Origin of the sequence: Mesorhizobium zhangyense (assembly GCF_011045115.1) — a bacterium.
GTDB classification, from domain to species: Bacteria; Pseudomonadota; Alphaproteobacteria; order Rhizobiales; family Rhizobiaceae; genus Mesorhizobium_M; species Mesorhizobium_M zhangyense.
Map to the genome: position 1 here is coordinate 502,693 of NZ_JAAKZG010000001.1, position 57,671 is coordinate 560,363.

Below are 57,671 nucleotides of genomic sequence, written 5' to 3' on the forward strand. Positions count from 1 at the left end.
TTGTCTGGCTCGCCGCATCGGCGGTGTTCGCCGGCCTGACGCTTGCTGTTCATGCGCTGGCGGCCAGCGCTCAGCCGCTGGATCCCGTCCGTGGCATTGCCGGCGCTTTGGCGCTGGGCATTGCCGGACTCTACCAGTTCAGTAGCCTGAAAGAGGCCTGCCTGAAGAAATGCCGCAACCCTTTCTCGATTCTGTTCGCCCGCTGGAGTGCGAAACCGACCAAGATATTCAGGCTCGGCATGGAACAGGGCATCTGGTGCCTGGGCTGCTGCTGGGCGTTGATGCTGGTGATGTTTGCGGTTGGCACGATGAATTTGTTCTGGATGGCACTGATCGCGGTGTTTACCGTGGTTGAAAAACAAGGGACAAAGCGTTTTCCAACGCGCCTCGCGGGTGCGATACTGCTTGTCTGGGCTGTGGCGCTTCTTGTAAGTTCTGCCTGACCGGGAAGGGGACGTTCCATGGCCGACCAAAGCTGGGCAATGAAGGGAGAGCTTGTACTCTCCTGCAATTGCACGGTTTTTTGCCCTTGCGTGCTTTCGCTTGGCGGCCATCCGCCGACGGAAGGCTATTGCCAGACATGGGCAGGTTTCCGCGTCGATGCCGGTCATTATGGCGATGTCGATCTGTCCGGGCTCAACCTCGGGTTGATCATGGAAATCCCCGGCTATATGAGCCGTGGCAACTGGACTGCCGGGCTGTTCGTGGACCAGCGCGCGTCGATCTACGCCACAAAAGCCTTCACCAAGATTTTCACCGGCAAGGCCGGTGGCACGACCTCGCTGCTGTCGATCCTCGTCGGAAAGTTTCTCGGCGTCGAGCAGGTGCCGATCAGCTACGAGACGCAGGACAAGACGCGTATCTTCCAGATACCCAAAATCATTGACGGCGCGGTGACGCCTATCCCCGGCAAGAGCCGGGACGGCGACACGGTGATCACCAATTCCGAATACTGGATCGCGCCGGAAATCATCGTGGCGAAATCCGACAAGAGCAAGATGCGCGCCTTTGGCCGAAACTGGAATTTCGCCGGCCGTTCGGCCGAAATCTGCAAATTGGACTGGCGTGGCCCGTGAAACGAAAAAAAGTCACCTGGCCGCAAGCGAAGGCCTTTTCCGTTCATCTCCTCACTGCATCCGGCTCATTCCTGGCCTTCCTGTCGCTGGTGGCGGCAAGCGAGGGGCGTTGGACGGCCATGTTCTGGTGGCTGGGGCTGGCGCTTTTCGTCGATGGCATCGACGGCCCGATCGCGCGTAAGCTCGAGGTCAAGGAAGTGCTGCCGACATGGTCGGGCGAACTTCTCGACAACATCATCGACTACGTCACTTACGTGCTGATACCCGCCTTCGCGCTCTACCAGCGCGGCTTCATGGGCGATAATCTGTCGTTCATCTCAGCGGCGCTGATCGTCGTTTCCAGCGCGATCTACTATGCAGACACGGGCATGAAGACGAAGGAGAATTTCTTCAAAGGGTTCCCCGTCGTCTGGAACATGCTCGTCTTCACGCTCTTCGTCATCGAGCCTGGTGAGTGGGTGTCGTTTGCCGTGGTGGTGATTGCGGCGGTAATGACGTTCGTGCCGATGAATTTCCTGCATCCGGTGCGGGTCGCACGCCTGCGCGACCTGAACCTCGCTGTCTTTCTAGGCTGGTGCGCCTTCGGCGCCATCGCACTGGCGCAGACCATGCACGCCAGCGAGTGGGTGAAGATCGGCATAGCCGTAACCGGCGCCTATCTGTTCTTCATCGGCGGCGTCATGCAATTCTTTCCCAATCTCGGTACCAAGAAAGCCTGATCATGTCCAAAGCCATTCGAGTCCATGCCCATGGCGGGCCGGAAGTCCTCACTTATGACGATGCCCCCGCCGGCAAGCCGGGTGCGGGGCAGGTGCTGATCCGGCACACCGCGATCGGCCTCAATTTTCTGGATACCTATTACCGCAGCGGCCTCTACCCGGCGCCTGCCGGACTGCCGCTGATACCCGGTGGCGAGGCGGCCGGCGTGGTGCTGGAAACGGGCGACGGCGTCGAGGGGCTGAAGAAAGGGGACCGTATCGCTTACTCGACCCCCTTCGGCGCTTATTGCGAGGAGCGCGTCATCCCGGCGGAAAAGCTCGTCAAAATTCCCGACGGGGTGAGCGATGAGCAAGCGGCGGCGATGATGCTGAAGGGCATGACGGCTGAATATCTGCTGCGCCGCACCTTCCCGGTGAAAGCCGGCGACACGGTACTTTATCACGCTGCCGCCGGCGGCGTCGGCCTCATTTTCGGCCAATGGGCAAAGCATCTCGGCGCCACCGTCATCGGCACGGCGGGCTCTGCCGACAAGATCGCTCTGGCCAAGGCAAATGGCTTCGACCACGTTATCAACTACCGCGACGACGACTTTGTCGCGAAGGTTAGGGAAATCACCGGCGGCAAGCTCTGCGATGTCGTCTACGATTCGGTCGGCAAGGACACGTTTCCCGGCTCGCTCGACTGCCTGCGTCCGCGCGGCATGTTCGTCAGCTTCGGCCAGTCGTCAGGGCCGATCCCGCCCTTCAACATGGCGCTGCTCTCGCAGAAGGGCTCGCTCTATGCAACGCGGCCGACGCTGTTCACCTATATTGCCAAGCGCGAGGATCTTGAAGCGTCCGCAGCAGCCTTGTTCGAGGTGGTTTCGAGCGATGTGGTCGACATCAAGATAAACCAGCGCTACGCGCTGAAGGATGCCGCCAAGGCGCATGCCGATCTGGAAGGGCGGCGCACGACGGGCACGAGCATCCTTATCCCCTGATATCCCCCTGAAATTCTTGAAGCTCTTTCAAGTTCGGCGCCGCTTTGCGTTGTGCGTCGCACGCGCCTACGATACTCGTGGGAACATAAAAGAATAATCATCAATGGGGGCGTTGTGACAGCAACCCTTGAGACGCATGGCGCGAACCTGCTCGAGGTGCGCGGCCTGACCAAAATCTTTGGCACGCTGAAGGCGTGTGACGGCATCGACCTGACCGTCGGCAAGGGCGAGATTCATGCGCTGCTGGGCGAGAACGGTGCCGGCAAATCGACGCTCGTGAAGATGCTGTTCGGCTCGCTGGAGCCGAATGCCGGCGAAATCCGCTGGAATGGCGAGCCGGTGCGCATTGCCAACCCGCATGCCGCAAGAAAACTTGGCATCGGCATGGTTTTCCAGCATTTTTCACTGTTCGATGCGCTGACCGCCGCTGAAAATATCGCGCTCTCGCTGGACGACGAAACGCCGATCGCCACCATCGCGGCGAAGGCCAAGGCGCTGTCCTACAGCTACGGCCTGCCGCTCGATCCCTATTCGCTCGTCGGCGACCTTTCCGTCGGCGAACGCCAGCGCATCGAGATCATCCGCTGCTTGCTGCAGACGCCGGAACTCATCATCCTGGACGAGCCAACCTCGGTGCTGACGCCGCAGGAGGCGGACAAGCTGTTCGAGACGCTGGAGCGGCTGCGCGCCGAGGGCAAGTCGATCCTCTACATTTCGCACCGGCTGGAAGAGGTCAAACGCATGTGCGATCGCGCCACCGTGCTGCGGCATGGCAAGGTGGTCGGCCATTGCGACCCCCGCAAGGAGACCGCGTCCTCGCTTGCGCGCATGATGGTCGGCAGCGAAGTACTGTCGGTCGTCCGCCCGCCGGCTGAGGGCGCGGGCAAGGCGGCAACCCTTCTCGAAATTCGCAATCTGACACGCAAGCCGGCGACGCCTTTCTCTATCCCGCTGCGCAACATCAACCTCTCCGTCAAAGCCGGTGAGGTCATCGGTATCGCCGGTGTGGCCGGCAACGGGCAGGGCGAGTTTTTCGAGGCCGTTTCGGGCGAGGCAACGCAGCCGGACGCGGTCACCGTCCGCATTCGTGACAAGGATGCCGGCCATCTGTCGATTACCGGACGCCGGATGCTGGGGGCAGCCTTCGTGCCGGAAGAGCGGCTCGGGCACGGTGCCGCACCACGCATGAAGCTTTCCGAAAACCTGTTGCTGTCGCGCTATGCCACAGACCGCAAGGCCTTCCTCGGCAGCTTCGGGCTGGTGCAGGGCTCCGCGATCGTGAAAGCTGCACAGCGCATCATCGAAGCCATGGATGTCCGCAAGAGCGCGCCCGATCCCGAGGCTGCGGCACTGTCCGGCGGCAATCTGCAAAAATTCATCATCGGCCGCGAGCTTGACCGCCAGCCGGCGGTGATGGTCGTCAACCAGCCGACCTGGGGCGTCGATGCCGGTGCGGCCGCACGCATTCGCCAGGCCCTGATCGAGCTTGCCCGCAGCGGTTCGGCCGTGCTCGTCATCAGCCAGGATCTCGACGAACTGTTCGAAATCTCCGACTCGATCGCCGTCATGCACAATGGCGAATTGTCGAAGCCGCTGCCGATAGCCGAGGCGACGCTTGAGAAGATCGGCTTGTTGATGGGCGGCGCCGAGCCCGGCCATGTCGAACCAGTGGCGGAGGTGGCGTGATGCGCATCGAACTCGTCAAGCGGCCGCAGCAATCCGCTCTCTACAGTGCGCTGTCGCCGTTCTTCGCCCTGGCACTGACGCTGATTGCCGGCGCGATCATGTTTTCGCTGCTCGGGAAGAACCCGCTCGATGCGCTCTACTATTATTTCATCGATCCGCTGCGCGAGATGTGGTCGCTGCATGAACTGGCGGTGAAGGCAGCGCCCCTGATCCTGATCGCGGTGGGGCTTTCCGTCTGCTTCCTGTCGAACAACTGGAATATCGGTGCCGAGGGCCAGTTCATCATCGGCGCGATGGCCGGCTCGATCCTGCCGGTGATGTACCCCGACTTTCAATCATGGATCGTGCTACCGCTGATGCTTATCATGAGCATGGTCGGTGGGGCCGCCTATGCGGCGATCCCGGCGCTGCTCAAGACGCGCTTCAACACCAATGAAATCCTGACCAGCCTGATGCTGGTCTATGTCGCGCAGCTGTTCCTTGACTGGATGGTGCGCGGACCGTGGCGCAATCCCGCCGGCATGAATTTTCCCGAAACGCGCAATTTTCACGAATATGCCGTCCTGCCGGAAATATGGCCGGACTCCGGCCGGGCCCATTGGGGCTTCGTCTTCGCGCTCGTTGCCGCGCTCCTTGTGTGGTTCATGCTGTCGAAAACCCTGCGTGGTTTCGAGGTCAAGGTTTTGGGCCAAAGCCCGCGGGCAGGGCGCTTTGCCGGCTTCTCGGCGTCTAAAATGGTGTTCTTCGCATTCATCGTGTCTGGAGCGCTGGCCGGTCTTGCCGGCATTTCGGAAGTATCCGGCGCAATCGGCCAGCTTCGCCCGACCATCTCGCCGGGTTACGGCTTTGCCGCGATCATCGTCGCCTTCCTCGGCCGCCTCAACCCGCTTGGCATCGTTGCGGCTGGACTGGTGCTGGCGCTATCCTATCTCGGCGGCGAGGCGGCGCAGATTTCGATCGGCGTTTCCGACAAGGTCGTCCGCGCTTTCCAGGGCATGCTGCTGTTCTTCGTGCTCGGCTGCGACACGCTTATCCATTATCGCATCCGCCTCGTTCGTACGGCGCTGAGCAAGGCGGAGGTTTCCCATGGGAATGCTTGAAGCCATCCTGATCACCATCGCGACGGCTGCAACGCCGCTGCTGATCGCGGCAGTTGGAGAACTGGTCGTCGAGCGCTCCGGCGTGCTTAATCTCGGCGTCGAAGGCATGATGGTGATGGGCGCCGTTACCGGCTTCGCCGCCGCCCTGGCGACTGGCTCGCCATGGCTCGGCTTTCTGGCGGCGATCGTCGTCGGCGCCTTGTTCTCGCTGCTGTTTGCTTTCCTGACGCTGACGCTGGTCACCAATCAGGTCGCGACCGGCCTGGCGCTGACGCTGCTGGGGCTTGGGCTTTCGGGCATGCTCGGCGAAGGCTTTGTCGGCTTTCCCGGCGTAAAGCTCGCCAATGTCTACATTCCGGTGCTGACCGATATTCCGCTCGTCGGAAAGCTGTTCTTCGGTCAGGACCCGATCTTCTATTTGTCGATCCTGCTCACCGCCGGCGTTGCCTATTTTCTCTTCCGCACCCGTGCCGGGCTGACCTTGCGTTCGGTTGGCGACAACCATGCGTCCGCCCATGCGCTCGGTATCAATGTCGTCCTGATCCGTTATCTCGCGGTGATGTTCGGCGGCGCCTGCGCGGGTCTTGCCGGCGGCTATCTCTCGATCGTCTATACACCGCAATGGGTGGAGAACATGACGGCGGGGCGGGGCTGGATCGCGCTGGCGCTGGTGGTCTTCGCCTCCTGGCGGCCATGGCGGGTGCTGGCGGGCGCCTATCTGTTCGGCGCGGTTACGATCGGCCAGCTCCACGCGCAAGCCTTGGGGATAGGTGTCCCTTCGCAGCTACTTTCTTCGCTTCCCTATCTGGCAACCATCGTCGTTCTTGTTCTAATCTCACGGAACCGGCGGCTGACGATGGTAAACACACCGGCTTCTTTGGGGCGGCCGTTTGTGCCTGATCGCTAACTATAAAAAACGGGTATTGCCCCAGGCAACCTTAAGAGGATGAACTCAATGAAGAAAACCATTCTGTCGATCGCCGCGGCAGCCGCAGTGCTGTCGTTTGGCACCATGGCAGCGGAAGCCAAGACCAAGGCCTGCTTTATCTATGTCGGGCCGATCGGGGACTTCGGCTGGTCCTATCAGCATCACCAGGGCGTCCTGCAGGCGGAGAAGGAACTGGGCGACCAGCTCGAAACCGCTTACCTTGAAAGCGTGCCGGAAGGCGCCGATGCTGAGCGGGCCATCGAACGTTTCGCGCGCTCGGGCTGCAACATCATCTTCACGACCTCGTTCGGCTACATGGATGCGACCAACAAGGTCGCGGGCAAATTCCCTGACGTGAAGTTCGAGCACGCCACCGGCTACAAGCGTGAGCACCCGAACGTCTCGACCTACAATTCGAAGTTCCATGAAGGCCGCTACGTGCAGGGCGTGATCGCCGCCAAGATGTCCAAGGCTGGCGTCGCCGGCTACATCGCCTCGTTCCCGATCCCGGAAGTGGTGCTCGGCATCAACGCCTTCATGCTCGGCGCGCAGTCGGTCAATCCCGATTTCAAGGTCAAGGTCGTATGGGCCAACACCTGGTTCGATCCCGGCAAGGAAGCCGACGCTGCCAAGGCGCTGATCGACCAGGGCGCGGACATCATCACGCAGCATACCGATTCGACCGCGCCGATGCAGGTTGCCGCCGAACGCGGCATCAAGGCCTTCGGCCAGGCGTCCGACATGATCGCCTTCGGCAAGGACACGCAGCTGACCTCGATCGTCGACGACTGGGGTCCGTACTACATTCATCAGATCAAGTCGGTCATCGACGGCACCTGGAAGCAGCAGGACGTGTGGGACGGCATGAAGGAAGGCAACGTCGTCATGGCGCCCTACACCAACATGCCCGACGACGTGAAGAAGCTGGCCGAAGAGACCGAAGCCAAGATCAAGTCCGGCGAGTTCAACCCCTACACCGGCCCGATCACCAAGCAGGACGGCACCGAGTGGCTGAAGGCTGGCGAAGTTGCCGACAACGGCACGCTTCTCGGCTTGAACTTCTACGTCAAGGGCGTGGACGACAAGCTGCCGCAATAATAGCGCAAGCCGATATCGGGTAAGGGAAGGGCGCCTCGCGGCGCCCTTTTCATTTCAAGACTTGAGAAACCGACGACGTCTCAGACGGCCGAGCCGTAGAGATCATAGGCGTCGGCGCTGTCGACTTTGACCGTGACGATATCGCCGGCGCGCAGCGGGCGGCGGGACTGGATGTGAACCGAGCCGTCGATCTCCGGCGCGTCATATTTGGTCCGACCCTTGGCCGACGTGCCGTTGGCTTCATCGATGATGACGGGCAGGCGCTTGCCGACCTTCTTCTGCAACTGGGTTGCCGAAATCTTCTGCTGGCGCTGCATGAAGCGGTGCCAGCGCGCGTCCTTGACCTCTTCCGGCACCTGTTCCAGGCCAAGGTCGTTGGAGCGTGCGCCTTTGACCGGCTCATATTTGAAGCAGCCGGCGCGGTCGATCTTGGCTTCGTCGAGCCAGTCGAGCAGCATCTCGAAATCCTCGTCCGTCTCGCCGGGAAAGCCGACTATGAAGGTCGAGCGCACGGCAAGATCGGGGCAGACCTCGCGCCAGCCGCGGATGCGGTCGAGCGTCTTTTCGCCATGGGCAGGCCGACGCATGTTCTTCAGCACCTGCGGCGAGGCGTGCTGGAAGGGAATGTCGAGATAGGGAAGGATTTTGCCGTCCGCCATCAGCGGAATGACGTCGGCGACATGCGGGTAGGGGTAGACGTAATGCATGCGCACCCAGATGCCCATCTCGCCAAGCTCCTTCGACAAGTCGAGGAATTTGGCGCGGACCTCGCGATCCTGGAAGGTGCTGGTCTGGTATTTGATGTCGATGCCGTAGGCGCTCGTATCCTGCGAGATAACCAGGATTTCCTTGACGCCTGCCTTGGCCAGCTTCTCGGCTTCGCGCAGCACGTCGGCGGCCGGCCTGGAGACCAGATCGCCGCGGAGGTCGGGGATAATGCAGAAGGTACAGCGATTGTTGCAGCCTTCGGAAATCTTCAGATAGGCATAATGGCGAGGTGTCAGCTTCACGCCTTGCGGCGGCAGCAGATCGACATACGGGTCATGCGCCGGCGGGGCTGCCTCGTGCACGGCGGCCATGACGCTCTCATAGGCCTGCGGCCCGGTGATGGCGAGCACGTTCGGGTGTTTTTCGCGGATCAATTCGGGGGTCGCGCCCATGCAGCCGGTGACGATGACCTTGCCGTTTTCCTTCAATGCGGTGCCGATGGCGTCGAGCGACTCGGTGCGCGCGGAATCGAGGAAGCCGCAGGTGTTGACGACGACCAGATCGGCGCCGTCATGCTTGCGCGATATCTCATAGCCCTCGGCGCGAAGCCTGGTGAGGATGCGCTCAGAGTCCACGAGAGCTTTCGGACATCCAAGGCTGACAAAACTGACGCGAGGGGCTGACATAGGTAAATTTCCGACTTCTGCAGCATAGCCATCGTGGGGCAGGCCCGTGGCAATCATGCTGAAACGACAAAAGAGCCTGCACCGACCGCCTCCGGCAGGATCAGGCTCACAAGTTGCGGCGCAATATCACAGTTTTTGCCGATTGGATATCGGCGTCATGCGACGCCGATATCATCTGCGGTCCTCGCTGCCGTTACAGCGGATCCGGCAGGAGAGGCGCCACTTCCATATAGCCGCGATAGATCATGTCCACCGCCACATAGAAAATGATCGCAAGGCCGATATAGGCAATCCACGGATAGCGATGCAGCACTCTGGCGATGAAGCTGGCGGCAAGGCCCATCAACGCAATGGAGAGCACCAGGCCGATGATGAGGACGGTGAAATGATCGCGCGCGGCACCTGCAACGGCCAGAACGTTGTCCAGCGACATGGAAACGTCGGCGATTACGATCTGGATCGCTGCCTGCATCAAGGTCTTGCGCGGCGCGCCCTTGGCAACCGAGCCATCCGCGTTGAGATCGGAATTGGATAGCGCTTCGTTGGCCGCGTCGCTTTCGGCATGCGATGTGCGCAACTCGCGCCACATTTTCCAGCACACCCACAGCAAGAGAATGCCGCCTGCCAGCAGAAGCCCGACAATGGCCAGGAGTTTCACCGTGATGGCCGCAAAACCGATGCGAAGGACGGTTGCGGCGATGACACCGATCAGGATCGCTTTTTTCCGCTGTTCGGCGGGCAATCCTGCGGCCGCAAGGCCAATGACGATGGCGTTGTCGCCGGCAAGCACGAGATCGATGGCAATGACCTGCAACAGGGCAGCAAAACCCGCGGCCGTGAAAATTTCCATCCGTCGGCGCCTTTCGCTTATGAGCTTTGGTGAAGCACGCCCCTAGCGTGTGTAACCCTTATGCGTCAAGGGCTCAACGGCCAAGGCCACATGAGCAGGCCAGTGGCGGAGGGAGTGGGATTCGAACCCACGGTGAGCTTGCACCCACGCCGGTTTTCAAGACCGGTGCCTTAAACCGCTCGGCCATCCCTCCAAACCGTTGAAACCATTGCAATTTTCTCGACCCAATTCGAGGGAGAGATGCTTGCAATCCAGTTTGCAACTATACGGTCAGGCGGGCTTGCTTATAGCCTTCTTTGGCGTGCCGTCAACTTTCCTGTCAGCGTATTTCAGCGGCAGGCAGCCTCTGTTCCTCGGCGATATGTCTATTGCTTGTCTTGTCGCAAATAGACCCTGCCAAGGAAGGCGGGCTCGCCGGAGCGCCGGCCGCTCATTGAGCCTGCCACCAGCACGACAAGCGTCAGCACGTACGGTAACGTCATCATGAGATAGACGGGAACGTCGGCACCTATGGCCTGCAGCCTGGGCACCAGAGCATCCGCACTTCCGAACAGAAGTGCGCCCCAGAGAGCCCGCGCCGCATTCCAGCGCGAGAAGATGACGAGCGCGACCGCGATCCAGCCGCGCGAGGCGACCATTCCCTCCACCCAGACATGGCTTGTGGCAACCGAGAGATAGGCTCCGGCAAGACCGCAAAGCAGCCCGGACGCCAAGACAGCCCCGAACTGAACCAGTTGCACGTCGATACCCGCGACGTCTGCCGCGGCAGGATTTTCCCCGACGGACCGCAGCCTGAGACCATGTCGGCTCTTGGAAATCCACCACCAGAGCGCGCCGACCAGGATCGGCAGCGCCAGTGTCACCGGGTCCTGCACAGCGAGAATGCGGCCGAATGCCGAACTGCGATCTATCCCGAAGAGGTCGCCGAGGTTGGGAATCCCGGGGAAGGTCTTCTGCACATAGGGGCGCCCCACGACACCGGTAATGCCCAGCCCGATCGCGACGACGGCGAGGCCGGCGAGCGTATGATTGGCGCGCAAGGCGACCGTCGATATTCCGAACAGCAGCGCGAGAGCCATCGCCGCCGCTGAACCGGCGGCTAGGCCAAACCAGGGATCAGCTCCGGAAAGTACAGTCACCGCGCCGGTCATCGCGCCGACCGCCATCAACCCTTCCGCTCCGAGATTGAGAACACCGGCTTTTTCGCAGATGATGAGGCCGAGGCTCGCCAGCAGCAGCGGCGTCGCATAGCTCGGAATGATGGCGATCCAGCCGATCAGAAAATCCATGCGACCATCTCTTCCTTAGTTCGGCCGTTTGAGCGAATAGGTGCTGAAGAACTGCGCCATCAAAATCGACATCAGCACCGTGCCTTGCATCAGTACGATCATGGCTTCCGAGATCGAGTAGAAAACCTTCAGGACATTCCCGGCGGTGAACACCGCGCCGAGCGCGAAAGAGACGACGATCACCCACAATGGTTTCGCGCGGGCCAGATAGGCGATCACGATCGCGCTGAAGAGATAGCCGTTGCCGACGGACTGGTTGAGGCGGTGCTCCGTCCCTGCCACGATCATCATGCCGGCAACGCCTGATAAAGCGCCGGAGAGCAGGACGAGCCCTACGGCTGTTCTGAGCACAGGCAGGCCGGTGGCGAGCGCAGCCTTGGCGTTGAAGCCTACCGCATCCGCGTAGAAGCCGGCCCGGCTGTGTTCCATGACGAACCAGATGGACAGTGCGATGCCAGCGACCAGGAAGATTCCGGTGTGCAACTGCCCCCATCCCAGAATAGAAAACCAGCTCGCCTCGGGAAAGGTGGCGGTCACCGGAAAGCTGTTGGCCGGATCTCTCCAGACCCCGAACAGAAGATGCTGCACGAGCAGAAACGCGACGCTTCCCAGCAGCAGTGTCGATATAACCTCGTTGACGCCCCATCTGAGTTTCAGGAAAAGCGAAATCGCAATCCAGGCGGCTCCCGCGAGTGCTGCCAGCACGAACATCGTCGGCAGCCTCAGCGCTTCGGGCCCGATGCCGTTCAGCGCCACCCAGGTCGACGCGATCGCGCCGAGCCACAGCTGGCCCTCCACGCCGATGTTCCAGAACCGCACGCGCATGGCAACGGCGGAGGCCAGGCCGACGAGCACCAAAGGCAAGGCGGCCGTCGCTGTCTGGGAGAGACCATCCGAGGTCAGAAACGTGGCGATCAGGAACTCATCGACAAGGGCGCTCGCCGGCACGCCCGCATGCACGAGCAGCATCGCCGAAACCGTCAGCCCGACGAGCAGCCCGCCTGCATAGCTGAGGCTGGTCAACAAGAAGCCGGGATTTTGCCTGCGAACGAGGAAAGCTGTATCAAGCATGGCCTGCTAGAAGGCCTCCGATCCATTCAGGCGTGACATCGCCGGCCTGACGGCAGCCGACGATCCCTCCTCTGTTCATGACGGCCACCCGATGGGACAGGGACATGACCTCCTGGAGATCTTCGCTGATCAGCAGGCAGGCCGCGCCGGCTTCCACAGCTCTGCGGATCGCCGATCGGACGAACTCGGTCGCCTTCATGTCCAGCCCGCGGGAAGGGGAATGCGCGATCAGAACCTTCAGGCCTTGACCCAGTTCCCGCGCCAGTAGGACTTTCTGCGCGTTTCCTCCCGAGAGCAGAGAGGCTGGCCGGTCTGGCGTCGCGCCGCGGATATCGAATGCATCGATGGCCTCGGCGGCCTTTTCGCGCATCGCCCGCCGTCGCAGGAGAAACGGACCGCCGAAGCTGCCGCCCGGGATGGTCGTGAGCGCTAGATTGTCTGCAATGGAAAGCTCCCGGATCAACCCGCTGTCAAAGCGGTCAGAGGGGATGATACGCAGGCCGGCCTCGCGGCGCTTGCCCGGCCTTGCGGCGGAAATATCCTCGCCGTCGAGCATGATCGCGCCTGCATCGATTTTTTCGAGCCCGAGAAGGCAGGCAACGAGTTCCTCCTGGCCGTTTCCGCCGACGCCGGCGATGCCGAGGATTTCGCCGGCATGCAGCTCGAAGCCGATATCGTTCAGATTCTGCCTGTGAGCGGTCGCCTGTGCAGAAAGCCCTTCCACGCGCAAACACACGTCGCCCGGCCGGGATAACGGCCTGCCGGCAACCGTCAAGGCATCGCCGACCATCAACCGCGCCACATCCGCTTCGGTGACGTCCGCGACAGGCGCGCCGTCAAGTACTGTCTCGCCGTGCCGCATGATCGTGACCCGGTCGCAGAAAGCGGCAACCTCGCGGAACTTGTGTGTGATCAGAACCACGGCGTGACCTTGCCTCGACAACCGTTGCGCGAAGGAGAGGAGCGTGCGCGCTTCCTCGTCGGTCAGCACCGCCGTCGGCTCGTCCATGACCAGAATTCGGGCACCCAGAAGCATGACCTTGACGATCTCGGCACGCTGCCTTTCGGCGATCGAAAGGTCTGCCACCTGTCTGTGCGGATCGACGGGCAGGCCAATTTCTCGCGACTTGGCGGCAACGATCGCCGCCGCATCGGCCGGCGTTTTCACCTTGGACTTGCGGCCGAGGCCGAGGAGCACGTTCTCGGCAACGGTAAAACTCTCGACCAGCCGGAAATGCTGATGCACCATGCCGAGACCAGCGGCGGCGGCTTCCAGCGGGCTGCGCAAACTGATCGCTTCGCCATCGATCGATTGGTAGCCACCGTCAGCTACATAGACGCCGGCCGCCACGTTCATCAAAGTGGACTTGCCTGCACCGTTCTCACCGACGATGGCATGCACTTCCCCCCATTCGAGGCGGAAGGACGCATCACGAAGTGCTGCCTTGCCGTCAAACGACTTGCCGATGCCGCGCATTTGCAGTGCCGCCGGTGCGCCCGGCGGTCGTTGCATGTGGTCGTCTGCTTGCTGCAAAGCTGTCGTCATTACTTTGCCGGCATGGTTCCGATGACGCCGTCGACGAAATAGTCCATCGACCAGAGTGCCGCATCGTCGACCTTCCCGCCGGCATCGACGACGACTGTGCCGTCCTGCTTTTTCAGGAGGCCCTGGAACGGATCGAGCTTGCCTGCGATGATGTCCTGTTTCGCGGCCTCGATCTTTGCCTTGGTCTCCTCCGAAACCGTGGGACCAAAGGGAGCAAGCTCGACCACGCCGGTTTCGAGGCCTTCGAAGGCACCGAATTCCTCAGGCTTCCAGCTGCCGTCGATGATCTCCTTGATCGTCGGCACAAGGTACTTTTCCCAGCGGAAGACGACGGAGGTCTGGATCGTCTTGGGCGCGGCATGCGACATGTCGAGCTGGAAGCCTACAGATGGCACGCCGGCCTTTTCGGCCGCGTCAAGTGCGGAGGTTGCGCTCAGATTGGTGGCGAGCACGTCGGCCTTCTGGTCGAGAATAGCCTGCGCGATCTGCCCTTCCTTCACCGGATCCCACCAGGAGTTGGCGAAGACTGCGACCGTCTCGATCGCAGGATCGACCGAGCGGGCGCCGAGCGCGAAACTGTTGATATCCCAGTTCACCACGCCGACCGGAAATCCGGCGAGGATGCCGATCTTCTTCGTCTTCGTCGCCTGGCCTGCCGCGATGCCTGCCAGGTACCAGCCCTGGTAGGTGCGGGCATAAAAGCTTTCCATGTTGGGCCCGTTCTCCGTGCCCGAGGCACTGAGAAACGCCACGTTCGGATAGGCCTTGGCCGCTTCGGCCATCGGGGCGCTATAGCCATAGGTGGTGCCGATAATGATGTTGAAGCCGCGCTTGACGTAGAGATCGATCGCCGCGCGTAGCTTCGTGGCCTCTTCCGGAATGTTTTCCGTCACCGCGACGGGCACCTTAAGCTGCTCCTCCACGGCCTTGCGGCCCGCCTCGAGTGCCTCGTTCCATCCGCCGTCCTGCGCCGAACTTGCGTAGATGAACGCGACCTTGGGCGCGCCTTCCAGCGTAAAGGCATAAGCGCCCGAGGCGGCACAGGAAGCGAGAACTGCGGCCGTTGCCGCGAACAGACGAGCTGAAGCGGACGGCTTCGTGTTGCGCTCTTTCATTTCGTGGTTCCCCTTTGTTTTTCTTTGTTTTTCTTTGATTTTCTCAGCCGAAAGCATGCCGCGTCCGCGCGGCTTCCCTGCACGGTGACGGTTGCCGCCGGAGCGTCTTTTTTGATTTGGCAAAAGCGAATTGGCTCTTGTGCAGCGCATAACAGCCGATTACGTTCGTTCATGCAACAAAAATAATCATGCCTGTTTTTTGGGCATTTTGTGCAGAAATGTGAACGATCAAATGAACACCGATGCGCTGGCATCATTTGTCAAAATTGCAGAACTGCGGTCATTGTCCGCTGCGGCGAAGCTGTACGGCCTGCCGAAATCCACGCTCAGTCTCCGGCTGAAGCAGCTTGAAGACGATCTGAAAGTCGCTCTCTTCGAGCGCTCCGGGCGTGTGCTGTTGCTGACTGACGCAGGACAGACCCTGCTCGGGCATGCCCGGCAGATTCTGCAAGGCTGTGATGCGGCGCGTGCCGCCGTGACGGAACTGAGCGACGACGTGACCGGAACCTTGCGGATCGGCGCAACGGGCGAGTTCGGAACGGCCTACTACACGCAGATGCTCATGGCGTTCAGAAAGCTCTATCCCAAGGTGGAAATCGAGCTCACCTTCTTTTCGCCGCACGTTCTCTACGCGCAGGAGAGCCTCGACATGCTCGACGCGGTGATTTCATGGGACGAGGGCATCGAAGGTGGCGAAACGCTCTCGACCGCGAAATTCGCACTCTTCGCCAGCAGGAACTATGTCGAGCGCGCCGGGATGCCGCGAAAACCTGCCGATCTGGTGGACCACCAGGGCATCGTCTATCGCACCTCGGCGGGCTTGCAGCACTGGCGGCTGCAGAAGGGTGCCGCGCAGGAAAGCATCCTGCCGCGCAGCAACCTGATCGCCAACGACTACTGGACGATCAAGTACTTCGCCGTTGCGGGCGAGGGCATCGCTTATCTGCCGCACTTCTTCACCACGATCGAGTGCGAACGCGGTCACCTCATTCCGCTGCTCGACACATGGGAGTCTGCGGAAAAGCGCGTCAGCATCCGCATATCGCGCCCGCACGCTCCGTCACGCAAGATGGCCGCATTCATGGACGTCTGCGGCCGCTACTTCTCGCCCGGCTTCGTTTTCACGGGGCCGCGCTACTACGTCGAGACAATCTTCGATGAAAGCCAGCAAGAAAAGGGAACAGAAAAATGAAGGTACTTGAAACCGGCAACGGCGCGCGTGCAATGAAGGGGGGAGGGCTCGACCCGCAGCGCGTCAGCTTCGACAAGATCCCGATCATCGACCTTGAGCCCATGTTCACGGGCGACGAGGCCGCCCGGCAAAAGCTCGCCCAGGAACTGCGCAAGGCCTGCACGGAAGTCGGCTTCCTCTATATCAAGAACCATCACGTTCCAAAGGACGTCATCGATGTCACCTTTGGGGTTGCGGAGGCGTATTTCGCCGAGCCCGACGACGTGAAGATGGAGAACCACGTTTCCAAGTCGAAGAACAATCGCGGTTATGCGGCGCTGCTGGAGGAGAATACGGACCCGACCGCGCGCGGCGACCTGCACGAATCCTATGATATTGCGCTCGACGTTCCCGCCGACGATCCCGACGTGAAAGCCGGCAAGGTGCTCTACGGTCCCAACCAGTGGCCGGCGGGCAAGCCGGAATTCCGAAAGGCGCTGGAAACCTACCATGCCGAGATGCTGACGCTGAGCGGCCGTCTGCTCCATGCCTTTGCTCTGGCTCTCGATCTGGAGGAGACGTATTTCGACCAGCTGGTCGGCAAGCCGCTCGCGACTTTGCGGGTGCTGCACTATCCGCCGCAGTTTGGCGAGATCGATGACCGCCAGATCGGCATCGGGGCACATTCGGACTACGAGTGCTTCACGATCCTGGCCCAGAAGGAAGGCATTTCAGCCTTGCAGGTATTGAATGCGGCCGGCGAGTGGATTGCGGCTGACCCAATTCCCGGTTGCTTCGTGGTCAACGTGGGAGATCAGATGGCGCGCTGGACGAATGATCTCTTCGCCTCAACCGTCCACCGCGCTGTCAACCGCTCCGGCAAGGAACGCTATTCGATCCCATTCTTCTTCGGTCCGAACTACGATGCCCTAATCGAGGTGCTTCCCAGTTGCATCGATGAGGCTCACCCCGCGAAGTACCCCCCGATCACCTCGGGCGAGTACGTCAACGGCCGCTTCATGGCGACATTTGCGCACTATGCCGCGCAAAGCGAAGCCAACGCCGATACTGCGACCTAAGCTGATAATCGTTACATGCGCGGCCGTTCCTATGGCCGCGCATCGAAATTTGCCTTAAAAATAGCGCTTAAGGTTCGCGCGGATGCGATCCAGCACGGTGTGCCCGGAAACATCAGGCACGAATTTATTGCCGGTGATCGTCTCATAGGCCTGCGTGTAGACCGCCGAGGCCTGTTGAACTATCTCGTCGGGAATCTTCGGGATCGGCTCCTTGTAGGGATCGCACCGCGCCGAGACCCACGACCTTATGAAATCCTTGTCGAAGCTCTCCGGCCGGCTGCCGCTTGCCAGTGCCTGTTCGTAGCTCGCCGCGATCCAGTAGCGGCTGCTGTCGGGCGTGTGGATTTCATCGGCCAGGATTATGTTGCCGTTCTTGTCGGAGCCGAATTCATATTTGGTGTCGGCAAGGATGAGGCCGCGTTCGGCGGCGCGCGCCTGGCCCCGGTCGAACAGCTGCAAGGCGTAATTCGACACGGTGTCCCACTGCGCCTGCGTGAGAAGACCCTGCTCTATGATCTCGGCCTCGGACAGTGGCTCATCATGACCCCCGTCGAAAGCCTTGCTCGTCGGTGTGATGATCACTTCCGGTAGCTTCTCGTTGTCGCGCAACCCGTCCGGCAGGGTGATCCCATACATGCCCCGCTCGCCCTTCCTGTATTTGGTCAGGATCGAGGTGCTGGTAGTCCCCGCCAGATAGCCGCGTACGACGATCTCGACAGGCAGGATGTCGAGCCGAGTGCCGACGACAACGTTTGGGTCGGGATATTCGAGGACATGGTTCGGGCAAATATCGGCAGTTTCCTCGAACCAGTATCGAGCTGTCTGCGTCAGGATTTCTCCCTTGAACGGGATCGAGGTCAGAATGGTGTCGAAGGCGCTGAGACGGTCCGTGGCGATGATGATGCGGCGCCCGTCCGGCAAGTCGTAGTTTTCGCGGACTTTACCCTGATAGCAGCCCGGCAATTCGGGGATGAAAGCATCGGACAGGACGCGCATGTGATTTTTCTGCCTTCCGGAAAGCGGGGAACGCCGTCGCATACACCTTCGGTCGTGACCATATCAATCAGGAAAAGCCATTCGCAGGACAAGACGAACAACAGCTTTGATCGATGCCGCTGTCTGTCGGCCTATTACAGTTCTGCTTGCAAGCATTCATTCGTGCGAGCAAAGTAAACCATCTGCAAATTCCGACTTCATAGCAGAAATTCTGTTGTCGACGTCAAACTGTGACGAAATACTACGAATGATGGTGTCATATCTGAATGCATCCGCTGTGGTTGAATGGAGACGATCCCCGCATCGAACTCTCCGGCGAGAGACGGCAAGTAACGGCTCTGTTTTATGACATCGTTGGATCGACGGAGATGCTTGAAAGGAGCGACCCGGAAGACTTTTCGAATATTGTCAGCGTGTTCCACAGGACGGCGATGGCGATCATACAGGAGAATAACGGGTATCTTCACCAGGAGCTGGGGGACGGCGGATGTAGCTATTTCGGATATCCCATGCAGTTCGAGGATGCTGCCGAAAAGGCAGTTCGGGCGGCGTTGGCGTTGGTTGAAAGATGCGGCAGACCACGCAAAGGACGAGAGCCCGGCGTGAAACTTCGCGTCGGCGTTGCCACCGGCATGGTTGTGATTTCCGCCGATGGGCGAGAAATAATAGGAACGGCTCCGGTACTGGCCGCGCGGCTGCAGGCGGAGGCTCACCCGAATTCCATTTTCGTTTCGGATTCAACCTATCAACTCACCCGTGGAAGTTTCGAATACGGTTTCATCAAACATGCCCGTCTAAAGGGATTCAGCGAGCCGGTCCCTCTCTGGCAGGTATCGGGAACGCGTTCCGGCCAGGACCGCTTTTCGATTTCCAGGCGCCCGGAAGCACCGCTGCAGGGACGGAGCGCCGAATTGGGCGTTTTGCGGCGCGCATGGGGCAAAGCCTGCTCCGGCAGAGGGCATTCCTTGGTGATCGTGGGTGATGGCGGGATAGGCAAGTCCCGTCTCGTTGCCGAACTGCGGCGCGAAATCGGTATGAACAACTCCGGTGAGGAGCGTGTTCTCCAATGCCACCTGCGCCTGACCAACCGGCCATTGCACCCGCTTCTCAACTATCTGGAGACGCTTTTGGGCAGCGAGGCATTGATCGAAAGGGATGCCTCCGCTTTTTGTGACAGGCTGGCGGCCATCGGCATTTCGGTCAGCAAGGAAATTGCCCGTCCGCTTGTTGCATTTGCGGCCGCAAAGACACGGCAAGCAACCGGCTATCTTCAGTCATCCGACAAATCGGCCCGGCGTTTCCGGGAACAGGTCATCGCTGCGGCTGCCGAACTGCTGTTCGTTTTTGCCGACAGCAAGCCTCAGTTGCTCGTTTTCGAGGATGTTCACTGGGCCGACAGCATGACATCGGAGTTGATCGACCGCCTGAGCGAAGGCTGCCGGAACCGCGCCATGCTGATCGTCGCAACGTCGCGGCGCCTGGCTGCCGGGAATGACGATCGAGAGCGTTTCTCCACAACGGTGCGCCTTTCCGGGTTGACCGCCGGCGCGATGACAGACTTGCTGGTTTCGCTGTGGAAGGGGCCTCTCCCGGCAGGGCTGGCACAGTTCATTCTCGATAAGAGCGACGGCGTTCCGCTCTTTGCCGAAGAGCTGGCGATGTTTCTTCAGCGCAGGGCCGCAGCCGGCACGACGGCGGCGGATTGGAACAATCTGCTGAACAAGAGCGGCATCACATCCCTGAACGATTTGCTGTCGGCCCGCCTCTCGGATGTCGGCAACACCCGCCGCACTGCCCAATTGGCCAGTGTCATAGGCCGGGAATTTGGCATGTCCTTTCTCACGCGGCTCCTGGGGCCCGAAAAAGCTGTCGATAATACGGACGCGGAACTCACCGAACTCGTCGCACACGGCATTCTTGAAACGAAGACCTCGGCACAAGGAACGATTTACAGGTTTCGCCACTCGCTTCTCCAGGAGGCGGCATACGCAAGTTTACTGCGGACTGATTGCCGCCAAATGCATACCCGCATCGCAGGTCTTCTGACCGGCGGAGAGTCGACCGGCATGGCGCACGAACTTGCTGCCTGGCATTGTGCACAGGCCGGCATGCATCTGGATGCCGCCGCCTATGCAACAAAGGCTGCAGAAGCTTGCATGATCAGGTCGGCAATGTCTGAAGCCGACACATTGCTGACTATGGCTGAAGAACAGCTGGCGCGGGTTTCCAAGAGACAGAAAAAAACTGAACTTCAGCTGGATGTCCTGGAACTTCGCGGTGTCGTCTCCGCGGCATTGTCGGGAGAAGGCTCGCAGCAGACACGCCGCATCTACGAGAGAGCGCTGTCTATCTATCGAAAGCAGGGGGGAGGCGACCCTGGAAGGCGCTTTGCGCTATATTGGGGCTGGTGGTTTACAGCACCCAATGTAACCGCCCAGCGAGCACGCGCGCAGACACTGCTTAACGACATGGGGGAAGCGCAGGATCCCGAGGTCCGACTGCAGTCGTTTCATTGTGCATGGGCAACAAATTTCAACGCAGCTCAACACGAGTTCTGCCTCAGCTGCGTGGCAAAGGGCCTTGAACTGTATGACGCCGGACGCGCGCTTCGTAACCGCACAATCTATGGCGGGCATGATGCCAAAGTGTGCGGGTTAGGGGAGAAGGCACTCTCCCTCTCGTTCATGGAGGACCTTCCCGGTTCCGAGCGGGCGATAAAGGCGTGTTTGAGCGCTGCAGAAGAGACCGATCACGTCGGCAGCCTTCTGCATGCCCTGTATTACGCGGTCGTCCAGGGACGGTGCCAGGGCCGGCACGATGACGTCCTTCGGTTGACCAACCGTATGAAGGACCTTGCCGATCGGCATTCCATGGCCGCCAGCAGGGCGAAAGCGGATATGTTCGGTGGCTGGGCCGAGGCTCTTTCCGGCTCCTTCGAAGCCGGAATCCGACGGTTCCACGAAGGCCTTGGGCTGCAGGAGAAAATCGGGACGGACGACAACATCTCCATACAACTGGATATGCAGTCGGAACTGCTGGAGCGGGCTGGGCTGAGGGCCGAAGCCCTCAACGCCCTGGAAAGGGGCGTTGCCGAGAGCGTGAAGGGCGGACAGTTTTTCTGGCTGCCTGAACTCTACAGGCGCCGCGCCAAGCTTCGTGCGGCCGACGGAGCCAATCCAGCCGCGACAAGGCGTGATCTCAAGCGTGCATATGACATGGCATTCAAGCAGGGGGCTTTCGCGCTGGCTAAAAGGGCGCAATCGGACTTGCGGGATTTGGAAGCCGGCTCCACTGCTCGATAGCGAACGGACCGCCAAGTGAGATTGTATGACAACTCGCATCCCTCATTCCTCGAGTTTTCGGAGGCGCTAGTCAGCGCGCCTCCAAATATCGGGGAGACGATCCAGCGTGTTTTGGATAGGCGTCAAGAGTTTGGAATATCGCGGCTCGGATCGATCACCGGCCTGGATCGGATCGGAATAGCTGTGGCTCAAGCCGTTCGGCCGGACGCTCGCTCGGTCGTGGTAAGCCAGGGTAGCGGACTGACAGTCGAGCAGGCGGCGATATCTGCCCTGATGGAGGGAATAGAAAACTGGGCGGCCGAACACGTTTCGCGGGAGAGAGTGCGAAGCGTTACGGTCCGAAATTGTCCGGATGCGGATATGTGGGCAGATTTGTGGGCGCTTATGCCCGAGGGTTGTGATCTGGAGCCCCTCGGCTGGATCGACGGCTGGGACATTCTCTCAAGCCGAAAATGCTCCGTTCCCCTGGCGCTTGTCGATGCGTGCTACACCTTGCCGTCTCCACATGCGCCCTGGCTGCCGCGCAACACGACAGGGCTGGCCGCTGGAGCAAACGTCCTTCAAGCCGTAAGGCATGCATGCCTGGAAATTCTGGAACGTGATGCGCGCTGCTGGGCTTTAGGCAAACCCCATTTTTTTGATCGCTATCAGGTTGAGACGGCCAGCTTGGTTCGCGGCGCTCCGGGCAAGATCCTCGCACGGCTGCGACAGTCAGGCATGGAAACGGGCGTCTGGTCGATCCCATCTGCCCACGGGCTTCCGATTTACTGGTGTCACGTTATGGAAGGTGAGAGGCAGATGGAACTTGCGCCCTTGCCAGCCGAGGGTTTTGCCTGCGGTCTGTCGAATGATGAGGCTCTTTCGAAGGCCCTGCTGGAAGCCTGCCGATCGCGGCTGACGGCGATGGCAGGCGCACGAGAGGATGTGACCATCGATCTGTACCGAGGCAGCTTCGATCGGCACCAGCTTGCCTCCTGGCGGAAGCAACTTGGGGCGAGGGGATCGCCGCTGCCACCTGATCCGATCCCGGTTTCTCGTCCGGAGATTGACGTCATCATCGATGCCTTGCGCTCCGCTGGTGCCACGGCTGTCGTGGTGGTGCCGCTTTTCGTCGACCAATCCATACCAGCCGCAGTCGTCAGGGTTGTCGCGCCGCCCCTCAGAACCTCTCCCGAGGAACTCGGACATGGCATGTGATATTGTCGTGTTTCTTGGGCCGACGCTGCCCATAGCGCAGGCGCGGAAACATCTCGACGCGCTGTATCTGCCGCCGGCAGAGCAGGGCAGTGTTTTCAAGGCAGTCGTCGACCACCGCCCGGACGTCGTGGCGATCATCGACGGGGTCTTTGCCCAGCGTCCTGCTGTTCGGCACAAGGAAATTCTCTGGGCAATGGCGGCGGGTGTCGAGGTTCATGGAGCTTCGAGTATGGGAGCGCTCAGGGCTGCCGAACTCGCGCCAAATGGCATGTTCGGCCATGGCTTCGTCTATCGTTGGTATCGGCGTACGCCGCTTGCAGACGACGAGGAAGTAGCGGTGCCCATGGCACCGCTAGAGCTTGGATCAGTGCCGTTGGGGGATGCTCTCATCAATATGAGGCTCACGTTCAAAAAGGCGCTTCGACATGGTGTGATTAGCCGGATATCCTGCGATGCGCTGGAAACAGCCGCCCGTTCTCTGTACTTTGTCGATCGTCGTTACGCGCAAGTGATTGCTACGGCCCGACTTGCAGGCCTATCGCTATCGTCTGAACTTGACGCTTTTGAGCGATGGCTACCTGGGAATCTCGTTGATCGCAAGCAAGCCGATGCAGTGCGCCTGCTGCGTTACCTTGCCGATCGCGGCAAACAAATCCGTCCCAAGGAAGACACCGCGTTTACACTTACGGAGGCGTGGGCGATTGATCTGGAGGCGTCATCGTATTGGGACGACTACGTAAAGTATGGTCAACCATCGGATGGCATAAATTAACAATAATCAATGACATTCTAATGTAACCGTGAGAAATTACAGCGCTTCAGGGCGCTGTGTGAATGAAAACTCTTACGACGCCGATAGATAATCCTGCCAAGAATTCCGAGAAAAATCTTGGAACACGTTTTCTTGTCTATCCGCAACCGCCCTTTGTCCGTGGCTATGAACACCCTGAAGTCGTTTGGCTCGCTCCAAGTCCCGGCGAGATAGCCGCAGGTCCTGCTGACCGCAGAATGTATGTCGCCGAACCGGTCGAACCGAAACCTCCATATAAATTTCCCGAAATGCCTCCCTATGCAGGCAGGATCGGGCCACCGGTAGAACCAGGCCCCGATGGGCATTTCGATTATCTGACGCCCGGAACATTCGACTTCCTCAGCGCTCACGTCTACGCGTGCGTGCGCCGTGTGCTCGACATCTGTGAAGGCTATATCGGGCGCGAAATTCCATGGCATTTCGCGCCGATGGTCGAACGGCTGGAGATCGTGCCGATTATTCCCGGCTGGGACAACGCACAATCAGGTTTCGGTTTTCTCGAACTGGGTGAAAATGACGATGCCGACCATCAGTTCTGCTACGGCCTGAATTTCGACGCCGTAGCACATGAAGTCGGGCATCTCGTTTTGCTCAGCGAACTCGGCTTGCCGCAGTTCACGGAAGGAGGGCCCGACTTCTTTTGCTATCACGAGGCGATAGCCGACTTCATATCCTTGCTCGGTCTGCTGCATTTCGACACGGCGCTGGACCGCGTCCTGCGTCGGACCGGCGGCAATCTTCTCATCCACAATGAACTAGACAGATTTGCCGAGACAGGCGACGAGAGCCAGCTCCGCAATTTCAGCAATTCGCTTCGTCTGAATGACGTGAGTTTCGAGGTGCATGACCGCTCGAAACCCTTTGCAGGAGCGCTCTTCGATTGTCTTCTGGAGGTACATCAGTCGCTTTTGTTCGACCGGGGAATTTCACGGCTCGACCCGCGTAAATACAGCGACCTGCGCAGGCAGATGCCGGTATCGCAGATCGAGGAACGCCTGAGCGCGACGAAGTCGGACTACAGGTTCAGGCACTTCGCCACCAAAGCCGCGCTGACGGATGCCAGGGACATCATAGGTGAAGCGATGATCCGTTCCTGGAGGACGCTTGATCCGGACCATATCAATTTCGAGGACGCCGCTGCCGCGTTTCTGCATGAGGCGGAACTCGGTCGCGGCCGCTCGAATGTCAATCAATTCGAAGATTGCTTCAGATGGCGGGAAATACTGTGAATTTTCTGAAAGGAGAGGGTGACCATGAGCGAAGACAATTGCGACATTCCAGCCCCCGCGAGTACAGGCATATTCATCCCGGAGGAGATTTTCCTCTATGGTGTCAAGCTAAATAGAAAAGAAGATTATGCCGATATCTATGCAGGTGACGGACAGGAACTTAGAGTTCAGCTCAATAGAAATAAATTGGTAAGCAGAAATAACTATTCAATTGTTGCGGCTTATGGCTACGCATACGAGGGCTATTGTTACCGCTTCGACAGGGTCCGTCTCCTCGTTGTCACCGTTTCCAAAGATGAGGATCCGGTTGGTTGCGGATACGATTTCGAGAAAGCTTCCACGCCTGCCGCGAAAGCAGGGGGCGCCCCCACTTCTCCAGCGCCCAAATACAGGATGTGGCGCATCATGGCGGACACGAAGATGCTGGAACTCGCAACGGCATTCAACGATGCGAAAACACTCATTCTGGACGCCAATCTTCCGGGTGTCAGAGCACCCAATTCATACTCCATCACCGTGAGGATGGCCCATCGAGGTGGGCGAATGACACGGGATTGAACCCGCGCAAATCAGGTTGGATGAAAGAGGAGCATCTTACATGACCATTACCGTCAAGATCAGCTTCGGGCGCGATACAGAAGATCTGTCAATCTACGACCAATACGACGACGGCAATCAACTTGGGACGACAAAAAAATACAAAAAAACAGATAAACAATCTCCAAATCCGTTAATCTTGGACGTTGCGACAAAAATCACCGGCGGCCGAGGAAGATTGCGCATGGTCGAGACTAAAAGTGGAATTACACTGACCGACGAGACGATTGATGTCTGGGAAAACCAAGTCAATATTTGGCCGGTTATTGATACCGTTCAGGATCTCGCAAGGGTGATAACTGAGAACCAGTAAAAACGCTTCCGTCCACGCTGATGGATCGAAGGGCTATGTAGGGAAGGGTGGCTAACACGCCGCCGCCCGGCGACCGTCGGCCGAAAACGCAAACTTGTAGATCGTCTCGTGGCTGACCGAGATCGGATGACGCTCCAGCCGCATGCGGCCGGCGATCTGCTGAAACCATGGCTCTGTCGCACTTGAAAATAGAATGTACCCGCAATACACGAATAAGTCGCATAAGATAGATTATGGAACTGAGTGATGGTTGAATAGCGCGTTTTCCTGCTTCCGGATGACCTTAGCCAGTGTCAGATCGACCTTCAGCCCTCAACGAAAATCGCGGCCAAAGCATCCCTCAGACGATCGTTGAGCGGTTTCGGCCGGCGCGTTTGCCTGTCGACGTAGACATGGACGAAGAAGCCTTCGGCCGCAGCGTGAGTTTCGTCGTTGCGGAACAGTCCGACATCATAGCGCACGGACGACGAGCCGAGCCTTGCCACGCGGATGCCGGCGGTCACGGTGTCGGGAAACGCAAGCTCCGAAAAATACCGGCAGCCGGTTTCGACCACCAGGCCGATCTGGTCGCCGGCATGGATGTCGAGCACACCGGCATCGATCAACCAGCCATTCACAGCGGTGTCGAACAGCGAGTAATGCACGACGTTGTTCATATGGCCGTAGATGTCATTGTCCATCCAGCGCGTGCCGATGGTGCGGAACGCCTTGTACGAGGCGCGCTGAGATGGTGAAGCCCGTTCGCTCATGCTCCTCACCATGCCGCCCGGTAGATCGTCAGCGCGTCGGCTTCACTGACTTCGCGCGGATTGTTGACCAGAAGCCGCTGCTGTTTCATCGCGTCCGACGCCATTCTGGCGAGATGTTCTTCGCCGATCCCGACATCGCGCAGACGCGGCTGAAGCCCAAGTTTGCGCGACAGTGATGCCAGTTCCTCGATGAAGGCCGCGCAGCGGGTTTGCGTGCTTTCCTCGCGTGCCAGATGAGGAAATGCGTCGGCGGCGATCTCGGCATAGAGATGCGCGGCATCCGGCGCGTTGAAGCGCAGCACGTGCGGCAGCACCAAGGCGTTCGAAAGCCCATGCGGAACATGAAACGTGCCGCCGATCGGATAAGCCAGCGCATGAACGGCGGCCACGGGCGAATTGGCGAATGCCTGTCCGGCAAGCATGGAGCCAAGCAGCATCGCGCCGCGCGCTTCGACATTCGCGCCCTCGAACACCGCCTTTTCGATGTTGGCGCCGAGCAGTTGCAGCGCCTGTTTCGCGAGCATTTTCGACAGCGGATTGTTGTTGGCGTTCTTCGATGCGTAGGCCTCGATGGCGTGAACCATCGCATCTATGCCGGTCGCAGCCGTGATTGCCGGTGGCAGGCCGAGTGTCAGTTGCGCATCGAGCACGGCGATGTCAGGCAGGATTACGGCGCTGGAAACGCCGCGCTTTTCTTCCTCACCAACGGTGATGATGGAGACCGGCGTCACCTCAGAACCGGTGCCCGCCGTGGTCGGCACCAGCACCAGCGGCAGCCTCGGACCCTTGGCGTTGCCGACGCCCCAGGCATCGTCGATGTTTTCGCCCGAACCGATCAGCAGTGCGGCAAGCTTGGCGACATCGAGTGACGACCCACCGCCGAAGCCGACGACGCCGGTAGCACCAACTGAGCGGCCTGCCTCCACAGCCTTCATAACGGTCGCGAGCGACGGATCGGCCTCGACCGCGTCAAAAATGGCGACTGACGTCCCCTCTCCCTGCAATGACGCGATGGCCGGGTCGCACAGGCCGAGCTTGCGCAGGCCCGGATCGGTCACGAACAGAACGGAGCCGCCCAACTTCCTGCCGGCGATCTTTCCCAAACGCGCGGCCGAGCCGGGTTCAAAGACAATGGAGGCCGTCGTGTTGAAAATAAATGGAGACATTACAATGGCCTCGGCTGCATTTCTCACCCTTTACATGCCTGCTTTTCTAGCCCGCCGCAAGGTCGGCAGTGGTTGCGCGTGCAGCAGTCAGCAAGGCCTCTGGTTCGGCGGCGAAGACGGCATCATGCGCGCCGGCTGCTGCCCAGACCTGGCGGAACGACAACAGCGCTCGATCGGCAAATGCCGGGATTGCCGCCTTGTGACCGATCGGCGAAACGCCGCCGATGGCAAAGCCGGTCTCGTCGCGAATGTAGCGAGGATCAGCACGCTTCAGTGGCTCGGTCGCCAGTGCAGCCGCCTTGGCAAGGTCCAGTTGGTTGGATCCTGAAAGCAGGAAGAGATAGAGCCGTCCGCTGTTCTCACCCTGGAAGATCAGCGATTTGACGATTTGTGCAACGCTGCAGCCGCATTGTTCGGCGGCTTCTTCCGCCGTGCGCGTCGATGCGCCCATGCGGCGGACTTCGATCTCGAGCCCGGCGGCCGCCGCTGCCTCTGTCACGCGTTCGATGCTGCCGGCCATGTCAGGTTTCTCTGCCTTCAGTTTGATTCTAAAGGAATTTCCAGTTTCATGCCGTCATATGCCGGCTCGATGTGAGCCGGTGTTTCGGCATTGACCGTCTCGTAGTCCAGCGGCACGTGCATATGCGTCAGCACCGCGCGTCTCGGCGCCAGCGTCTCGATCCACTCCAGCGCCTCGGCGAGCGAAAAATGGCTCGGATGCGTGCGGTATTGAAGCGCGTCGATCACCAGCAGATCCAGATCCTGAAGCCGCTCGGCGGTCGCCGGCGGAAAATGGCTTACATCGGGGCAATAGGCCAGATCGCCGATTCGAAAGCCGAGAGAGATGATGTCGCCGTGGATCTGCGGCAGCGGCATGAAGGTGAGGGCACCCCCCTTTCCTTCGATCACGACGGGGTTGGAATGTTCGATCTCATGCGCCCGCAGGATCGGCGGATAGGAACTGCCGGCTGGCGTCTTGAAGCAATAGCCGAAGGCTTCGTAAAGCCGGTCCAGCGTCGGCTGATCGGCGTAAATATCCATCAGCTGTCGTTGTTCGAGGACATAGCCGCGCAGATCATCGATGCCGTGAATGTGGTCGGCATGGGCATGGGTGTAGATGACGCCATCGATGCGCTTCACGCCCGCCATCAACATCTGTTCGCGGAAATCGGGACCAGTGTCGATCACCACCCGCGTCGTCGCGCCGTCCGGCTTGATGCGCTCGACCATGGCGGCTGCGCGCATGCGGCGGTTCTTCGGGTTCTGGGGATCGCAGTTGCCCCAGTCTCCGGTGATCCGCGGCGTGCCGGGCGATGAGCCGCAGCCGAGGATCGTCAGGCGAAGCGTATCCGCCATCCGTCAACCGCCCAGCGCGGCTGGCCGCGGCATTTTCGTGAACAATCTGAAGAAGTTATCGGTTGTTATTGCGGCGATTTCATCTTCGCTGACGCCCAATGTCTCGCCGAGAATTTTTGCCGTATGCGCGACATAAGCCGGTTCGTTGCGCTTGCCGCGAAACGGTATCGGCGCGAGATACGGCGCGTCGGTTTCGACCAGCAGCCGGTCGCGCGGCACGTCGGCTGCGATTGCCCGCAATTCCTCGGACTTCTTGAAGGTCAGGATGCCCGAGAACGAGACGTAGCCACCAAGCTTGACGCCGGTCTCGGCAAGCGCGCGGCCGGACGAAAAGCAGTGAAGAATGAAGGGGAAGGCCCCCTTCCCTGTTTCCTCTTCGAGGATCGCTGCCATATCAGCGTCAGCATCACGCGAGTGGATGACCAGAGGCAGCCCCGTCTCGCGCGCTGCCGCGATGTGATTGCGAAAACTCCGCGCCTGGGCGTCTCGCGGCGCCTTGTCGTAGAAATAGTCGAGGCCCGCCTCGCCGATCGCCACCACCTTCGGATGCACCGACAGCCTGACCAGCTCTTCGGTGGTCACGTCCTGCTCCTCGCCGGCATTGTGCGGATGCGTACCGACGGAACAGAAGACCGGATCGAATTGTTCAGCGATTTCCAGGATCGATGGGAACCGCTTCACGCGGGTCGAGATCGTAACCATGCGTTCGACGCCGGCGGCCTGGGCGCGCGCGATGATCGCCGCGCGCTCCTCTGCGAAGTCCGGAAAGTCGAGATGGCAGTGACTGTCGACCAGCATCTTAGAACGGCCTCACGCTGCCGGTGCTTCCGGTTCGACATAGCGCGGAAACACCGGTTCCGGCGCCGGCAATGGCGTGCCTGCAACCAGTGCATACTCATCCGACACCTTGTCGAAGCCGCGCGCGTCCGCAGGCACCGCCAGCAGGTCGAGCAGCTTTGCGGCAGACGTCGGAATGTAGGGCTGGCACATCAGGCCGACGCGCCGGATCGTCTCGGCGGTGGTGTGCAGCACCGTTTCCATGCGCGCCGGGTCCGTCTTCTTCAGCGCCCAAGGCTCCTGCCCCGCAAAATAGCGGTTGGCCTCGGCGACAACGCCAAAGATCGCGGCAAGGGCGTGGTGAATCCCCTGCTCCGACATCGCCTTGCGCGCCGTCATCAGTGCTGCATCCGCCTGATCGAGGATCGCCTTGTCCGCGTCGGTCAAGACCCCGCGCGTCGGCACAACGCCACCGCAGTTCTTGGCGATCATCGACAGCGAGCGCTGCGCCAGATTGCCGAGATCGTTGGCAAGGTCGGCATTGGTGCGGTTGACGATGGCGTCGTGGCTGTAGCTGCCATCCTGGCCGAACGGCACTTCGCGCATGAAGAAATAGCGCACCTGATCGAGGCCGTAGCGCTCGATCATCGCGAACGGATCGACGACATTGCCGACCGATTTCGACATCTTCTCGCCGCGGTTGAACAGGAAGCCGTGGGCGAAAACGCGGCGCGGCAATTCAATGCCGGCCGACATCAGGAACGCCGGCCAGTAAACGGCATGAAAGCGGACGATATCCTTGCCGATGATGTGGGTTGCCGGCCAGTAGTCCCATTTCGGGTTTTCCGTATCGGGGAAGCCGGCAGCGGTGATGTAGTTGGTCAGCGCATCGACCCAGACATACATGACATGCTTGGGGTCGCCCGGCACCGGCACGCCCCAATTGAAGGTCGTGCGTGAGATCGACAGATCGCGCAGGCCGGATTTGACGAAGCTCATCACCTCGTTGCGGCGCTCGGTAGGTGCTACGAAATCCTGACGTTCCTCATAGAGGGCGAGAAGCTTGTCCTGATAGGCCGACAGGCGGAAGAAATAGGTTTCTTCCTCGGTCCACTCGACGGGCGAGCCGAGCGGCTCGCGGCGCACGCCGTCTTCGCCGACGGTCGTTTCGCCTTCGTCGAAATAGGCTTCCTGGCGTACCGAATACCAGCCGCCGTAGCGGTCCAGATAGATATCTCCGTTGGCGGCCATGCGTTCCCAGATGGCCTGGCAGGCCTTGTAATGCCGTTCCTCAGTGGTGCGGATGAATTCGTCGTTGGCGCAGCCGAGCGCCTTCAGCATGGACTGGAAAACAGCCGAGTTCTTGTCGGCAAGCGCCTTGGGCGTAATGCCTTCCTTCTCGGCCGTCTGCTGCATCTTCAGGCCGTGCTCGTCGGTGCCGGACAGGAAGAAGACATCCTTTCCGTCCAGCCGCTGGAACCGGGTCAGCACGTCGCTGGCAATATCCGTATAGGCATGCCCGATATGCGGGTTGCCGTTGGGATAGAAGATGGGAGTGGTCAGATAGAATTTTTCGCGTGACATGAGTGCGCCGTCAAAAATGTGCATTTGGAAAGATGTCGCGGTCAGATAACGCATCGGAACGGCGATTGCCATCCCGGCGCGGACAAGCGTCACATTCGCATTGCGGCATTCAGGCGGTCGATCATGGTCAGCGCGTGCTGCTTCTTGTCGAGGTTGTAGGTTTCCGTCTCAGATATAGCCATTAGCGCTTCCTGCCAAGCATCGGAGAGCTTTTTTGCGCGCGCAAGGTCGCCGGCGCGGGCCGCATTGCTTGCCGAATCCGACAGCCTGTCGAGCGCATGCCGGTTGAAGATGTCGAATCGGATCGCCTGATCGCGGGCGGCGACAACGTCGGCAAGCTTGTGCGCCGCGCCAACTTCCAGCCCTTGTGCATCCGCCAGCGTGTCGATCGCCTCGGCAATTTCCAAGCCGCCATATTGCGTCAGAAGGATGGCGGCGCGTGCGCTGCCCCCAGCGCGCTCGGCAAGGGCCGCACGAGCCTGCTCACCATCCGGCGGCGGCGATTCAGCGCTGGCAAGAACCTCCATCAAGTCTTGCGGCGTCAGCGGCGAAAGCCGGACCGTCTGGCAGCGCGAGCGGATGGTCGGCAGCAGGCTGCCCGGCGAATGCACGATCAGGATGAAGACGGTGCGCGACGGCGGTTCTTCAAGGTTCTTGAGAAGCGCGTTCGCCGCATTGGTGTTCATGTCGTCGGCGGGATCGACTATGACCACGCGGTAGCCGCCGTCATGGGACGTCATCGACAGGAAGCGGTTCACCTTGCGGATTTCATCGACGGTCAGAACCGTCTTGAAGTTCTTCGTCTTGTCGTTGAGCGGCCGCGTCAGGTGCAGGATCGCGGGATGCGCGCCCGTGGCGATCTGCCGAAACAGTGATGACGCCGGGTCAGGATTGGCAAGTGCTGCCGGAGCCGATTGGCTCGACGGATACTTCAACAGATGATGCGCGAGATGGAAGGCAAGCGTCGCCTTGCCGATGCCCTGCGGGCCGGCGAGAAGCAGGGCATGCGGCAGCTTGCCGGCGCGGTAGGCCGAGGCAAGCATCTCGGCTACCTCGCAATGCCCGAAGAGCTGCGGATTTTCCGAAGGTTCCGGCACGCCGTCGAGCGTGTCGTGCTGTTCGGGTGCGATGCGTTCAAACATCAAGCCTCCTGCGCCCGGTCGCCAGCGGCGCCCGCATGGGCTTCCAGCGCGGCAAAGACTGCCGCGGTGACCACATCCTCGACGTCATGCGGCTTCTGCGCCGCGTCGATGACGACGCAGCGTTCCGGCTCTTCGCGGGCGATCTCCAGATAAGCCTCGCGGCGCTTGCGGTGGATCTCCAGCGTTTCCTTCTCGAAGCGGTCAGCGACTTCATCACCGCGCCGTACGGTTGCGCGTTCCAGTCCCATTGCCGGATCGATATCGAAGATCAGAGTCAGGTCCGGCATCATGCCGTTGACCGAAACACGCTCGATCGTGGCCATGAATTCCGGTTCGAGATTGCCCGCCCCGCCCTGATAGACCCGCGACGAATCGACGAAACGGTCGCAAAGCACGATGTTGCCGCGCTCGATCGCCGGGCGGATCACCTGCTCGATATGGTCGGAGCGCGCCGCTGCAAACAGCAGCGCTTCCATTTTCGGGCCGAAGGATTCAGCAGCGCCAGACAGGATGACATGGCGCACCGCTTCCGCTCCGGGAGAGCCGCCGGGCTCGCGCGTCACGGTCAGGCCGTAGCCCTTGGCGCGCAGTTTGTCGGCCAGCCGCTTGATCTGCGTCGACTTGCCGGCCCCCTCGCCGCCTTCGAAAGTTATGAAAAGTCCGCGCGCCAATTCAGTCCATTCCTCGTTTAGCCGGATGAATTGATCCGAACCAGCCGAACCTGTCTTATGCCGCGCACGCCGAAAGGTCTATGTCTGCGGTGCCTTGCGCAGCCAGCCAACGAGCAGTTCGCCGACCGCGTCCAGCGCGCGCTGATGCAGCGAGCCGAGCCCGACGCTCTCGCCCGCATAGAGCGGCGTTTCCTGGCTGAGCGTGTCGCCGATCGAAACGCGTAAGGTGCCTATCTGCGTGCCCTCCTCGACCGGTGCAACGATCGGGCCATCATAGACGATGCGCGCATTGAACCGATCCTTGTTGGTGATCGGCACAAGAATCGAAACCGGTCCCTTGGCCTTCAGTTCGACACCGGATTTGGCGCCGCCATAGACGGTGGCCTCGGCAACCACCTCGCCATCGGCGAAAAGCTCGGTCTTCTCGAAGGAACGCAGGCCCCAATCCAGCAGCTTGCGGGCTTCTTCCGCGCGCTCGCGGTCGCTGGTCATGCCGCTGAGAGCCGCAAAGATGCGCCGGCCGTCGCGGCTGACCGAGCCGACGATGGCATAGCCGGACTCTTCGGTGAAGCCCGTCTTCATGCCGTCGGCGCCGATATCCATGGCCAGAAGCGGATTGCGGTTGCGTTGGGTGATCTTGTTCCAGGTGAAATCGCGCTGCGAATAATATCTGTAATATTCCGGGTAGGTTTTCCAGATGTGCATGCCGAGCTGCACGAGTTCGCGCACCGTGACGACCTGCCCTTCGGCCGGCAGTCCGGTCGAATTCACGAACACAGACTTGGTCAAGCCGAGTTCGCGTGCACGGTCGGTCATCAGCGCAGCAAAGTTGGCTTCCGAACCGGCCATGCCTTCCGCGATGATGATGCAGCCATCGTTAGCCGACTGCACGACGACGCCCTGGATCAGGTCTTCGAGGCGGATGGTCGACTTCAGCTTGGCGAACATGGTCGAGCCGCCCGAGCTTGCGCCACCGGTGCGCCAGGCGTTTTCACTGACTGCGAACGTGTCGTCCAGCGTATAGCGCCCTGCCTTGATCGCATTGAACACGACTTCCATGGTCATCAGCTTGGCCAGGGATGCCGGCGGAATCAGCGCGTCGGCGTCTTTCGAGAACAGGATCGAACCGGTTTCGGCATCGACCATGAAGGCCTGCTTCGCTTTTGTTTCAAAGAGTTGTGCCTGTGCTTGCATAGACAGCATGAAGACAAGCGCGAAGCCGAAAACCGCAGCGAAGGGAGAAGACCTGACTGACATGGTGAGTCCCGTTGCCTGGACGATGCACGGACGGTAACAGGCTTTCGGCGACAGGATCAACCTTTCGCCGTCAAGCCTTGCATCACGTGTTTGGTAGCTGGATCAGTTGCGGATCGTCATCGCGTCCGGCGCGCCGTGCGACCATGCCGTTTCGAGCATGTCGTCCAGCGAGGTGCGCCCGTCGCTGAAAAGGCTGACCGTGTAGAACGTGGTGCCATCGGCCATCGATTTCTCGACCGTTGTCTTGCCGACAGCAGAAAGCGCTCGGGAAAGTCGGTCTGCCTCACCCTTCGAATGGAACGTACCGACCGCGACGTAGGCCACGAACGCATCCGGCGGGGTCTGGCTCGCATTGAGCCGCTTCCAGGATTGCGTGACGTCGTTTGCCGACATGCGCGTGCCGTCGAGCGCTGCGAAGGCGTTGGCTGCGCTGTGAATGCGCTCGTCTGCATAGGACATGGTGGCAAGAGCAAGCTGCGTCGGTGCGCCTTGCGGGCGCTCCGGAACGATCGGGCCGAATTCCGGCAGCACGATATTGCCGAACGCAACCGATTGCGCTGCCGAGCCAGAAGCTGGCGCAAATGGCGGCGCGTCGGTCATCACGCCGGGGAACGGAGTTGCCGCAGCGCTGCCGCTTGGCGTTGCGCCGTTCATGGCGATCATCACGCCGGTAGGCAGGCCGTCCGAAGGATCGGGCGCGGCATTGCCCGGCCGGTAAGAGGCCATCAGGTATTGATCGTCACGCCCCTCAAGCGGCGCGCGGCCGACATATTCCACCTGCACCTTGGCGACGCCGACATGCGAATAATCCAGCATGTCTGCCGCCTGCTTGGACAGGTCGATGATGCGGCCATCCGAATAAGGCCCGCGATCGTTGACGCGGACGATGACGGAACTGCCGTTCTTCAGATTGGTGACGCGGGCATAGCTGGGCAGCGGCATCGTCGGATGCGCTGCCGTCAGATGCGTCATGTCGTAGATTTCGCCGTTCGCCGTCAGGCGGCCATGAAAGGCGTCGCCATACCACGAGGCAGCGCCGACCTTTTTGTAGCCCTTGTCTTCCTTCGGGTAGTACATCTTGCCGCGAACCATATACGGCTTCCCGGTCTGGTCGCGACCGCCGCCGCGCGGCAGGTTTGAGCGCAAATTGGAGACGCGCGGGCTCGCCTTCACGCCATATTCGGATTCGGCGAAATACTCCTTGGACCGCTTCTTGCCCGCAACAGGCTTCGACGGCGCAGACGCGCAAGCCACGAGAGCTGCGGCGGAAAACGCCAGAATGGCAATGGTGGAAGCGCGGCGAAAATGCCCGCGCGCCAGAATAAGCATTACTGATGGTCCCCAGACGTTCTCATGCACCTACGCAGAACATGTAAAGGGACACCTCGAACAACGCCGCACAGCGTCTGGCATCCCTACCCCAACTCTCCTTTTACGCAGGAATTAATTAGCACGCTATTAACCGATTGTGTTCGCAAACGGGCAAGAATGCGGCGAGCGCCGGTCACGATATATTAGCGCGTGTCTTGAAAGCTGTTGCGATACTCGCGCGGTGTGAGGCCTTTCAATGCCTTGAATTGCCTGTTGAAATTGGCGAGGGTTTCATATCCGACAGCGTCGGCAATATGCGCGACAGGTCTTTCCGTTCCCGAAAGCATCGCGCAGGCCTCGCCCACTTTCAGGCGCATGATGTAGTCCGAGATGGAAACATGCGCATGCCGCCGAAACAGGCGGTGGAGGCCCGACGGGCTGAGGGCTGCGACCTCGGCCAGTTCGCCAAGCGACAGGCCGGAGGCGTAGTTCAGATGGATATGGTCGAGCACGCGATCGAGCCGTGAGCGATCGACGCCAGCACGCACAGGAACGCTTCTGGCGCTGGCAAGGGGTTCGGCGCCTGCATCCTGCGCTAGCATGTTGAGCACACGCAGAAGGCTGAGCAAGCGCTCGTCAGGCGATCGCGAGAACAGGTCTTCGATCAGCGGACGTGCACGGTCGGCATAGGACTGTCTAAACCTCAGGCCGTTTGCGGCGCGCTCCACCATGGACGCAATGGCGCTGAATTCGACGAGTGTGGCACTCAGCGTGTTTGCCCAACTGGGTAGAAACCACATCACCAGCGCGACGTGCGGCGCGCTGTCTTCAATCTTCTCGGTCGAATGCCATGTGTGCGGCAGGTTCGGGCCGATCAGCACGAGGTCGCCGTCGTCGTAGCTTCCGATGTGATCGCCGATGAAACGCTGGCCGCGTGAATTGCAGGTCAGCGTCAGCTCCAGCTCGGGATGGTGGTGCCATTGAAACGGAATCCCGTCATCGAGGCGACGATTGAGCATCGCCCAGGATGTACCCGGCTCAGGCCGCAATCTTTCCAGGAACGGCTTCATTCTGGCTTCTTTCAATCCAAAACGCCAAGATAGTATCAGTATGTGCCGTGCGAGTACAACATTGGGGGCCAGCAAGCGGTATCCTTCAGCATCATCATGGTTTGAGATGGAGGAGAAACCCATGGCGCATGCAACGGATTTGAAACAGGACGCCCACCCGACCTCGAAAAAGGTCACGACGCAGCTCAAGGACATCGAGAAGAAGCTGCCGCTACGGGTGTTGAGCGAGGCCGACTGGCAGCACTGGATCACCAGGGGCTATGTCATCGTGCGCAATGCGGTGCCGCAGGAGAATGTGCAGCAGCTCGTCGATCTGCTCTGGGAATTCGACGAGAAAGACCCGAAAGACCCCTCCACCTGGTATGCGCCGCAGCGGCGCGATCACCAGATGAAGGAGCTCAACGGCGCCGGCATGGTGGAAATCTACAATCACCAGTATCTGTGGGACAATCGCCAGATGCAACGCGTCTACGACGCCTTCGTCGACATCTGGGACATGGAAGAGCTGTGGGTGGCAATCGACCGCGCCAACCTCAACCCGCCCAAGAAGACGCCCGGCAATGTCAACGGCTTCATCCACTGGGACAGCGATACGTCGCTGCGCCCGCTGCCGATCGGCGTTCAGGGCGTACTTTCGCTCGTCAAGCAGGACGGCGATATCGGCGGCTTCCAGTGCATTCCCGAGTTGTTTTCGAATTTCGAGGAGTGGGTGAAGACGCAACCGGAAGACCGCGATCCGCACCACCCGGACCTGACGGGCCTGACCATAACCAATATAGAAATGAATCCCGGTGACCTGTTGATTTTCAACACACTTCTGGCTCACGGCGTGCGTCCGAACTACTCCAAAGACCGCGTGCGCATGGCGCAGTACATCTCGATGTTCCCAGCCGACGAGGATGATCTGGTAGAGCGCACAGCGCGCGTCACCTCATGGCGCGAACTGGAAGCACCGCAGCGCGCCTCCTTCCCCGGCGACCCGCGCGACTGGGAGAAGAAAAATGCCAAGACCGCCGAACTGACTGAACTCGGCAAGAAGCTGCTTGGCCTGAAGAACTGGCATTGATCTGAGACAAAACCGGCGGCTTCGCGTCAAGCGAGGCCGCCGTTTGTTCGTTTAATCGGCAGTCAGGCGTTGCCGTCGATGAAACGGTCGTAGTCCGAGACAAGCAGGCGCAACGGTGCTTCGTCTTCCTCGATGTTGGAAAAACGGCCGATCGGATCGGCAAAGATGTTGTCGGTGAGGTCGTCGTTGACCGTGGAAACTTCCCCAATCAGCACATCGCCACCCTCGCCCCAGAATGCGTGCCATACGCCCGGGAGCAGGGTCACGCTCTCGCCCGGATCGAGCTTCAACAGTCCGCCTGCCGGCAGTTTTCTCACCACGCCGTCGGTCGGAACTTCTACTTCCTTGTGGCGATCGATGCCGCCGTCTTCAGCCGGCATGAAAAGTTCCAGAACGAGCTTGCCACCGCCGCGATTGATGATGTCCTCGGCCTTCACGATGTGGCGGTGCATCGGCGACAGCTGGTCCTTGCGCGAGATCATGATCTTTTCGGCATAGAGCATGCCGGTGCCGCGCGTCAGATCCTCGGCGCGGCCATTGCGGACGGTGAAGAGGAACAGGCCGAGCTCGTCATATTTGCCCTGCCCGTAATCGGTGATGTCCCAGCCAAGGCGGGAATCGACGATACCGGCAGGCCGGCGCGTCTTCAGTTCCTCCGGCGACCAATAGGCGAAGGGCGGCATGACATAGCCGAAGGAGCGAATGAAGGCGTCGCCCTCGCGGATGATCTCATTGATGCGGGAGCGTTTCATGTCGAAGTTCCTTCATGTGTCGAAGCATCCATTCTGGACGCGGAAATCCTGTAGCGTGTGGTCCATCGTTCGCCAGCGGTGAAATTCCTTCCAAGCGAAAGACTGTCAGGCGCCTGGGGAGCAAAACGTGTGTCGTCGAACCAGGCGTTCACCGGCTCGATGCCGACACCGCGAAAGCTGCTCGACCATGGCGGCGCGCTGCGCCCGCGATCGGAGAGCCAGATCAATGCGGCGGGAAAATCATCCCGGTTCCAGTCGAGTTGAACGCGATAGCCATCATCGGGATAGAGAATCCTTATGCAGCCGGACGCACCGTCGATCTGGATGATCTCCTCGGCAAGACCGCTTGGCTGACTGGAAAGATCGGCAACGCTTCCGTTCTCCAGCGGAACCTGTTCAAGCGAGGCGAATATATCGTCGGGTTTCAGGCGCGACACGCCTGGTTCGACGATTTCAGGAAATGTATGGCCTTGCGAGAAAACACCCGGATCAAGCAGCAGCCTCTTGCCCTGCTCTGGCATCCGGAAAATCGGATGGAGCCCGACCGGCAGCAGGCAATCCGCCCGCGCTTCGACAGTCAGCGTGATTTCGACGGCCGCTTCGCCCGGCACACCGGCAATGTGGCGTTCGACCCGTTTGATCGGATGATCCGATGGATAGTCGATTGCCAGAGCGATCTCAGCCGCCGTCTCGCTTGTGACGTGCCAGGCATTGTTCGTGCCATAGCCATGATGATGCGGGTCGACCGGCGTCTTGCCGAACGGCACGCAGGCCCATTCGCCGCCAAGCTGGCGCAGATGCGCGGGGATGTCTGCGTTCGCAGCGATTTTCGGATCATTGATCCAAGGAGCCTCGGCCAACGGCATCACAGACGAACCGTCATCCAGAACCAGTGTCAGATTGTGAAGCGATCCACCGACGGCAAAGATTTCCGCATGGCCGCGATCCCAGGACAGCGCCCAGCGAGAACGCTCCGCAGATCGAGCGGATTCGTCGGCTGACAGGGCCTGATCGTTGGGCGCCAACACCGGCTTCTCCTCAGAGTATCCGCTGGCCGTTGGCCGGATCGAAAAACACCGCCTTGTCGAGATTGAAGGCCAGTTTCGTCTTCTGCCCGGCAACAACATTGACGTCGGCGCGCAGCCGCGCGGTAACCTGCTTCTTGCCAAGCCGGGTGACGGCGAATGTGTCGGAGCCCGCCGGCTCCACCACCTCGATCAGGCATTCGCTTTCGGCGATATTCTTGGCATTGCGGTCGGCGCCGTCACGGTCCGTCAGGGCCTCGGGGCGGATGCCGAAAATCACTTCCTTGCCGTCGTGTGCGGCAAGTCCCGCCGGGGCGTTCGGGATTCCGAGCGCCAAGGGCTCCATCTCGTCGCGATTGGTTGAAATCGACACGCCCGAACCGTTCTTCGTAATCGTCACCGGGATCAGGTTCATCGCCGGCGAGCCCATGAAGTCTGCAACGAACAGATTGGCCGGATTGTTGTAGATCTCGGCCGGCGTGCCCGATTGCTGCAGCAGCCCGTCCTTCAGCACGGCGATCTTGGTCGCCAGCGTCATCGCCTCGATCTGGTCGTGGGTGACATAGACGATGGTGGTGCCCATGCGCTGGTGCAGCCGCTTGATCTCGGTGCGCATGTCGACGCGCAGCTTGGCGTCGAGGTTGGATAGCGGCTCGTCGAACAGGAACACCTGCGGATCGCGCACCAGCGCCCGACCGATCGCCACGCGCTGGCGCTGGCCTCCGGAAAGCTGGCTCGGCTTACGGTCGAGCAGATGGCCGATCTGTAGCATCTCCGCGACTTGAGCGATTGCCTTGTCGCGTTCCGGCTTGGGCACGCCGCGGATTTCCATGCCAAACGCGATGTTTCCACCGACTGTCATGTTCGGGTAGAGCGCATAGGACTGGAACACCATGGCGATGTCGCGCTGCGACGGGTGCAGCCCGTCGATCACCTTGCCGCCGATGCTGATCGTGCCGCCGGTTGTCGTCTCGAGGCCGGCGATCGAATTGAGCAGCGTGGACTTGCCGCAGCCCGACGGCCCGACCAGCACGAGGAAGCCGCCCTCCTCGATTTCCAGATCGATGCCCTTCAGCACCTTCACATTGCCGAAGGTTTTTTCGAGATTGCGGATTTCGAGAAACGCCATGCCTTACCCCTTGACTGCGCCGGCCATCAGGCCGCGCACGAAATAGCGTCCCGCGATAATGTAGACGAGCAGCGTTGGAAGGGCCGCGATCATCGCCGCAGCCATGTTGACATTGTATTCGACGACGCCGGTCGAGGTGTTGACGACGTTGTTCAGCGCCACCGTCATCGGCATCGCGTCGCCCGTGCCGGCATAGGCGGAGGCGAACAGGAAGTCGTTCCAGATGTTGGTGAACTGGTAGATCACGGTGACGACGAAGATGGGCAGCGAGTTCGGCAGCATGATGCGCCGGAAAATCTGGAAGAAGCTCGCGCCGTCGATCTGCGCGGCCTTGATCAGTTCGGTCGGGAACGCCTCGTAATAATTGCGGAAGAACAGCGTCGTGAAGCCAAGGCCGTAGACGACGTGTACGAAAACCAGGTTGACGGTAGGATTGCCGAAGCCGAACGAATAGCCCGTGGCGTTGCGCAGCGTCATGCCGAAGCGGCCGAGGCTGCCCAGTACAGTCGCCATCGGCAAAAGCACAGACTGGAACGGAATGAAGCAGGCAAACAGCATCAGCCCGAACACCAGCGTGTCGCCGCGAAAGCGCCATTTGGTCAACACATAGCCGTTGAGCGCGCCGAGCAGCGTCGAGATCAGCACCGCCGGAACCACCATCTTGATGGAGTTCCAGAAATATCCCTTGATACCGGCGCAGGTCAGGCCGACGCAGGTTTCGCCCCAGGCTTTCACCCATGGCTCGAAGGTGGGCGATTGCGGCAAAGCGAGCATGTTGCCGCTCTGGATTTCGTCCATGGTCTTGAACGAGGTGACCAGCATGACGAACAGCGGCATCAGGTAGACCAGCGCAAAGAACGCCAGGAGGCCGTATATGACGATGCGGTTGAGCGTCCGCGAGCCGCCCGCCCCGGTTTTCCGCCGCTCGGAGATGGCCACAGTGCTCATCGCGGCCGCTCCCTCAGTTCGGAATAGAGATAGGGAACGATGATCGCGGTGAGGGTCATCAGCATGATCACCGCGCTGGCGGAGCCGACCGCCATCTCATTTCGCTTGAACGTGTATTCATACATGAAGTTGGAGGGCAGCCAGGCCGAGCCGCCGGGCCCGCCGCTGGTCAGTGCCACCACCAGATCGTAGGATTTGATGGCGAGATGCGCCAGGACGATGAACGCCGAGAGGAACACCGGCCGCAGCATCGGGATGATGATGCGGCGGTAGAGCTGGAACGACGAGGCGCCGTCGATCTGCGCCGCTTTCATGATCTCGCCGTCGATGCCGCGCAGGCCGGCCAGGAACATCGCCATGACGAAGCCCGACGCCTGCCAGACACCGGCGATCACCACCGTGTAGATGACGAAATCCTTGTTCTTGATCCAGTCGAAATGAAAGCTCGTCCAGCCCCATTGGTGCAGCGTCTGCTCAAGGCCGAGCCCGGGGTCGAGGAACCATTTCCAGGCAACGCCGGTGACGATGAAGGACAGCGCCATGGGGTATAGATAGATGGGCCTGAGCACGCCCTCGCCGCGGATTTTCTGATCGAGCAGGATTGCCAGGAACAGGCCGAGCGCCAGGCAGATGCCGATATAGAGAAAGCCGAAAATCCCCATATTGGTGATCGACGTGTACCAGCTCGACGGCGGATCGCTCTCGAACGTCCAGCGCCACAGGCGCTGATAGGCGCGCGGGCCGGTGAGCGTGTACGACGGAAAGGTCTTGGAATTGGTGAAGGACAGATAGACCGTCCACAGAATGAAGCCGTAGACGAAGACGATGGTGATGGCAAAGCTCGGAGCCAGAACCAGCTTGGGCAGCGCATCCTGCAACCATGCCCGCCCGGACACCCGCGTACTGCTCACCTGCGTGAGTTCTGTCTCGGTCTTGGCAACCGTGGTCATTGGTCCGTCCCCTCCCAGGGCCGTCTTGATCCGGAGACGGCGCCTCCCCCGCCGGGGGGCGGGAGAGGCTTCGTCGTTCAAAGGCTTACTTGGCGTCGTCGATCGCCTTCACGAGCTCTTCGACAGCCTGGTCGGAAGTCGTGATCTGGCCGTGGACGAATTTGGAGACCACGTCCTTGTAGGCATTGGCAACCGCCGGCGGCGCGCCATAGCCCTGGGCGAGCGAGCCGAACAGCGTGCCGCCATCATTGGCTTTCTTCAGGTCAGCGATGCCCTTCTTGCCGCAGGCATCGAAGTCGGTATCCGGAACGTCGGTACGGGCCGGAACCGAGCCTTTGACGACGTTGAACGCCGACTGGAAGCTCTTCGACAGTGTAGCGGTAGCCAACGCGACCTGGGCGGCCTTGCGGTCGTCCGGAACGTTGAACATGCCGAACATGTCGGAGTTGTAGATCACGCTGCCGTCGGTGCCCGGGAAGCGGTAGCAGTAGAAGTCGGTGTCCGGGGCTTTCTTGGCGGCAACGAATTCGCCCTTGGCCCAGTCGCCCATGACCTGAACGAGCGCATCACCCTTGATGACCATGGCGGTGGCGAGGTTCCAGTCGCGGCCCGAGAAGTTCGGATCGACATATTCCTTGATCTTGGCAAGGTTATCGAAGGACTTCTTCATCGTGTCGGACTTCAGCGATTCATCGTCGAGGTCGTTCATGGCCTTCTTGTAGAATTCGGGGCCGCCAGTCGACAGGACGATCGAATCGAACATGGTGGCTTCCTGCCAGTTCTGGCCGCCGAGCGCGAGCGGAATGACGCCTGCCGCCTTGGCTTTGTCGAGCAGCGCGATCAGCTCGTCAAAAGTCTTCGGCTCGGTGCCGCTGATCTTGTCCATGACGGCCTTGTTGATCCACAGCCAGTTGACCGAGTGGACGTTGACCGGAGCCGCCACCCACTTTCCGTCATAGACGGAGAATTTCTGCAGGGCTGCCGGCACCGACTTGTCCCAGCCTTCCTTGATTGCGGTTTCGGTCAGGTCGCCCATCACGCCGGCCTGCGCGTAGTCGAGAACCGTATAGCCGAGCATCTGCGAGGCAGTCGGATAGGTGCCGGCTGCGACCATTGCCTTCAGCGCGGTCATGGCGGCGTCACCGCCACCGCCGGCCACAGGCACGTCTTTCCAGGCGTAGCCTTCCTTCGCCAGATCGCCCTTGAGGACATTCAGCGCGGCCGCTTCGCCGCCCGAGGTCCACCAATGCAGCATTTCGACTTCCTTGACGTCGGCAGCTTTGGCGCCGCCGAGGCTCAAGGCAATGAGCGCCACACCCGCGGCGAGCTTCGTTATTGTACGCAATGACATGGAATCCTCCCAGATGGCATGGCTGCTGATTGCGCCAGCTGCAAATTTATAACGATATAAATCCGGGACCTGTCAAGGCATTCGTTCGTTTGATTTCGAATGACAAGGTATCGCTTTGAAAAAGCACCATTTAATTACGATTGATGGGCTATACGGCGCCACTGTTCAGTTTATTGATTTCCATTTATAACGATGTAAATTCGCTGGTTTTCGGCGGAAAGGACTGGGGCGATGGATGGTGCCGACAGAAGCGGCAAACGCGATGCGGGTGACGCAGGCACGGCCAAGCCGACGCTGCGGACGATCGCCGAGATAACGGGGCTCGCCGTCACCACCGTCTCACGCGCGCTCGGCGGAGCGCCGCAGATCGCGCTCGAAACACGCGAGAAGGTGCAGCGGGTGGCCGAGCAGATCGGCTATCTGCCCGATCGCGCCGCCCAACGCCTGCGCACAGGGCGCACCAACGTCATCTCGCTGGTGCTCGATCCCCACGACGAAATCCTCGGCTTCGGCACGTCTCTGGTCAGCGGCCTTACGGCAGCGCTTCGCGGCACGCCCTATCACCTCGTCATCACGCCGCATTTCGCCAATGTGCCGAGCATCGACCCTGTTCGCTACATCCTGCGCAACCGCATGGCCGACGGCATCATCTTCTCGCGCACCGAGCCTTTCGATGAGCGGGTGAAATTGCTCCTCGAACATGGATTCCCGTTCGTCTGCCACGGCCGCACCGAACTCGGGACCCCTCACCCCTATGTCGACTACGATAATTTCAGCTTCGCCTATGAGGCCACCCGACGCCTGATCGACAAGGGACGCAAAAGGCTGGCGATCATCCTGCCGCCGCGCCGCTTCACCTTCTTCCAGCATATCCAGTACGGCTTCATGCGGGCCGTGCGCGAAAGCGGCGTCGAGTTCGAGATTGCCGAAGGCATCGACCTCGACAGCGCTTCAGCCGATATCAAGGCGCAGATATTCGAGCGCATGGCACAGCCCAGCCCGCCGGACGGTTATGTCTGCAGCGGCGAGGTATCGGCCTTGGCCGTGATGGCAGCGTTGAGCGACCGCGGGCTCAGGCCCGGAACGGATGTCGGCATCGTCGCCAAGCAGACCTCCGGCCTGTTCAGCCTGATCCGCCCCCAGGTGGACACGATCTATGAGGATCTTGCCGATGCGGGCCTGCAAATGGGACGCCTGCTGCTCGACGCCATAGGCGACCGCAATCCGGGCGAACTCCAGGTGCTGCAGCAGCCGAAACTGAATTTCGGCAACGGCACCTGATCTGTGGACAATGCGCGCGGGCATCTCAAGGCCCATGTCGGCGGCAGCGTAGCCGCGCTAGCATCATGCCATGCAACCTTCCAAAGACATTTCGCGTCTCATCGAGATCATGGCAGCGCTTCGCGCGCCGGTAACGGGATGTCCGTGGGACATCGAGCAGAATTTCGAGACCATTGCCCCCTACACGATCGAGGAGGCCTATGAGGTTGCCGACGCGATCGCACGAAGTGATCTCGACGATCTGCGCCAGGAACTCGGCGACCTGCTGCTGCAGGTCGTCTACCATGCCCAGATGGCCGAGGAAGCCGGCGAATTCTCCTTCGGCGATGTCGTGGAAGCCATCACCACCAAGATGATACGGCGCCACCCGCACGTCTTCGGCGATGACAAGGCGCGCAGCGCCGGCATGGCCAAGGGCATGTGGGAAAAGATCAAGGCCGAGGAAAAAGCCGAGAAGCGCAATGCCCGCCTGGCGCGCGGGCTTGACGCGGAAGATCACGGCAGCGGTTTTCTCGACGGCATTCCCGTCGCCTTCCCCGCGCTCACCCGCGCATTGAAGCTTCAGGAAAAGGCTGCGCGCGTTGGTTTCGACTGGGGTGAAGCCGGGCCGATCCTCGACAAGATCGAGGAGGAAATCAGCGAACTACGCGAGGCGATGGACAAGGCCGACGAAGCGTCGATCAAGGATGAATTCGGCGATGTGCTTTTCGCACTGGTCAATTTCGGCCGGCATCTGAAGATCGATTCGGAGGCGGCCTTGAGCGGAACCAATGAAAAATTCCGCAGCCGCTTCCATCACGTCGAGACTGCCTTGAACGCGTCGGGACGAAGCCTTGAGGCAGCTAGCCTGGAGGAAATGGAAGAGCTCTGGCAGCAGGCGAAGAACAGAAAGTAACGATCGTTACCCGTTGTTTTTGCGATGCAATCTGCTTTCGATCTCGTCTCGCGCGGCGGCCGTCGCCTTCATCGAAATCGAAACGCTGCCATCCTCATTGTCTGTCCGCTTGACGATAACGCCGTTGCGGTAAAGCCAATCGACCATGCCGAGCTGGCTCGGCGACAATGTCAGCGTCACCGGCTCCAGCTCTCCCGACAACCGCTCTTCGATCAGCGCTGAAAGCGCGTCGATGCCCTCGCCGGTGATGGCGGAAATCGCGACGGGGGGAGCCGGCTTGCCGCTTGCGCTCTCGGCCAGCAGCCGTTCGCGATTGCCTTCGTCCAGTCTATCGATCTTGTTCCAGACTTCGACGATGCGCTTGCTGTCGGCGGCATCAACGCCGAGATCGACCAGAATATGCTCGACATCCTCCGCCTGCGCCGCCGTGTCCGGATCGGAAATGTCGCGCAGGTGGATGATGAGATCGGCCTCGACCACCTCTTCCAGCGTGGCGCGGAACGCCGCGATCAGATGGGTCGGCAGGTCGGAGATGAAGCCGACCGTATCGGACAGGATGATCGGCGTACCATGCGGCAGGCGCACGCGCCGCAGCGTCGGATCGAGCGTTGCAAACAGCATGTCCTCGGCAAGCACGCCTGCCCCGGTCAACCGGTTGAACAGCGTCGACTTGCCGGCATTGGTGTAGCCGACGATGGCGACGACCGGGAAAGGCACCTTCTTGCGCTTGGCGCGGTGAAGGTCGCGGGTCCGGCGGACCGTCTCGAGCTCGCGTTTGAGCTTGATGATCTTTTCCTGCAAAGCGCGCCGATCCGATTCGATCTGCGTTTCGCCGGGGCCGCCGAGGAAGCCTGCGCCGCCGCGCTGGCGCTCAAGGTGGGTCCAGCTGCGAACCAGCCGGCCCTTCTGGTAGTTGAGATGGGCAAGCTCGACCTGCAGCGTGCCTTCCTTGGTGCGCGCCCGCCGGCCGAAGATTTCGAGGATCAGCCCGGTGCGGTCGAGCACCTTGGCATTGGTCTCTTTTTCCAGGTTGCGCTGCTGAACCGGCGTCAGCGGATGATCGACGATAACCAGGTCCGCGTGAGTTTCACCAACGATTTGAGCGAGTTCTTCAACCTTGCCGCTGCCCAGCAGCGTTGCCGGGCGCGGATCGTTCACGGTGACGATGGCGGTGTGCACGGGCTCGAGATCGATCGCGCGCGCCAGGCCGACCGCTTCCTCCAGCCGTGCCTCGGCAGAACGCGTCAGGCGCGGACGGTTCGAGTCCTCGTCGTTGCGCTGCTGGCGCGAAAGCACCGGCACGATGACGACGGCGCTGGTCGGTTTTTCCGCAGTGGAGCGCTCCGAGCCATCGGCCCGTGATCTATGCGCCCCGTTGCCGGCGTGTTTTTCTTGAGCCAATCAGGCGCCCTGGCTTTCCTCACCATCGAACATCTGAACCGGCTGGCTCGGCATGATGGTGGAAATCGCATGTTTGTAGACGAGCTGGGAGTGCCCGTCGCGGCGCAGCAACACACAAAAATTGTCGAACGACGTCACCACGCCGGTCAGCTTTACGCCGTTGATCAAAAAGATTGTAAGTGGGTTCTTGCTCTTCCGAACCGAGTTCAGGAATAGGTCCTGAAGATTTTGCGACCGTTCCGCCATTTTTCTTATCTTTCGCCGATCCCCCGTCGATTTGCGAGCCACTGCGCCAAAATAATTGACCCATGTCAAGCGCGCAAACCACCCCTTGTCGTAAGCCACGACAAGCGGAACGAGACATATTGAAGTAAATTCCTGCTAAGCCGTTATCAGCCTGACGTTTTTTCCGCAACGTCAAAAACACCGGATGCTTCGAAAGCACAGGCGATACCACCTGCGGTTGATCGTGACATTGCAAATTGCAACGATTTCAGAGCGCTTTTTCCGATATCGACGCCGATCGGCAATCTTCAAAAAAATTCCAGGCTGACGCGAAACATCTGCTCCACATGCCGAACGGCATCAGCAAGGGCGAAGATGACGACACGATCCTTCGGCCTGATTCTCATCGCGCCGTTCGGCTTCAGCACCTGTCCGTCCCGATAGATGGCGCCGATCCGCATGCCGTCCGGCAGGTCGAGATCGCGCAGATAGCCGCCGACGAGCGGTGACGTTTCCAGCGCTTCGGCTTCGATGATCTCGGCAGCACCGCGCTGGATGCTGTGGACGGCGCGGATGCGGCCGCGCCGGACATGCTGCAGCACGCGGGAAATCGTTATCGAACCCGGATTGACGTAGGCGTCGATGCCGAGCGACTTGGTAAGGTCCTGATATGCCGGATTGTTGATCAGGACCAGATTGGCCTTGCAGCCCAGCCGCTTGGCCATGACGCTCGACAGGATGTTGACCTGATCGTTGTTGGTCAGCGCGACCATCAGGTCGGCATCCTGAATATCCGCCTCGAGCAGCAGTTTCTGCTCGAGCGCGCTGCCGTTGAGCACAACCGTGCGCCGAAGCTGGTCGGCAACGGTGACGGCACGTTCGCGCGTGGACTCGATGATCTTGATCCTGGTGCGGGTCTGGCGCTGTTCGATGGTCTTGGCGACGTACAAGCCGATATTGCCGCCACCCGCGATGACGATGCGCGTCGCCTCCTCCTCGTCGTGACCGAACAGGCCCAGGGTGCGGCGAACCTGATCCTTGGGCGTGACGACATAGGCAAGGTCACCCGGCAAAAGCTGGTCTGCCGAATGCGGTATGAACAGTTTTTGACCGCGGGTGACGCCGACGACTGTCGACAGCAGGTCCGGAAACAGCTCGCTCAACTGCGCCAGCGGCGTATGCACGACCGGGCAGTCCTCCAGGCATTCGATCGCCACCATCGCGATCTTGTTCTCGGCAAAGCGCACGACGTCGGTGGCGCCCGGCAGCGCGATGCGGCGCAGCACCATCTCGCCGACTTCCATCTCCGGCGAGATAATCACATCGATCGGCAGGTGCTCGCGCGAAAACAGGTCCTGATAATGCGGCTTGAGATAGGATTGCGCGCGAATGCGGGCGATCTTCATCGGCACATTGAACAATGCATGCGCCACCTCGCAGGCGACGATGTTGACCTCGTCGTGAAGCGTAACCGCGATGATCATGTCGGCGTTCTGCGCGCCTGCGGCTTCAAGCACTTCGGGGTGCGAGCCGTGACCGACAAAGCCGCGCACGTCCAGCGTATCGCGCACCGCCTGAATGAGTTCCGGCGCGGTATCGATGATCGAAACGTCGTTCTTCTCGGCCGCCAGGCGCTCGGCAATGCCGTAGCCGACCTGACCCGCGCCGCAGATAATCACGCGCATTTAGCGCGCCAGCCGGTGTAGTGGATCGAACACGCTTAAACCCCGAGCGATTTGAGTTTTCGGTGAAGTGCCGATCGCTCCATACCAATGAACTCGGCCGTGCGCGAGATGTTGCCGCCGAAACGGTTTATCTGCGCGATCAAATATTCCTTCTCGAACATTTCCCGCGCTTCGCGCAGCGGCAGCGCCATGATGTGCTGGTCGGACTGGTTGGGCGCCCGCGGCATGACATCTCCGATCTCCGAAGGCAGGAGATCGGCCGTTATCGGCGCATCGACATCGTCAGCGCGAACCAGAATCATCAGGCGTTCGATGTTGTTGCGAAGCTGGCGCACATTACCCGGCCAGTTATGTGCCTGCAGCACGGCCATGGCGTCATCGCCGATGCGGCGCGGCTTGATGCCTGCCTGCCTCGCGATCTGCTTGATGAAACCGTCTACCAGGTAGGGAATGTCCTCGCGACGCTCGGCAAGACCTGGCACATGCACCGGCACCACCGCCAGACGGTGATAGAGATCCTCGCGGAAACGTCCCTCGGCGATCATGCCTTCAAGGTTCTGGGCGGTCGAGGAGATGATGCGCACGTCGACCTTGACGCGCTTGGTGCCCCCTACCCGCTCGAATTGCTGATCGACGAGCACGCGCAGGATCTTGCTTTGCGTTTCGCGCGGCATGTCGGCCACTTCGTCGAGATAAAGAATGCCGCGATGGGCCTCCTCCAGCGCGCCGACCTTGCGCTCGCCACCGCCATTCGATTCAGTGCCGAAAAGCTCGATCTCCATGCGTTCGGGCGTGATCGTTGCCGAATTCACCGACACGAAGGGGCCGGTCTTGCGCGCCGAAAGCGCATGGATCGCGCGGGCCGCCTGCTCCTTGCCGGAACCCGAAGGGCCGATGATCATGACGCGGCTGTTGGTGGGTGCAACGCGGTCGATCGTCTGTCGCAACTGGCTCATGGCCGACGACATGCCGATCAGGTCGAAGGATTCGCCGCTGCGCATCTTCAGTTCGGAAACCTCGCGCTTGAGCTTCGAGGTTTCGAGCGCCCGCTCGGCGATCAGGATCAGCCGGTCGGCCTTGAACGGCTTTTCGATGAAGTCATAGGCGCCGCGCCTTATCGCCGACACCGCAGTCTCGATGTTGCCGTGGCCCGATATCATGACAACCGGTAGGCTTGGGTGCATCACCTTGATCTGATCGAGCAAAGCCAGTCCGTCGAGCCGCGAACCCTGCAGCCAGATGTCGAGGAACACCAGCCTCGGCACGCGATCGGCAATTGACGCAAGGGCGCTGTCGGCATCGTGGGCCGTGCGGGTTTCATGACCCTCGTCGCTCAAAATCCCGGCGACAAGTTCGCGGATATCTTCTTCGTCATCGACGATGAGAATGTCAGACGCCATTATCGACCTTTTCAGTTTCTCGTTCGTTTTCAACGTCTCCGCCACCTTGCCCCTTTGCCGAAGCTTCGGTGACGGAAGGAAGCAGAATGCTGATCATCGCACCGCGCCCGCCGTGGAAATCGGCGGGTGCGTCATGAAGTTCCAATTGCCCGCCATGGTCCTCGATGATCTTCTTGACGATCGCCAGGCCAAGGCCGGTGCCTTTTTCGCGTGTGGTCATATAGGGCTCGAGAAGCCGTTGGCGATTCTCGCGTGGCAGGCCCTTTCCATTGTCGATCACGTCGACACGAATCATCGTGCCCTGAAGCCGCGCCTGTATCCGGATAACGCCCGGTTCGCTGCCCTCTCGCTCGGTAGATTCGATCGCCTCGGCCGCGTTCTTGATGACGTTGCCGAATGCCTGGGACAGAAGGCGGCTGTCGAAGGTGCCCTTCAGCGGTGCGCTGCCGAAATCACGCTCGAAAGCGATGTCGGAACGGCTGACCTCGACCAGGAAGGAGGCCTCGTGCAGCGCTTCGCGCAGGTCGATGTTCCGCATTTCCGGTTTCGGCATGCGTGCGAAGGCGGAGAATTCATCGACCATACGGCCGATATCTCCGACCTGCCTGATGATCGTGTCGGTGCATTGATCGAAAACCTCGCGGTCTTCGGTGATGACCTTGCCGTAGCGGCGCTTGATGCGCTCGGCCGAGAGCTGGATCGGTGTCAGCGGGTTCTTGATTTCATGGGCAATGCGACGGGCGACGTCGGCCCAGGCGGAGGTGCGCTGCGCCTGCATCAGGTCGGTGATGTCATCGACGGTCACGACATAGGATTTCTCGCCATGCTCGTTGTCGTCTTCTTCGATCGTCACCTGCACATTGAAGGTGCGCTCCGCGCCGGCGCGGTAGAACGTTACCTGCTCGCGATAGGCAGGGCGGCCTGAACTGCGGCAGATTTCGAAGACGCGGCCGACATGCGGCAGAATGGCGGACAGGTTCTGGCCCATCGAGGTTTCGGCCGATATCGCCAGCATGGTCTCGGCGGAGCGATTGACGATGGTCACGATCCCGTATGGATCGACGCCGATGACGCCGGCCGTGACGCCAGCCAGAACGGCTTCGGAAAAGCGCCGTCTTTCGTCTACCAGATCCTTGGCTTGCAGGATTTCGTTGCGCTGCGACTTGAGCTGCAGGATCATCTTGTTGAATGTATCGCCCAGCGACGCAACATCGCCGTCGGACTGACGGACGGGCACGGAAACGTCGAGATTGCCGGTAGAGACGTCGTCGGCAGCACCGATCAACTGCCGGATCGGACGCACGAGGCGGTCCGCGACCGCGATCCCGGTCCAGATGGCCGACAAAACGACGATGAGCGTGAGCGACAGGTAAGGAAGCGCGAGCGCTACCTGCGAGGTACGGCGGTTTACTTCCAGCCCGCGATACTCGTCGGTGTTGGCACGCACGATCTCCCGGGCCTTGATGACCTCCGGATCGACGAGGCGGATCGTATAGAGGTAGACCCCTTCGATCTCCTTCAGCTTGATGATCGCACCGACAATGTTGCGGGTGCGCGGCTCGATCATCTGCGGCGTTTCATTGGCTTCTGCCGCGGCGCCCGGCGGCGGCTCCGGCATCGGGAAATCGGCGGTCGTCTGCGCGGTCATGACGAACGATCCATCCGCCTTGATCAGGGCTGCATGTGCCAGCGAACGGCCGGTGGCCTGCTGGCTCATGAAATTGCGAAAGCCGGTCCGGTCGAGGCTGTAGAGCGCCCTCGCATTGTCGAGGTCGTAGGCCATCGACAGCGTCGTGCCCATAAGATTGCGGCCGTTTTCCAGGACATAGGCGTCAGCGATGGAGAGCGAGGAATTGACGATCGTCTTGGTGCGGATTTCGAACCAGCGATCGAGGCCGATATTCAGCGTGATCGAAGCAATGATTGCCACCGCAAGCGCCGGCACCGCCGCAACCAGCGCAAACATGGTGACGATGCGTACGTGAAGGCGCGATGCCGCCTTGCCGGTTCGGCGCGCATTGAGAATGCGGTGAACCTCGCGCACCACCAGCGCGGCAAGGAACAGGATGAACCCCGCATTGGCACCGATGATGATGAGGGTGATCGTCGGATTGGGCGTAAGCGGGGTCGCGCCGACCAATATGGCAAACGACACCGCAGCGGTCAGCAGAGCGCCGACCACGGCTATGACGCCGGGCAAAGCCAGAAGCCGCCTGCCGTCAGTGCGCGCTGCCGGGAAGACAGATCGCGCGAATATTGAACTCTGAGTCGTCATGCCGCCGCTTGCAAAGCCTACAATTGCGTTGAATCTATGCAACACATTGTGGCGATTATGCAACAAAAGTGACGGCAGTGGTAATGTTTGACGCGATTGCGGCGGAAATCCACCGCGAAATCATCCCTGCTTGGAAGCCCGGTAGACGTTGACGCCGAGTTCGCGGATTTTCTTGCGCAGCGTATTGCGGTTCAAGCCCAAGAGTTCCGCGGCCTTGATCTGATTGCCGCGGGTTGCCGTCATCGACGCCAGCACCAACGGGAATTCGACCTCGGCAAGGATGCGCTGATAAAGCCCCGGCGGCGGAAGTTCGCCACCAAAGGAGGCAAAATACCGCTGGAGGAAATGTTCGACGGCCTGACCGATCGACAGATCGTCGGGAACGAGGGTACCGCCGCTCATCGTCTGCTGGTCGCCGGTTTTTAGCTCGGTCTCGATGATCTCGGGCGAGATTTCGTCCTGCGCATAAAGGGCGGCCAGCCGGCGAACCAGATTTTCCAGTTCGCGCACATTGCCCGGCCATGGATAGCGCTTCATCAGTTCGAGACCGCCGCTCGAAATGCGCTTGACCTGCAATCCCTCCGCTTCGCCCTGCTTGAAGAAATGCCGGACCAGATCGGGAATGTCCTCCGAACGCTCGCGCAGTCCCGGAAGCCGAAGCGGCACGACGTTCAAGCGGTAGAAAAGATCCTCGCGGAATAGTCCCTGATTGATCAGCGTGCGCAGATCCTTGTTGGTCGCAGCGACGATGCGCACGTCCGTCTTGATCGGCGTGCGGCCACCGACGGTGGTGTATTCCCCCTGCTGCAGCACGCGCAGGAGCCGCGTCTGCGCTTCCATCGGCATGTCGCCGATCTCATCGAGGAACAGCGTGCCGCCCTCGGCCTGTTCGAAACGGCCGGTCGAACGGTTCTGCGCGCCGGTGAAAGCGCCCTTCTCATGGCCGAACAGTTCCGATTCGATCAGGTCGCGCGGGATAGCGGCCATATTGATCGCCACGAAGGGACCGTTGCGGCGGCGGCCATATTCATGCAGCGCCCGCGCCACCAGTTCCTTGCCCGTGCCCGATTCACCCGAGATCATCACCGTCAGGTCGGTCTGCATCATGCGGGCGAGCATGCGGTAGATGTCCTGCATGGCCGCCGAGCGCCCGACCAGCGGCATCGTCTCGGGCTGGTCATCGTTGCGCGGCTCGATCTTCGGCCGCTTCGGCTCCGACAGCGCGCGGTTGACGATGTTCAGGAGTTCGGTGAGGTCGAACGGCTTGGGCAGGTATTCGTAGGCGCCGGTTTCCGAGGCGCGGATGGCGGTCATGAAGGTGTTTTGGGCACTCATGACGATGACCGGCAGTTCCGGCCGCGCCTTCTTTATGCGCGGCAGCATGTCGAAGGCGTTTTCGTCGGGCATGACCACGTCGGTGATGACCAGATCGCCCTCGCCCGCCGCCACCCAGCGCCACAGCGTGGCAGCGTTGGAGGTGACGCGAACGTCGTGCCCGAAGCGCGACAGCGCCTGATTGAGCACGGTGCGGATAGCGGCGTCGTCGTCCGCTACGAGGATATTGCCGCGGACCGTCATTTCCGGTGTCCTTCGCTTGCGCCGTCATGGTGCGGCGGCGTTTCTTTCCACGCCGGCATCAGCACACGGAACGTGGTGCCGCGGGGTGTGGAATCGCATTCGATGATGCCGCCATGCTCGCCGACGATCTTGGCGACCAGCGCCAGCCCAAGGCCGGAGCCGTTCGGCTTTGTGGTGATGAAGGGATCGAACAGGATCGGCAATATGTCTTCCGACACGCCCGGCCCGTTGTCGTGCACGCAGAACTCCAGCGGCAGCGACACGCGGTCCTGCGATCCCGCCACCGAAACGCGCATGCCGGGGCGGAAGGCGGTGGAGAGTGTGATTTCACCGTCGGGCTTCGAGCCTATGGCTTCGGCCGCATTCTTGATCAGGTTGAGAAAAACCTGAATGAGCTGGTCACGGTTGGCAAAGACCGAAGGAAGCGATGGATCATACTCTTCCAATATATTGATCTTGTTTGCAAAACCGTTCTTGGCTAGCGCCTTCACATGGTCGAGGACGATATGAATATTGACCGGATAGCGGTCGATCGGGCGCTCGTCCGAAAAGACCTCCATGCGATCGACCAGCGAGACGATGCGGTCGGTCTCGTCGGTGATCAGCCGCGTCAAAGCGCGATCCTCGTCGGAAACCGCCGTCTCGAGAAGCTGTGCTGCGCCGCGAATGCCGGACAGCGGGTTCTTGATCTCATGCGCCAGCATCGCCGCAAGCCCAGTCACGGAACGCGCTGCCCCGCGATGCGTCATCTGCCGATCGATCTTGTCGGCCATCGACCGTTCCTGGAACATCACGACGACCGAGCCCGGCAGTTCCGGCACCGGCGCGACATAGATGTCGACGACCTTCTCGATGCCGAGACGCGGCGAAGACACATCGACGCGATATTCGTTGACGGGTGCGCGCCGTTCACGAACCTGTTCGACCAGCGCCAGGATCGGGCTGCCGAACGGTACGAACCGCGCCAGCGTGTTGCGCGCCAGAACATTTGCGCTGGAGCGAAAGAAGTCCTCGGCATCGGCGTTGGCATAGGAGATAAAATCGTCCGGCGCGATCATGACGACCGGTCGGCGGATCGTATTCAACACGATCTGGGCCGCATCCGCAGCGCTCACCGGTGTGTCCATTATGCTCATGCAGCGTTCCTCGCAGGCTCGGCTTGCGCCGCAAAAGCCTGTCTCAATGTCCGGATTACGATGGCCGGGTCGAAGGATGTCAGGATTGTCGTCCGCAGCTCAGCCGCCAAGCTGTCGGCATGGCGATCCAGATACCAGCCGAGATGTTTTCTCACCTGACGCAGGCCGCTCTCCACGCCGTAATGCGCCAGCATGTCCTCGTAGTGAGCGACCACATAGTCGGCCAGCTTTTCGGGTGTTTGCGGCAGCCCCGGCGCGACAATGTTCGCCGCTGCCGCGGCAATCATGCCCGCAGCCCACGGCGATCCATAGCTTCCGCGCCCGACCATCACGGCATCGGCGCCGGATTGCGCGAGAATGCCGGCTGCCTCAGCGGCTGTGCAGACGTCGCCATTGGCGACGACGGGAATGGATACAGCTTCCTTCACGCGCGCGATTGCCCGCCAATCGGCCTTGCCCTGGTAGAACTGGCAGCGGGTGCGGCCGTGGATAGTTACCATCTTCACCCCCGCCTGCTCTGCCCGGCGTGCGAGGATCGGCGCGTTGAGCGCGCTTTCGTCCCAGCCCAGGCGCATCTTCACCGTAACCGGCACATCGACAGCACCGACGACCGCGTCGATCAGCGTCAGTGCATGGTCGAGGTCGCGCATCAGCGCCGAGCCGCAATAGCCGCCGGTTACCTTCTTGGCCGGGCAGCCCATGTTGATATCGACGATATCGGCACCTTCGCCGGCAGCAATCCGCGCGCCTTCGGCCATATGCGCTGCCTCGCGGCCGGCTAGCTGGACCATATGCACAGGCAATCCTGAATGTCTGATGCGTCGCGCCGATTCGGCGTGACCCTTGGCCAGTTCCCCGCTGGCTACCATTTCGGAGACAACGAGCCCTGCCCCATGCGCGTAGGCGCGTTCACGGAACGGCAAGTCCGTGACACCGGACATCGGCGCGAGAAAAACGCGATTGCGGATTTTGACGCCACCGATTTCGAGCGGTTTGGCAAGGTCCGTGAAATCAGGCATGCACAAATACCAAGCAATCCTTCTTGTTGCACATTCTCTAGCCAGTTTTGGCTGCGCATGCAACGTCGAAGTGTTTCAACAATGTGGCGGTTTCGGGAAATCGCTGGCCTTCGGGCCGGGCTGCGACTATGCGTCTCGCATGGCTATAGAGCAACCTGAATCAACCGCAAAGCGGTCCATCGCGGCGATCATCCTTGCCGCCGGCCGCGGCGAGCGCGCCGGGCAAACCGACGGTCCCAAGCAGTATCGCAGGATCGGCGGGCGGGCCGTCATAGCCTGGACGCTGGATGCTTTCTCCAGCCACCCAAGCATCGGACCTATCGTCGTTGCGATACATCCTGATGACGATGCGCTTTTCAGCGAGGCAGCAGGCGCGCTCCCCGACCGGGTGGTGACAGTGAAAGGCGGCAGAACACGCCAGGAATCGACATGGCTTGCGCTGCAGGCGCTTGACAGCCACCAGCCGGAAGCCGTGCTCATTCATGATGGCGTGCGTCCGTTCGTCGATGCATCAATGATCGACCGCGTGATTGCCGCCATCGATGAAAAGCATGGCGCGCTGCCCGCTTTGCCCGTTTCCGACACGCTGAAGCGCGAGGCCGCGGATGGCACCATCGCGGAAACGATTTCCAGGTCGGGCCTGCATGCGGCGCAGACGCCGCAGGGTTTTCCGTTCGATCTGATCCGCGAAACGCATCGCCGCGCATTCGAGGCAGGACGCATCGATTTCACCGACGACGCAGCCATTGCCGAATGGGCTGACATTCCGGTACGGATCGTCCTCGGCTCGCCCGACAATGTCAAACTCACCTGGGCAAGGGATATTTTCATGGCAGATCAACGCCTTGGCGGACGCAGTTCGAGCTTTCCCGATGTCCGCACCGGCAATGGCTATGACGTGCATTCCTTCGAGCCCGGCGATCAT

The 57,671-nt window shown here is 60.6% G+C and carries 52 protein-coding genes and 1 tRNA gene (2 of these 53 only partly in view); 20 read left to right on the plus strand and 33 right to left on the minus strand.

What is annotated here, in order from left to right:
• The 8 genes from G6N74_RS02505 to G6N74_RS02540 form a co-directional block, all read left to right on the plus strand.
• Positions 1–443: the final stretch of a DUF2182 domain-containing protein gene (locus G6N74_RS02505; protein WP_165113884.1), read on the plus strand. 454 nt of this gene lie to the left of the window's left edge; the window shows 443 of its 897 coding nt (coding positions 455–897); its start codon lies beyond the left edge, outside the window; its stop codon occupies positions 441–443.
• 18 nt (positions 444–461) lie between these two features.
• The gene (locus tag G6N74_RS02510) at positions 462–1,076 is read left to right on the plus strand and encodes a DUF1326 domain-containing protein (RefSeq protein WP_165113886.1); all 615 of its coding nucleotides are present in this window, start codon (positions 462–464) and stop codon (positions 1,074–1,076) included.
• A complete protein-coding gene (gene pcsA / locus G6N74_RS02515; RefSeq protein WP_281353939.1) occupies positions 1,049–1,795 on the plus strand; it encodes a phosphatidylcholine synthase in 747 nt (248 codons plus the stop codon). The genes G6N74_RS02510 and pcsA overlap by 28 nt, the downstream gene beginning before the upstream one ends.
• 2 nt (positions 1,796–1,797) lie before the next feature.
• A complete protein-coding gene (locus tag G6N74_RS02520; protein ID WP_165113891.1) occupies positions 1,798–2,775 on the plus strand; it encodes a quinone oxidoreductase family protein in 978 nt (325 codons plus the stop codon).
• A gap of 114 nt (positions 2,776–2,889) precedes the next feature.
• On the plus strand, positions 2,890–4,461 hold the full coding sequence (locus G6N74_RS02525) for an ABC transporter ATP-binding protein (RefSeq protein ID WP_312857822.1): 1,572 nt from the start codon (positions 2,890–2,892) through the stop codon (positions 4,459–4,461).
• Positions 4,461–5,561: an ABC transporter permease gene (locus tag G6N74_RS02530; protein ID WP_165113893.1), complete on the plus strand. Its 1,101-nt coding sequence runs from the start codon at positions 4,461–4,463 to the stop codon at positions 5,559–5,561. Before G6N74_RS02525 ends, G6N74_RS02530 begins: the two co-directional genes overlap by 1 nt.
• Complete coding sequence (locus tag G6N74_RS02535) at positions 5,548–6,468, plus strand: ABC transporter permease (protein ID WP_205826490.1); 921 nt, start codon at positions 5,548–5,550, stop codon at positions 6,466–6,468. The genes G6N74_RS02530 and G6N74_RS02535 overlap by 14 nt, the downstream gene beginning before the upstream one ends.
• Positions 6,469–6,516: 48 nt before the next feature.
• On the plus strand, positions 6,517–7,587 hold the full coding sequence (locus tag G6N74_RS02540) for a BMP family ABC transporter substrate-binding protein (RefSeq protein ID WP_165113895.1): 1,071 nt from the start codon (positions 6,517–6,519) through the stop codon (positions 7,585–7,587).
• An 80-nt stretch (positions 7,588–7,667) separates the two neighbouring features.
• On the opposite strand, the gene rimO is transcribed toward G6N74_RS02540, so the two are convergent.
• The 7 genes from rimO to G6N74_RS02575 form a co-directional block, all read right to left on the minus strand.
• Positions 7,668–8,981, minus strand: coding sequence for a 30S ribosomal protein S12 methylthiotransferase RimO (rimO, locus tag G6N74_RS02545; protein WP_165113897.1), 1,314 nt, complete (start codon positions 8,979–8,981; stop codon positions 7,668–7,670).
• Positions 8,982–9,174: 193 nt separating this feature from the next.
• Positions 9,175–9,831, minus strand: a complete 657-nt coding sequence (locus G6N74_RS02550; protein WP_165113899.1) for a TerC family protein — start codon at positions 9,829–9,831, stop codon at positions 9,175–9,177.
• Positions 9,832–9,934: 103 nt separating this feature from the next.
• Positions 9,935–10,024: transfer RNA gene (locus G6N74_RS02555), tRNA-Ser, on the minus strand.
• Positions 10,025–10,196: 172 nt separating this feature from the next.
• Complete coding sequence (locus G6N74_RS02560) at positions 10,197–11,120, minus strand: ABC transporter permease (RefSeq protein WP_165113901.1); 924 nt, start codon at positions 11,118–11,120, stop codon at positions 10,197–10,199.
• Positions 11,121–11,135: 15 nt separating this feature from the next.
• The gene (locus G6N74_RS02565) at positions 11,136–12,191 is read right to left on the minus strand and encodes an ABC transporter permease (RefSeq protein ID WP_165113903.1); all 1,056 of its coding nucleotides are present in this window, start codon (positions 12,189–12,191) and stop codon (positions 11,136–11,138) included.
• Positions 12,184–13,704, minus strand: coding sequence for an ABC transporter ATP-binding protein (locus G6N74_RS02570; protein WP_165113905.1), 1,521 nt, complete (start codon positions 13,702–13,704; stop codon positions 12,184–12,186). The genes G6N74_RS02565 and G6N74_RS02570 overlap by 8 nt, the downstream gene beginning before the upstream one ends.
• Positions 13,705–13,736: 32 nt before the next feature.
• Positions 13,737–14,852 carry a BMP family ABC transporter substrate-binding protein gene (locus G6N74_RS02575; RefSeq protein ID WP_165113908.1) on the minus strand — a complete coding sequence of 372 codons (1,116 nt, stop codon included), beginning with the start codon at positions 14,850–14,852 and terminating at the stop codon, positions 13,737–13,739.
• 232 nt (positions 14,853–15,084) lie between these two features.
• Between G6N74_RS02575 and G6N74_RS02580 the strand changes: the two genes are divergently transcribed.
• Together G6N74_RS02580 and G6N74_RS02585 are read left to right on the plus strand one after the other, a co-directional pair.
• Positions 15,085–16,044, plus strand: coding sequence for a LysR family transcriptional regulator (locus G6N74_RS02580; protein WP_165113910.1), 960 nt, complete (start codon positions 15,085–15,087; stop codon positions 16,042–16,044).
• On the plus strand, positions 16,041–17,102 hold the full coding sequence (locus G6N74_RS02585) for an isopenicillin N synthase family dioxygenase (protein WP_165113912.1): 1,062 nt from the start codon (positions 16,041–16,043) through the stop codon (positions 17,100–17,102). Before G6N74_RS02580 ends, G6N74_RS02585 begins: the two co-directional genes overlap by 4 nt.
• A 54-nt stretch (positions 17,103–17,156) precedes the next feature.
• Here the strand turns inward: G6N74_RS02585 and G6N74_RS02590 are convergent, their stop codons facing one another.
• Positions 17,157–18,098, minus strand: coding sequence for a phosphoribosylaminoimidazolesuccinocarboxamide synthase (locus G6N74_RS02590; RefSeq protein ID WP_165113914.1), 942 nt, complete (start codon positions 18,096–18,098; stop codon positions 17,157–17,159).
• Between the two features lie 266 nt (positions 18,099–18,364).
• On the opposite strand from G6N74_RS02590, the gene G6N74_RS02595 reads away from it, so the two are divergent.
• From G6N74_RS02595 to G6N74_RS02620, 6 genes are all read left to right on the plus strand, one after another.
• Positions 18,365–21,400, plus strand: a complete 3,036-nt coding sequence (locus G6N74_RS02595; protein WP_246245610.1) for an ATP-binding protein — start codon at positions 18,365–18,367, stop codon at positions 21,398–21,400.
• 15 nt (positions 21,401–21,415) lie between these two features.
• Complete coding sequence (locus tag G6N74_RS02600; RefSeq protein WP_165113916.1) at positions 21,416–22,597, plus strand: YcaO-like family protein; 1,182 nt, start codon at positions 21,416–21,418, stop codon at positions 22,595–22,597.
• Complete coding sequence (locus G6N74_RS02605) at positions 22,587–23,369, plus strand: TfuA-like protein (protein WP_165113918.1); 783 nt, start codon at positions 22,587–22,589, stop codon at positions 23,367–23,369. Before G6N74_RS02600 ends, G6N74_RS02605 begins: the two co-directional genes overlap by 11 nt.
• Positions 23,370–23,431: 62 nt before the next feature.
• On the plus strand, positions 23,432–24,637 hold the full coding sequence (locus G6N74_RS02610; protein WP_165113920.1) for a gluzincin family metallopeptidase: 1,206 nt from the start codon (positions 23,432–23,434) through the stop codon (positions 24,635–24,637).
• A gap of 24 nt (positions 24,638–24,661) precedes the next feature.
• Positions 24,662–25,195, plus strand: coding sequence for a hypothetical protein (locus tag G6N74_RS02615; protein WP_165113922.1), 534 nt, complete (start codon positions 24,662–24,664; stop codon positions 25,193–25,195).
• Between the two features lie 40 nt (positions 25,196–25,235).
• A complete protein-coding gene (locus G6N74_RS02620; RefSeq protein ID WP_165113924.1) occupies positions 25,236–25,547 on the plus strand; it encodes a hypothetical protein in 312 nt (103 codons plus the stop codon).
• Positions 25,548–25,852: 305 nt separating this feature from the next.
• Here G6N74_RS02620 and G6N74_RS02625 read toward each other — a convergent pair whose 3' ends face one another.
• From G6N74_RS02625 to G6N74_RS02675, 11 genes are all read right to left on the minus strand, one after another.
• Entirely contained in the window at positions 25,853–26,296 is a 444-nt protein-coding gene (locus G6N74_RS02625) for an acyl-CoA thioesterase (RefSeq protein ID WP_165113926.1), read from the minus strand.
• A 5-nt stretch (positions 26,297–26,301) separates the two neighbouring features.
• Positions 26,302–27,462 carry an iron-containing alcohol dehydrogenase gene (locus G6N74_RS02630; protein ID WP_165113928.1) on the minus strand — a complete coding sequence of 387 codons (1,161 nt, stop codon included), beginning with the start codon at positions 27,460–27,462 and terminating at the stop codon, positions 26,302–26,304.
• A gap of 46 nt (positions 27,463–27,508) precedes the next feature.
• Positions 27,509–27,982 (minus strand): YbaK/EbsC family protein, encoded by a 474-nt coding sequence (locus G6N74_RS02635; RefSeq protein ID WP_165113930.1) that lies wholly within the window; start codon positions 27,980–27,982, stop codon positions 27,509–27,511.
• Between the two features lie 17 nt (positions 27,983–27,999).
• The gene (locus tag G6N74_RS02640) at positions 28,000–28,818 is read right to left on the minus strand and encodes an MBL fold metallo-hydrolase (RefSeq protein WP_165113933.1); all 819 of its coding nucleotides are present in this window, start codon (positions 28,816–28,818) and stop codon (positions 28,000–28,002) included.
• 3 nt (positions 28,819–28,821) lie between these two features.
• Complete coding sequence (locus G6N74_RS02645; protein WP_165113936.1) at positions 28,822–29,616, minus strand: TatD family hydrolase; 795 nt, start codon at positions 29,614–29,616, stop codon at positions 28,822–28,824.
• A 12-nt stretch (positions 29,617–29,628) separates the two neighbouring features.
• Complete coding sequence (gene metG, locus G6N74_RS02650; protein ID WP_165113938.1) at positions 29,629–31,179, minus strand: methionine--tRNA ligase; 1,551 nt, start codon at positions 31,177–31,179, stop codon at positions 29,629–29,631.
• Positions 31,180–31,268: 89 nt separating this feature from the next.
• Positions 31,269–32,324 carry a DNA polymerase III subunit delta' gene (locus G6N74_RS02655; protein WP_165113941.1) on the minus strand — a complete coding sequence of 352 codons (1,056 nt, stop codon included), beginning with the start codon at positions 32,322–32,324 and terminating at the stop codon, positions 31,269–31,271.
• Positions 32,321–32,992 (minus strand): dTMP kinase, encoded by a 672-nt coding sequence (gene tmk, locus G6N74_RS02660; protein ID WP_165113944.1) that lies wholly within the window; start codon positions 32,990–32,992, stop codon positions 32,321–32,323. Before tmk ends, G6N74_RS02655 begins: the two co-directional genes overlap by 4 nt.
• A gap of 78 nt (positions 32,993–33,070) precedes the next feature.
• Entirely contained in the window at positions 33,071–34,195 is a 1,125-nt protein-coding gene (locus G6N74_RS02665) for a D-alanyl-D-alanine carboxypeptidase family protein (RefSeq protein ID WP_246245627.1), read from the minus strand.
• 156 nt (positions 34,196–34,351) lie between these two features.
• Positions 34,352–35,578, minus strand: a complete 1,227-nt coding sequence (locus G6N74_RS02670; RefSeq protein ID WP_165113949.1) for a septal ring lytic transglycosylase RlpA family protein — start codon at positions 35,576–35,578, stop codon at positions 34,352–34,354.
• 185 nt (positions 35,579–35,763) lie between these two features.
• On the minus strand, positions 35,764–36,630 hold the full coding sequence (locus G6N74_RS02675; RefSeq protein ID WP_165113951.1) for a helix-turn-helix domain-containing protein: 867 nt from the start codon (positions 36,628–36,630) through the stop codon (positions 35,764–35,766).
• A gap of 121 nt (positions 36,631–36,751) precedes the next feature.
• Between G6N74_RS02675 and G6N74_RS02680 the strand changes: the two genes are divergently transcribed.
• Positions 36,752–37,696, plus strand: a complete 945-nt coding sequence (locus tag G6N74_RS02680) for a phytanoyl-CoA dioxygenase family protein (protein WP_165113954.1) — start codon at positions 36,752–36,754, stop codon at positions 37,694–37,696.
• A gap of 62 nt (positions 37,697–37,758) precedes the next feature.
• Here the strand turns inward: G6N74_RS02680 and G6N74_RS02685 are convergent, their stop codons facing one another.
• The 6 genes from G6N74_RS02685 to G6N74_RS02710 all read right to left on the minus strand — a co-directional run bounded on the left by G6N74_RS02685 (position 37,759) and on the right by G6N74_RS02710 (position 43,851).
• Entirely contained in the window at positions 37,759–38,448 is a 690-nt protein-coding gene (locus G6N74_RS02685) for a D-lyxose/D-mannose family sugar isomerase (RefSeq protein WP_165113957.1), read from the minus strand.
• Positions 38,445–39,476, minus strand: coding sequence for an aldose epimerase family protein (locus G6N74_RS02690; protein WP_165113959.1), 1,032 nt, complete (start codon positions 39,474–39,476; stop codon positions 38,445–38,447). The genes G6N74_RS02685 and G6N74_RS02690 overlap by 4 nt, the downstream gene beginning before the upstream one ends.
• A 10-nt stretch (positions 39,477–39,486) precedes the next feature.
• Positions 39,487–40,602, minus strand: a complete 1,116-nt coding sequence (locus G6N74_RS02695; protein WP_165113962.1) for an ABC transporter ATP-binding protein — start codon at positions 40,600–40,602, stop codon at positions 39,487–39,489.
• A 3-nt stretch (positions 40,603–40,605) separates the two neighbouring features.
• Positions 40,606–41,550, minus strand: coding sequence for a carbohydrate ABC transporter permease (locus tag G6N74_RS02700; RefSeq protein ID WP_165113965.1), 945 nt, complete (start codon positions 41,548–41,550; stop codon positions 40,606–40,608).
• Complete coding sequence (locus G6N74_RS02705; RefSeq protein ID WP_165113968.1) at positions 41,547–42,500, minus strand: carbohydrate ABC transporter permease; 954 nt, start codon at positions 42,498–42,500, stop codon at positions 41,547–41,549. The genes G6N74_RS02700 and G6N74_RS02705 overlap by 4 nt, the downstream gene beginning before the upstream one ends.
• A gap of 85 nt (positions 42,501–42,585) precedes the next feature.
• Complete coding sequence (locus tag G6N74_RS02710) at positions 42,586–43,851, minus strand: ABC transporter substrate-binding protein (protein ID WP_165113984.1); 1,266 nt, start codon at positions 43,849–43,851, stop codon at positions 42,586–42,588.
• A gap of 231 nt (positions 43,852–44,082) precedes the next feature.
• On the opposite strand from G6N74_RS02710, the gene G6N74_RS02715 reads away from it, so the two are divergent.
• Positions 44,083–45,132, plus strand: a complete 1,050-nt coding sequence (locus G6N74_RS02715) for a LacI family transcriptional regulator (RefSeq protein WP_165113986.1) — start codon at positions 44,083–44,085, stop codon at positions 45,130–45,132.
• A 70-nt stretch (positions 45,133–45,202) separates the two neighbouring features.
• A complete protein-coding gene (gene mazG, locus G6N74_RS02720; protein WP_165113988.1) occupies positions 45,203–46,027 on the plus strand; it encodes a nucleoside triphosphate pyrophosphohydrolase in 825 nt (274 codons plus the stop codon).
• 6 nt (positions 46,028–46,033) lie between these two features.
• Here the strand turns inward: mazG and hflX are convergent, their stop codons facing one another.
• The 8 genes from hflX to dusB all read right to left on the minus strand — a co-directional run bounded on the left by hflX (position 46,034) and on the right by dusB (position 56,746).
• On the minus strand, positions 46,034–47,428 hold the full coding sequence (hflX, locus tag G6N74_RS02725) for a GTPase HflX (protein WP_165113990.1): 1,395 nt from the start codon (positions 47,426–47,428) through the stop codon (positions 46,034–46,036).
• Positions 47,429–47,674 carry an RNA chaperone Hfq gene (gene hfq / locus G6N74_RS02730; RefSeq protein ID WP_006202172.1) on the minus strand — a complete coding sequence of 82 codons (246 nt, stop codon included), beginning with the start codon at positions 47,672–47,674 and terminating at the stop codon, positions 47,429–47,431. It lies immediately after the preceding gene.
• A 287-nt stretch (positions 47,675–47,961) separates the two neighbouring features.
• On the minus strand, positions 47,962–49,338 hold the full coding sequence (gene trkA / locus G6N74_RS02735) for a Trk system potassium transporter TrkA (protein WP_165113992.1): 1,377 nt from the start codon (positions 49,336–49,338) through the stop codon (positions 47,962–47,964).
• Between the two features lie 35 nt (positions 49,339–49,373).
• Positions 49,374–50,738: a nitrogen assimilation response regulator NtrX gene (gene ntrX / locus G6N74_RS02740; RefSeq protein WP_165113994.1), complete on the minus strand. Its 1,365-nt coding sequence runs from the start codon at positions 50,736–50,738 to the stop codon at positions 49,374–49,376.
• Positions 50,728–53,013, minus strand: coding sequence for a sensor histidine kinase NtrY-like (locus G6N74_RS02745; protein WP_165113996.1), 2,286 nt, complete (start codon positions 53,011–53,013; stop codon positions 50,728–50,730). The genes ntrX and G6N74_RS02745 overlap by 11 nt, the downstream gene beginning before the upstream one ends.
• A gap of 120 nt (positions 53,014–53,133) precedes the next feature.
• Complete coding sequence (gene ntrC / locus G6N74_RS02750) at positions 53,134–54,591, minus strand: nitrogen regulation protein NR(I) (protein WP_165113998.1); 1,458 nt, start codon at positions 54,589–54,591, stop codon at positions 53,134–53,136.
• The gene (locus tag G6N74_RS02755) at positions 54,588–55,727 is read right to left on the minus strand and encodes a two-component system sensor histidine kinase NtrB (protein ID WP_165114001.1); all 1,140 of its coding nucleotides are present in this window, start codon (positions 55,725–55,727) and stop codon (positions 54,588–54,590) included. Before G6N74_RS02755 ends, ntrC begins: the two co-directional genes overlap by 4 nt.
• Entirely contained in the window at positions 55,724–56,746 is a 1,023-nt protein-coding gene (gene dusB, locus G6N74_RS02760) for a tRNA dihydrouridine synthase DusB (protein ID WP_165114003.1), read from the minus strand. The genes G6N74_RS02755 and dusB overlap by 4 nt, the downstream gene beginning before the upstream one ends.
• A 139-nt stretch (positions 56,747–56,885) precedes the next feature.
• Between dusB and G6N74_RS02765 the strand changes: the two genes are divergently transcribed.
• On the plus strand, positions 56,886–57,671 hold the 5' portion of the coding sequence (locus G6N74_RS02765; protein WP_165114006.1) for a bifunctional 2-C-methyl-D-erythritol 4-phosphate cytidylyltransferase/2-C-methyl-D-erythritol 2,4-cyclodiphosphate synthase. It continues 438 nt past the right edge of the window; the window shows 786 of its 1,224 coding nt (coding positions 1–786); it begins with the start codon at positions 56,886–56,888; its stop codon lies beyond the right edge, outside the window.

Excerpts from the sequence above, each read along its gene's own strand:
- G6N74_RS02585 (WP_165113912.1), top strand. The coding sequence starts at position 16,041 with ATGAAGGTACTTGAAACCGGCAACGGCGCGCGTGCAATGAAGGGGGGA.
- G6N74_RS02625 (WP_165113926.1), bottom strand. The coding sequence starts at position 26,296 with ATGAGCGAACGGGCTTCACCATCTCAGCGCGCCTCGTACAAGGCGTTC.
- G6N74_RS02575 (WP_165113908.1), bottom strand. The coding sequence starts at position 14,852 with ATGAAAGAGCGCAACACGAAGCCGTCCGCTTCAGCTCGTCTGTTCGCG.
- G6N74_RS02665 (WP_246245627.1), bottom strand. The coding sequence starts at position 34,195 with ATGCTGTCTATGCAAGCACAGGCACAACTCTTTGAAACAAAAGCGAAG.
- G6N74_RS02540 (WP_165113895.1), top strand. The coding sequence starts at position 6,517 with ATGAAGAAAACCATTCTGTCGATCGCCGCGGCAGCCGCAGTGCTGTCG.
- G6N74_RS02755 (WP_165114001.1), bottom strand. The coding sequence starts at position 55,727 with ATGAGCATAATGGACACACCGGTGAGCGCTGCGGATGCGGCCCAGATC.
- G6N74_RS02675 (WP_165113951.1), bottom strand. The coding sequence starts at position 36,630 with ATGAAGCCGTTCCTGGAAAGATTGCGGCCTGAGCCGGGTACATCCTGG.
- G6N74_RS02715 (WP_165113986.1), top strand. The coding sequence starts at position 44,083 with ATGGATGGTGCCGACAGAAGCGGCAAACGCGATGCGGGTGACGCAGGC.
- G6N74_RS02535 (WP_205826490.1), top strand. The coding sequence starts at position 5,548 with ATGGGAATGCTTGAAGCCATCCTGATCACCATCGCGACGGCTGCAACG.
- G6N74_RS02580 (WP_165113910.1), top strand. The coding sequence starts at position 15,085 with ATGAACACCGATGCGCTGGCATCATTTGTCAAAATTGCAGAACTGCGG.
- G6N74_RS02630 (WP_165113928.1), bottom strand. The coding sequence starts at position 27,462 with ATGTCTCCATTTATTTTCAACACGACGGCCTCCATTGTCTTTGAACCC.
- G6N74_RS02550 (WP_165113899.1), bottom strand. The coding sequence starts at position 9,831 with ATGGAAATTTTCACGGCCGCGGGTTTTGCTGCCCTGTTGCAGGTCATT.
- G6N74_RS02560 (WP_165113901.1), bottom strand. The coding sequence starts at position 11,120 with ATGGATTTTCTGATCGGCTGGATCGCCATCATTCCGAGCTATGCGACG.
- G6N74_RS02640 (WP_165113933.1), bottom strand. The coding sequence starts at position 28,818 with ATGGCGGATACGCTTCGCCTGACGATCCTCGGCTGCGGCTCATCGCCC.
- G6N74_RS02610 (WP_165113920.1), top strand. The coding sequence starts at position 23,432 with ATGAAAACTCTTACGACGCCGATAGATAATCCTGCCAAGAATTCCGAG.
- G6N74_RS02635 (WP_165113930.1), bottom strand. The coding sequence starts at position 27,982 with ATGGCCGGCAGCATCGAACGCGTGACAGAGGCAGCGGCGGCCGCCGGG.
- G6N74_RS02615 (WP_165113922.1), top strand. The coding sequence starts at position 24,662 with ATGAGCGAAGACAATTGCGACATTCCAGCCCCCGCGAGTACAGGCATA.
- G6N74_RS02620 (WP_165113924.1), top strand. The coding sequence starts at position 25,236 with ATGACCATTACCGTCAAGATCAGCTTCGGGCGCGATACAGAAGATCTG.
- G6N74_RS02685 (WP_165113957.1), bottom strand. The coding sequence starts at position 38,448 with ATGAAACGCTCCCGCATCAATGAGATCATCCGCGAGGGCGACGCCTTC.
- G6N74_RS02570 (WP_165113905.1), bottom strand. The coding sequence starts at position 13,704 with ATGCAACGACCGCCGGGCGCACCGGCGGCACTGCAAATGCGCGGCATC.
- G6N74_RS02710 (WP_165113984.1), bottom strand. The coding sequence starts at position 43,851 with ATGTCATTGCGTACAATAACGAAGCTCGCCGCGGGTGTGGCGCTCATT.
- G6N74_RS02670 (WP_165113949.1), bottom strand. The coding sequence starts at position 35,578 with ATGCTTATTCTGGCGCGCGGGCATTTTCGCCGCGCTTCCACCATTGCC.
- G6N74_RS02510 (WP_165113886.1), top strand. The coding sequence starts at position 462 with ATGGCCGACCAAAGCTGGGCAATGAAGGGAGAGCTTGTACTCTCCTGC.
- G6N74_RS02705 (WP_165113968.1), bottom strand. The coding sequence starts at position 42,500 with ATGACCACGGTTGCCAAGACCGAGACAGAACTCACGCAGGTGAGCAGT.
- G6N74_RS02645 (WP_165113936.1), bottom strand. The coding sequence starts at position 29,616 with ATGCTGGTCGACAGTCACTGCCATCTCGACTTTCCGGACTTCGCAGAG.
- mazG (WP_165113988.1), top strand. The coding sequence starts at position 45,203 with ATGCAACCTTCCAAAGACATTTCGCGTCTCATCGAGATCATGGCAGCG.
- metG (WP_165113938.1), bottom strand. The coding sequence starts at position 31,179 with ATGTCACGCGAAAAATTCTATCTGACCACTCCCATCTTCTATCCCAAC.
- rimO (WP_165113897.1), bottom strand. The coding sequence starts at position 8,981 with ATGTCAGCCCCTCGCGTCAGTTTTGTCAGCCTTGGATGTCCGAAAGCT.
- dusB (WP_165114003.1), bottom strand. The coding sequence starts at position 56,746 with ATGCCTGATTTCACGGACCTTGCCAAACCGCTCGAAATCGGTGGCGTC.
- G6N74_RS02680 (WP_165113954.1), top strand. The coding sequence starts at position 36,752 with ATGGCGCATGCAACGGATTTGAAACAGGACGCCCACCCGACCTCGAAA.
- G6N74_RS02700 (WP_165113965.1), bottom strand. The coding sequence starts at position 41,550 with ATGAGCACTGTGGCCATCTCCGAGCGGCGGAAAACCGGGGCGGGCGGC.
- G6N74_RS02695 (WP_165113962.1), bottom strand. The coding sequence starts at position 40,602 with ATGGCGTTTCTCGAAATCCGCAATCTCGAAAAAACCTTCGGCAATGTG.
- hfq (WP_006202172.1), bottom strand. The coding sequence starts at position 47,674 with ATGGCGGAACGGTCGCAAAATCTTCAGGACCTATTCCTGAACTCGGTT.
- G6N74_RS02595 (WP_246245610.1), top strand. The coding sequence starts at position 18,365 with ATGCATCCGCTGTGGTTGAATGGAGACGATCCCCGCATCGAACTCTCC.
- G6N74_RS02565 (WP_165113903.1), bottom strand. The coding sequence starts at position 12,191 with ATGCTTGATACAGCTTTCCTCGTTCGCAGGCAAAATCCCGGCTTCTTG.
- ntrC (WP_165113998.1), bottom strand. The coding sequence starts at position 54,591 with ATGACGGTCCGCGGCAATATCCTCGTAGCGGACGACGACGCCGCTATC.
- trkA (WP_165113992.1), bottom strand. The coding sequence starts at position 49,338 with ATGCGCGTGATTATCTGCGGCGCGGGTCAGGTCGGCTACGGCATTGCC.
- G6N74_RS02590 (WP_165113914.1), bottom strand. The coding sequence starts at position 18,098 with ATGCGCGTCCTGTCCGATGCTTTCATCCCCGAATTGCCGGGCTGCTAT.
- ntrX (WP_165113994.1), bottom strand. The coding sequence starts at position 50,738 with ATGGCGTCTGACATTCTCATCGTCGATGACGAAGAAGATATCCGCGAA.
- G6N74_RS02530 (WP_165113893.1), top strand. The coding sequence starts at position 4,461 with ATGCGCATCGAACTCGTCAAGCGGCCGCAGCAATCCGCTCTCTACAGT.
- G6N74_RS02745 (WP_165113996.1), bottom strand. The coding sequence starts at position 53,013 with ATGACGACTCAGAGTTCAATATTCGCGCGATCTGTCTTCCCGGCAGCG.
- G6N74_RS02605 (WP_165113918.1), top strand. The coding sequence starts at position 22,587 with ATGGCATGTGATATTGTCGTGTTTCTTGGGCCGACGCTGCCCATAGCG.
- G6N74_RS02520 (WP_165113891.1), top strand. The coding sequence starts at position 1,798 with ATGTCCAAAGCCATTCGAGTCCATGCCCATGGCGGGCCGGAAGTCCTC.